38 protein-coding genes and 3 pseudogenes are annotated in these 45,921 nt (G+C 72.0%); 25 read left to right on the forward strand and 16 right to left on the reverse strand.

Features of this window, described 5'->3' with window-relative positions; genetic code table 11:
• Positions 1 to 140 precede the first annotated feature (140 nt).
• Complete coding sequence (locus tag ACZ5GT_RS35700) at positions 141 to 1,121, reverse strand: hypothetical protein (protein WP_469034817.1); 981 nt, start codon at positions 1,119 to 1,121, stop codon at positions 141 to 143.
• A 728-nt stretch (positions 1,122 to 1,849) separates the two neighbouring features.
• Between ACZ5GT_RS35700 and ACZ5GT_RS35705 the strand changes: the two genes are divergently transcribed.
• On the forward strand, positions 1,850 to 2,029 hold the full coding sequence (locus ACZ5GT_RS35705; protein WP_469034820.1) for a peptidoglycan-binding domain-containing protein: 180 nt from the start codon (positions 1,850 to 1,852) through the stop codon (positions 2,027 to 2,029).
• Between the two features lie 9 nt (positions 2,030 to 2,038).
• Here ACZ5GT_RS35705 and ACZ5GT_RS35710 read toward each other — a convergent pair whose 3' ends face one another.
• From ACZ5GT_RS35710 to ACZ5GT_RS35720, 3 genes are all read right to left on the reverse strand, one after another.
• The gene (locus tag ACZ5GT_RS35710) at positions 2,039 to 3,388 is read right to left on the reverse strand and encodes a sensor histidine kinase (protein ID WP_469034822.1); all 1,350 of its coding nucleotides are present in this window, start codon (positions 3,386 to 3,388) and stop codon (positions 2,039 to 2,041) included.
• Entirely contained in the window at positions 3,385 to 4,062 is a 678-nt protein-coding gene (locus ACZ5GT_RS35715; protein ID WP_469034824.1) for a response regulator transcription factor, read from the reverse strand. Before ACZ5GT_RS35715 ends, ACZ5GT_RS35710 begins: the two co-directional genes overlap by 4 nt.
• A 324-nt stretch (positions 4,063 to 4,386) precedes the next feature.
• Positions 4,387 to 4,926: an RNA polymerase sigma factor gene (locus tag ACZ5GT_RS35720; RefSeq protein WP_469034827.1), complete on the reverse strand. Its 540-nt coding sequence runs from the start codon at positions 4,924 to 4,926 to the stop codon at positions 4,387 to 4,389.
• A gap of 1,168 nt (positions 4,927 to 6,094) precedes the next feature.
• Here ACZ5GT_RS35720 and ACZ5GT_RS35725 point away from each other — a divergent pair.
• The 11 genes and pseudogenes from ACZ5GT_RS35725 to ACZ5GT_RS35775 all read left to right on the forward strand — a co-directional run bounded on the left by ACZ5GT_RS35725 (position 6,095) and on the right by ACZ5GT_RS35775 (position 15,946).
• A complete protein-coding gene (locus ACZ5GT_RS35725) occupies positions 6,095 to 6,910 on the forward strand; it encodes a hypothetical protein (RefSeq protein ID WP_469034829.1) in 816 nt (271 codons plus the stop codon).
• Positions 6,911 to 7,100: 190 nt separating this feature from the next.
• Positions 7,101 to 7,814: a FadR/GntR family transcriptional regulator gene (locus ACZ5GT_RS35730; protein ID WP_469034831.1), complete on the forward strand. Its 714-nt coding sequence runs from the start codon at positions 7,101 to 7,103 to the stop codon at positions 7,812 to 7,814.
• Between the two features lie 165 nt (positions 7,815 to 7,979).
• Positions 7,980 to 8,141, forward strand: a pseudogene (locus tag ACZ5GT_RS35735) (hypothetical protein); the annotation flags it as partial.
• Positions 8,077 to 8,514: a sterol desaturase family protein gene (locus ACZ5GT_RS35740; protein ID WP_469034889.1), complete on the forward strand. Its 438-nt coding sequence runs from the start codon at positions 8,077 to 8,079 to the stop codon at positions 8,512 to 8,514. The pseudogene ACZ5GT_RS35735 and the gene ACZ5GT_RS35740, both read left to right, overlap by 65 nt.
• A 146-nt stretch (positions 8,515 to 8,660) precedes the next feature.
• Positions 8,661 to 9,218, forward strand: a pseudogene (locus ACZ5GT_RS35745) (lysoplasmalogenase family protein); the annotation flags it as partial.
• A gap of 207 nt (positions 9,219 to 9,425) precedes the next feature.
• Positions 9,426 to 10,409 carry a serine/threonine-protein kinase gene (locus tag ACZ5GT_RS35750; protein ID WP_469034834.1) on the forward strand — a complete coding sequence of 328 codons (984 nt, stop codon included), beginning with the start codon at positions 9,426 to 9,428 and terminating at the stop codon, positions 10,407 to 10,409.
• A 168-nt stretch (positions 10,410 to 10,577) separates the two neighbouring features.
• Positions 10,578 to 11,435: a protein kinase family protein gene (locus ACZ5GT_RS35755; RefSeq protein ID WP_469034836.1), complete on the forward strand. Its 858-nt coding sequence runs from the start codon at positions 10,578 to 10,580 to the stop codon at positions 11,433 to 11,435.
• A gap of 250 nt (positions 11,436 to 11,685) precedes the next feature.
• Complete coding sequence (locus ACZ5GT_RS35760) at positions 11,686 to 13,407, forward strand: glycoside hydrolase family 6 protein (protein WP_469034838.1); 1,722 nt, start codon at positions 11,686 to 11,688, stop codon at positions 13,405 to 13,407.
• A 173-nt stretch (positions 13,408 to 13,580) separates the two neighbouring features.
• Positions 13,581 to 14,777 carry a cellulose binding domain-containing protein gene (locus ACZ5GT_RS35765; RefSeq protein ID WP_469034891.1) on the forward strand — a complete coding sequence of 399 codons (1,197 nt, stop codon included), beginning with the start codon at positions 13,581 to 13,583 and terminating at the stop codon, positions 14,775 to 14,777.
• Positions 14,778 to 15,146: 369 nt separating this feature from the next.
• Complete coding sequence (gene panD, locus ACZ5GT_RS35770) at positions 15,147 to 15,566, forward strand: aspartate 1-decarboxylase (protein WP_469034840.1); 420 nt, start codon at positions 15,147 to 15,149, stop codon at positions 15,564 to 15,566.
• 26 nt (positions 15,567 to 15,592) lie between these two features.
• A complete protein-coding gene (locus ACZ5GT_RS35775; protein ID WP_469034842.1) occupies positions 15,593 to 15,946 on the forward strand; it encodes a GNAT family N-acetyltransferase in 354 nt (117 codons plus the stop codon).
• Positions 15,947 to 16,408: 462 nt separating this feature from the next.
• Here ACZ5GT_RS35775 and gndA read toward each other — a convergent pair whose 3' ends face one another.
• A complete protein-coding gene (gndA, locus tag ACZ5GT_RS35780) occupies positions 16,409 to 17,848 on the reverse strand; it encodes an NADP-dependent phosphogluconate dehydrogenase (RefSeq protein ID WP_469034846.1) in 1,440 nt (479 codons plus the stop codon).
• A gap of 278 nt (positions 17,849 to 18,126) precedes the next feature.
• On the opposite strand from gndA, the gene ACZ5GT_RS35785 reads away from it, so the two are divergent.
• The gene (locus ACZ5GT_RS35785; RefSeq protein ID WP_469034848.1) at positions 18,127 to 19,299 is read left to right on the forward strand and encodes a transglycosylase family protein; all 1,173 of its coding nucleotides are present in this window, start codon (positions 18,127 to 18,129) and stop codon (positions 19,297 to 19,299) included.
• On the opposite strand, the gene ACZ5GT_RS35790 is transcribed toward ACZ5GT_RS35785, so the two are convergent.
• Complete coding sequence (locus ACZ5GT_RS35790; RefSeq protein WP_469034851.1) at positions 19,289 to 20,437, reverse strand: DMT family transporter; 1,149 nt, start codon at positions 20,435 to 20,437, stop codon at positions 19,289 to 19,291. The two genes, ACZ5GT_RS35785 and ACZ5GT_RS35790, sit on opposite strands and share 11 nt — an antisense overlap.
• A gap of 228 nt (positions 20,438 to 20,665) precedes the next feature.
• Here ACZ5GT_RS35790 and ACZ5GT_RS35795 point away from each other — a divergent pair, with 228 nt between their 5' ends.
• The 6 genes from ACZ5GT_RS35795 (at position 20,666) to ACZ5GT_RS35820 (ending at position 27,538) form a co-directional block, all read left to right on the forward strand.
• On the forward strand, positions 20,666 to 21,436 hold the full coding sequence (locus ACZ5GT_RS35795) for a (2Fe-2S)-binding protein (RefSeq protein ID WP_469034892.1): 771 nt from the start codon (positions 20,666 to 20,668) through the stop codon (positions 21,434 to 21,436).
• Positions 21,437 to 21,479: 43 nt separating this feature from the next.
• Positions 21,480 to 22,643 carry a glycogen synthase gene (glgA, locus tag ACZ5GT_RS35800; protein WP_469034853.1) on the forward strand — a complete coding sequence of 388 codons (1,164 nt, stop codon included), beginning with the start codon at positions 21,480 to 21,482 and terminating at the stop codon, positions 22,641 to 22,643.
• Positions 22,644 to 22,836: 193 nt separating this feature from the next.
• Entirely contained in the window at positions 22,837 to 24,057 is a 1,221-nt protein-coding gene (glgC, locus tag ACZ5GT_RS35805; RefSeq protein ID WP_469034855.1) for a glucose-1-phosphate adenylyltransferase, read from the forward strand.
• A 273-nt stretch (positions 24,058 to 24,330) separates the two neighbouring features.
• Positions 24,331 to 25,650: a wax ester/triacylglycerol synthase family O-acyltransferase gene (locus ACZ5GT_RS35810; RefSeq protein ID WP_469034858.1), complete on the forward strand. Its 1,320-nt coding sequence runs from the start codon at positions 24,331 to 24,333 to the stop codon at positions 25,648 to 25,650.
• A gap of 104 nt (positions 25,651 to 25,754) precedes the next feature.
• Positions 25,755 to 27,230: an SDR family NAD(P)-dependent oxidoreductase gene (locus ACZ5GT_RS35815; protein ID WP_469034860.1), complete on the forward strand. Its 1,476-nt coding sequence runs from the start codon at positions 25,755 to 25,757 to the stop codon at positions 27,228 to 27,230.
• A gap of 74 nt (positions 27,231 to 27,304) precedes the next feature.
• Positions 27,305 to 27,538, forward strand: coding sequence for a hypothetical protein (locus ACZ5GT_RS35820; RefSeq protein WP_469034861.1), 234 nt, complete (start codon positions 27,305 to 27,307; stop codon positions 27,536 to 27,538).
• Positions 27,539 to 27,607: 69 nt separating this feature from the next.
• Here ACZ5GT_RS35820 and ACZ5GT_RS35825 read toward each other — a convergent pair whose 3' ends face one another.
• Positions 27,608 to 28,018, reverse strand: a complete 411-nt coding sequence (locus ACZ5GT_RS35825) for a hypothetical protein (protein ID WP_469034863.1) — start codon at positions 28,016 to 28,018, stop codon at positions 27,608 to 27,610.
• 431 nt (positions 28,019 to 28,449) lie between these two features.
• Here ACZ5GT_RS35825 and ACZ5GT_RS35830 point away from each other — a divergent pair, with 431 nt between their 5' ends.
• Positions 28,450 to 28,623: a hypothetical protein gene (locus ACZ5GT_RS35830; RefSeq protein ID WP_249834998.1), complete on the forward strand. Its 174-nt coding sequence runs from the start codon at positions 28,450 to 28,452 to the stop codon at positions 28,621 to 28,623.
• A gap of 100 nt (positions 28,624 to 28,723) precedes the next feature.
• Here ACZ5GT_RS35830 and ACZ5GT_RS35835 read toward each other — a convergent pair whose 3' ends face one another.
• The 4 genes from ACZ5GT_RS35835 to ACZ5GT_RS35850 form a co-directional block, all read right to left on the reverse strand.
• Entirely contained in the window at positions 28,724 to 29,371 is a 648-nt protein-coding gene (locus tag ACZ5GT_RS35835) for a LysE family translocator (RefSeq protein ID WP_469034864.1), read from the reverse strand.
• 78 nt (positions 29,372 to 29,449) lie between these two features.
• Complete coding sequence (locus ACZ5GT_RS35840) at positions 29,450 to 30,820, reverse strand: amidase (RefSeq protein ID WP_469034866.1); 1,371 nt, start codon at positions 30,818 to 30,820, stop codon at positions 29,450 to 29,452.
• A gap of 101 nt (positions 30,821 to 30,921) precedes the next feature.
• Positions 30,922 to 31,827: a helix-turn-helix domain-containing protein gene (locus ACZ5GT_RS35845; protein WP_469034868.1), complete on the reverse strand. Its 906-nt coding sequence runs from the start codon at positions 31,825 to 31,827 to the stop codon at positions 30,922 to 30,924.
• Between the two features lie 152 nt (positions 31,828 to 31,979).
• Complete coding sequence (locus ACZ5GT_RS35850; RefSeq protein WP_469034870.1) at positions 31,980 to 32,243, reverse strand: DUF397 domain-containing protein; 264 nt, start codon at positions 32,241 to 32,243, stop codon at positions 31,980 to 31,982.
• A gap of 241 nt (positions 32,244 to 32,484) precedes the next feature.
• On the opposite strand from ACZ5GT_RS35850, the gene ACZ5GT_RS35855 reads away from it, so the two are divergent.
• The gene (locus tag ACZ5GT_RS35855) at positions 32,485 to 33,033 is read left to right on the forward strand and encodes an ATP-binding protein (RefSeq protein ID WP_469034872.1); all 549 of its coding nucleotides are present in this window, start codon (positions 32,485 to 32,487) and stop codon (positions 33,031 to 33,033) included.
• A gap of 106 nt (positions 33,034 to 33,139) precedes the next feature.
• Here the strand turns inward: ACZ5GT_RS35855 and ACZ5GT_RS35860 are convergent.
• Both ACZ5GT_RS35860 and ACZ5GT_RS35865 read right to left on the reverse strand, forming a co-directional pair.
• A pseudogene (locus ACZ5GT_RS35860) lies at positions 33,140 to 33,272 on the reverse strand (SAM-dependent methyltransferase); the annotation flags it as partial.
• Between the two features lie 33 nt (positions 33,273 to 33,305).
• The gene (locus tag ACZ5GT_RS35865) at positions 33,306 to 34,727 is read right to left on the reverse strand and encodes a lipase maturation factor family protein (RefSeq protein WP_469034874.1); all 1,422 of its coding nucleotides are present in this window, start codon (positions 34,725 to 34,727) and stop codon (positions 33,306 to 33,308) included.
• A gap of 165 nt (positions 34,728 to 34,892) precedes the next feature.
• On the opposite strand from ACZ5GT_RS35865, the gene ACZ5GT_RS35870 reads away from it, so the two are divergent.
• Complete coding sequence (locus ACZ5GT_RS35870) at positions 34,893 to 36,986, forward strand: SpoIIE family protein phosphatase (protein ID WP_469034876.1); 2,094 nt, start codon at positions 34,893 to 34,895, stop codon at positions 36,984 to 36,986.
• A 573-nt stretch (positions 36,987 to 37,559) separates the two neighbouring features.
• A complete protein-coding gene (locus ACZ5GT_RS35875) occupies positions 37,560 to 38,423 on the forward strand; it encodes an Fpg/Nei family DNA glycosylase (protein WP_469034879.1) in 864 nt (287 codons plus the stop codon).
• Positions 38,424 to 38,495: 72 nt separating this feature from the next.
• On the opposite strand, the gene ACZ5GT_RS35880 is transcribed toward ACZ5GT_RS35875, so the two are convergent.
• The 3 genes from ACZ5GT_RS35880 to ACZ5GT_RS35890 form a co-directional block, all read right to left on the reverse strand.
• Entirely contained in the window at positions 38,496 to 39,149 is a 654-nt protein-coding gene (locus ACZ5GT_RS35880) for a zf-HC2 domain-containing protein (RefSeq protein ID WP_469034880.1), read from the reverse strand.
• Between the two features lie 161 nt (positions 39,150 to 39,310).
• A complete protein-coding gene (locus ACZ5GT_RS35885) occupies positions 39,311 to 39,826 on the reverse strand; it encodes a hypothetical protein (protein ID WP_469034882.1) in 516 nt (171 codons plus the stop codon).
• Positions 39,827 to 39,982: 156 nt separating this feature from the next.
• Positions 39,983 to 40,528: a sigma-70 family RNA polymerase sigma factor gene (locus ACZ5GT_RS35890; RefSeq protein WP_469034897.1), complete on the reverse strand. Its 546-nt coding sequence runs from the start codon at positions 40,526 to 40,528 to the stop codon at positions 39,983 to 39,985.
• Positions 40,529 to 40,808: 280 nt separating this feature from the next.
• Here ACZ5GT_RS35890 and ACZ5GT_RS35895 point away from each other — a divergent pair, with 280 nt between their 5' ends.
• On the forward strand, positions 40,809 to 41,963 hold the full coding sequence (locus tag ACZ5GT_RS35895) for a CapA family protein (RefSeq protein ID WP_469034884.1): 1,155 nt from the start codon (positions 40,809 to 40,811) through the stop codon (positions 41,961 to 41,963).
• 384 nt (positions 41,964 to 42,347) lie between these two features.
• Positions 42,348 to 45,782: a phosphocholine-specific phospholipase C gene (locus ACZ5GT_RS35900; protein ID WP_469034887.1), complete on the forward strand. Its 3,435-nt coding sequence runs from the start codon at positions 42,348 to 42,350 to the stop codon at positions 45,780 to 45,782.
• Positions 45,783 to 45,921 lie beyond the last annotated feature (139 nt).

A 45,921-nucleotide genomic window follows, 5' to 3' on the forward strand; every position in this document is an offset into this window, starting at 1 on the left:
AAGAAACCCACCGGACGGGGGTGGGGCCCTCCCCGAAAAAAACACCCCCCCCCCCCCCCCCCCCCCCCCCCCCCCCCCCCCTGTCCCCCCCCCCCCCCCCCCCCCCCCCCCCCCCCCACTGCAGGGCTCCGGGCCGCCGGTCAGCTACATCCGGTGACGGTGACCTTGTTGTGGGCGCCGGGATCCCCCAGCACGGTGTTGGACGGCGTGCTGCGGACCACCGAGCAGGTCCCGCCCTCGACCGTGATGGTCTTGTTGCGGACGCCCGGCTTGAAGAGGTAGAGCGGAGCCTGGACGGCCCCCGGGGCGACGGACCGGGACAGTCCCTTGCCGACGAGCTGGATGAGCCGGCTGTCGGACTTGGTGCCGCCGGCCCAGGAGACCAGGCCCTGGTTGTAGCGGTCACCGGAGTTGCTCACGACCTTGAGGCCGTCCGCGACGAGCTTGCTGCCCGAGCCGTAGTCGCCCCATCCCATCTGCACGGGCGCCCCGTTGTGGTTGTGCAGCACGGTCGTGTTCCTGACGGTCAGCGTCCCGTTGTAGATCTTGAAGGTGTCGTCCCACGTGTCGAAGTACGAGTTCTCCACCACCGACCCGTCCCCGCCGCCGAAGCCGTCGGAGTTGTTGTTGCTGGCGTCGCGGTCGTCGATGACGCGCATGCCGGAGGCCAGCACCTTGGCCCGCTTGGCGAGGATGTGGTAAAAGCGCGGGTCGAGCGAGGTGAAGTCCTTCAGCGTCAGGTTGATCTTCGCGTCGGTGGAGATCGCCGCGAAGGCAGGGTCCTTCACGTGGCTGCCGTCACCCACCAGTCTGGACGTCTCGGCGTTCTCGCCCTGGATGGTCAGCGGGGCGGTGCGCGTGGAAGGGATCAGGAAGTTGCCGCGGAGGGTGACGCCCGCTGCAATCACGATCTTGTTCCAGGACGACGGCACCGTCAGACGCCCGATGGTCGCGTCGGAACGGTAGGTCGCCACTCCGCCGGCCACCACGGGCCCGCCGGCCGGGTGCTGGGTGGGCGTGCCGGCGAGGGCCACGGTACCGACGGCGACCACGCCGGCGCCGGCTACGAAGGCACCCGCCGTCTTGAGCCGGCGGTGGGAACTGCGGTTGTGTCGTGTCACGGGAAGCCTTCCGTTGGGGGTGAGACAGCGGGCGGACGAGGCGCCGACCGCCTTGGCGGACGACACTCCGCAGGACCCGGCCGGGTTTCACCTCGCGGCCCATCGCGCCATGTGCCCGGCGGCGGTGGAGCCGCCGACCGTCCCGCCGTGGCCGGACAAGCGGGGCTACACTCGCCGGGAACCTTGTTCGACCAGCCGCACGGTGACGTCGAGCGGTGGGCGGGGAGGCGACGCTTTTCGCAGGTCGCTACGAGGGGCACATCGGGCCATCGCCCAGAGGGGGAGGTAACGCGCCCATGGCGCAGCACCGAATGAGCGGAGCACTCCATGGCCGGTTTCGCCTGAGCGGCAGCCGTCTGTGGATGGCCGCCGCGGTCGGAACGCTCGGCCTGCTCGCCGTGGCCCTGGTCGGGCTCTTCGGCCGCTCCGTCGGACCTCCTGAGCCGCCCTCGCTGGTAGCACCGGCGCCGAGTCCACCGGCGGCGGCATCCTCGCCCGGGGACGGTGAACCTCCGACGGGCGACGAGACGTCGCCCGGTGGGGCGGCCGGCCGGCCCTCCCCTTCGGCCCCGGCCACGAAGCCGCCGTCACCGTCCACCCCGTCCACGGGGGTCGGCACACGAGCCCCCGGCGCTCCTCCGACGGCCACCCCGGGCGGCGGGCTCCAGGCGGAGGGCGCAGCCGGGGGACAGTCCCAGGTACTCGCCCGGGGCGATCAGGGGCCACAAGTGCTCGACCTGCAACAGCGCTTGCGTGAGGCAGGCATCGACACGGCACCGCTCAACGGTGTGTACGACCAGCCCACGGAAGCCGCCGTCCAGAACTACCAGGCACTCCGGCACATCAAGACCGACCCCGAAGGGGTGTACGGCACCGCGACCAGACAGTCCCTGGAATCGGAGACCTGAGGACGGGTCTCACCACGCTTCGTGGGGAGAGGCGGCGCCACCCGGTGCACGGCGCCGAGGCGCGGGCTCCTGCGGGCCGAGCCGCATCTCCACGCGCGCTCCGCCGTGCCGGCCGCTGCCGATCACCAGCCGGCCTCCCGAGTTCTCGGCCGCCCGCGCCGCGATGTCCAGCCCCAGCCCGCTCGACTCGCCCCCACTCAGACCACGCACCTGAGCCGTCTCGGCCGCCGTGATACCCGGCCCCGCATCCTCCACCACCAGGGACGGCACACCGTCCAGCAGACCTGCGTACACTTCGCATCCGCTGCCCGCCGGGGTGTGCTGGAAGACGTTGCCCAGGAGGGCGTCCAGCGCCGCCACGAGGTCCTCCTCGGAAAGGTCGATGCCGACCGGACCCGGGTCGATCGTCACCGCGCACGGTCTGCCCTGGGCGTGCGCCAGCGCCTCCCAGAAGGGCATCCGGGCTCCCACGACCGCCGCCAGATCGCTGTGCCGCGTCACGGTCGCCGCCGTGTCCGCCGACCCCGCGCGCGTGCGGCCGATCAGGTCGGTCACCTCGCGATCGAGCGTGGTCACCGCCGCGCGCAGCCGGTCGGCCTCCCGTCCCTCGAACAGGTCCAGGTCCAGCTTGAGCGCGGTCAGCGGAGTGCGCAGCCGGTGCGAGAGGTCGGCCGCGAACTCCCGTTCCGCCTGCATCAACCCGATGATCCGGTCGGCCATCGTGTTGAAAGCGGTGGCAACCTCCCGCACCTCGCGGGGTCCACCGACCCGTACCCGGACGCCCAGCTCGCCCCGGCCGACGGCGACCGCCGCCCGCACCAGGTCGGCGGACGACCGGACCAGGCGGCGGGAAATGCGGTCCGCTCCCATGACCGCGATCAGGGTCAGCGCGGCGACAGCCGCCGCCAGCACCGCCCACGCGACCGCGACACCGGCCGTCTGCTCGTCCTCCCGCACGAGCGACTCCACCACCGCGGTGCGCCCCTCGGGCAGCCCGACCGGCAGCAGCAGCACCTCCTGCCCGTCCGTTGTCCGGGCACGGAACGCCCGGGACCCCTTGACGGCTTCGCGAACGGCGGATTCCGGAGCAGGGCAGCGCCCCACCACATCACCGTCCGGCAGTCGGACGCATGTGGAGGCCGAGTCGTCACGCGTACTCCGCCAGGCGGCCCGTACCGCGCCGGGGTCGCGGGTCGCCGCCAGGACGGCCACCAGCACCGCGGCCCTGCGCTCGGACAGTTGCTGGGCGCGGTCCACGGCCTGCTGCCGGGCCGCACAGGCCAGCGGGAGGGCGAAGGCGAGCGTGGTGAGCAGAGCGATCCCGAGGGAGAGGCGTACCTGCCAGGTCCGAAGCGTCATGCCGACGGCGCCACCAGTCTCAGCCCGACGCCGCGGACGGTCTGCAGACAGTCGGGAGAACCGCCGCTCTCCGCGAGCTTCCGGCGCAGCCAGTAGACGTGGACGTCTATGGCGCGGTCGTAGACGTCGCTTCCGCGCCAGACCTCGGTCAGCAGCTCGCGGCGGGTGACCACGGCGCCCTGGCGCCGGGCGAGATAGGCGAGCAGGTCGAACTCCCGCCGGTTGAGTTCCAGCTGTGAGTCACCGAAGCGCACCTGTCGTTGCGTCATGTCGATGACGAGGTCGCCGACGTGCAGCGTGTCCGGAGGGGCCTGTCCCGAGCGACGGAGGACCGCGAGCACCCGGGCGGCGAGCTGCTCTCCGGAGAACGGTTTCACCAGGTAGTCGTCGGCGCCGTCACGCAGCAGCCGGACGATCTCCTCCTCGTCGCCGCGCGCCGTGGCGATGATGACCGGCACCCGGCTGACCGCGCGCATCATCTTCAGCACCTGTCCGCCGTCGAGGTCGGGCAGCCCCAGGTCCAGGACGACGAGGTCGGGATACTGGGGGACGAGCCGGCGCATCAGATCCATCGCGGTGCCGACCGCGGTCACGGAGTAACCGGCCGCCGTCAGGGATCGGGTGAGCGCGTCACGGACGAGCGTGTCGTCCTCGACGATCAGAACCGTGGGCATGCGGTCACCGTAGGCCAGACGTGCGGCGCGCGGGGTGCGCTGCCGGAATTGCTCAACGTCTGTCCCGCCAGGCGTAGACGAGCACGCGACGGACATCGAGCTCTGCGTTTCTCCGATGCCGCAGGGCCTGCGGGGCCATGGCCCGGCCCAATGCCGTCCGCCTTGCGTCACCGGGACGACTCGCAGGAACCACCCAGATCTGACAGCCCTTGACCGCGCGGTCGGCGTCGAGGCGCAGGGTCGGGATGCAGACCTCCCACAGCAGGAGGGGCAGCACGCCGTCATGCCGTATCGGCTGCTTACTCACCGGCTGGCCCGCTCGGGTCATCTGCCGCCTCTCCCCGTCGCGCCGAGCGGCACTTCGCCGCTGACTTCGCTGTTCGGCACGCCGTCCTGAACGAGCACGTCGGCAAGACGGCGCCGACCACGCGCCAGCCGGGTCTTCACCGTCGCTTCGGGGACGCCGAGCCGTTCGGCGATGTCGCGGACCGGGAGGTCGAGCAGGTGGTGCATGACGAGAACCTGGCGGTATTTCACCGGCAGGGTGCGTATCCCCTCCACCACGAGGACCGTGTGCTCGTCGGCCGGCGGTTGGGACGCCGGAGGCCCCAGCCGCGCCATGGCGGCCCTGGCACGCCTGGCCTGACGCATCCGGGTGCAGGCCAGGTTGTGGGCTACACGGCGCACCCAGGCGTAGGGGGCGTCGTACGCCCGGATCCGGTCCCAGCGTACGACCGCGCGGGAGAACGCCTCCTGGGTGCAGTCCTCGGCTGCGTGGGTGTCGCCGGTGATGAGGTACACGTGCCCGACGACCCGTCGGAATGTGGTGGCGTAGAAATGCTCGAACTGCGCTGTGTCGCTCACCGAGGCTCCTTACGTACGGCCTTTCCTGGGCGGTGGATCGCCACGAGCCGTTGTGGCGGCCCGGTCCCTTTCCGGGGGCTGAGGGGCGAAGGGACCGGACCGTTGGGCCCTCCACGGTGAGCGAGGCGTCAGGCGCTGCTCGGGCACCGTGGAGGGGATCCGCGGACGATCACCGTCCGAGGCAGATCTTGTCGAGCCGCGCGGCCGAAAGCCATGTGTTCCCAAGTCGGGAACACCCCGCAGTGCCTCAGAAAACGCTCAGTTAACGAAACCCGTCGGCAGCGCTGTCCTCGGCGGGCGGTTCCGGCGGAAGCGGGCGGGAACGAGGCGTCCCGGTCTCCGATTCCAGGGGAGAGCGGTTCCGCGGGGGTGCCTGCGGCGGGCAGCAGGCAGGTCCTGGCGACACCGCGCCCATGGTCACCAGGAAGGCGGCGGCCATCGTGCCCGCCGCCGCGGATCGGATCCATCTGTGGGTGCGGGCATCGGGCATGAGGACTCCCTCGTGTTTTCCGGCGACAGTGACCCGCAACCGGCTGCAAGGCTGCGGATGCGGGCCTGTGGGAACGACCGCGCCGATCAGGAGGCGGCTGCCGTGTCGCCGGCCGTCGGCGCGGTCGTTCAGGGATGACACCCCGCACTGAGCGGGTTGGTTTCCCTCGGCGTACCGGCGGCTGATCTCCTCGGAGAGCCTCATTCGTCCGCTGAACGGTCGTGCCCGGCGCTGCGTCAAGCCCGGCTTTCGACTGCGGCAACGCGGCGTTGGACGGCCGCGGCGCTGTTGCCGGACCTGCGGCTCGCCCTCGATGATCGGCCGGCGTGGGCACAGGCGCGTCATTGAAGCGGTGCGCGTGCCTCACGCGCGTGCCGCGACCCGCGGCTGGGGGATGCGTAGGGTCGCGGCACGCCGGTGTTTCTTGGCACGCAAGGTTTTTGTGACAACGCCTTCCGCAGCTGCGCAAGCGCGGGTATGGCCGGCTGACGTGTCCGTACATGCCGCCTGCCATCCGGGCGAACGCCGGATCCGATTGAACAATCTCGGTCCGGCCCCCGTACTCGTGGGGGACAGGCTGGTAGGGGTTTCTGGGGGCACCGGTACCCGTAGCGACTGGCACGAGGACTCTTCCACGGACGAGGTCCCGGCGGCCGGTTGCGCTAGCCAGAGGACGTCATGACAGGCAAGCGAGTAAAAGGCAAGTACCGCAAGTACCGGATCGCCGGTGCGGGCCTCGTCGGCGCCGGATTGATCGCCGGCTCCTTGGCCGCGGCGGGCGCGTTCGCGGGCGAGAGCAGCGACAAGGCCGCCGTCGGCCACGTGGATGCGGCGCAGACCATCGTGTGCCCTTCCGTCCAGGGCAAGCTGCCGGGGATCCCGGCGCAGGCCCAGGACGAGGTCACGAGGAATCTCCTACTTCTCGACAAGCAGCTCGGCGAGGCCAACGACCGGCTGGCGCGCTCCCAGGGCGAGGGTGGCCCCAACTTCGTGCGCAACGCGATCCTTGGCCCCCTCGAGAGCAAGCGCACCGCTGCCCTCAACCGCATCGAGACGGCCATCGGCCGCGTGGCCACGAAGCCGGAGGGGCTCGAGAAGCTCGCGCCGTGCAGCCTCAGTGGTGAGGGCGGGGCCGGCGAGGCCGCTGGAAGCACTGGTGAGGCGGGTGGTGCGGGAGCGACTGCCGCCGGAGCCACGCCGACCGTCAGCTGCCCGGACGTGGCCGGCAAGGTGCCGAGCGACATCCCCGCGGCCGCACGGGACGGCGTCAGCCGCGAACTCACCAACCTGGAAAAGGAGATCACCGAGGCCAACGACCGGCTGGCGCGCTCCCAGGGCGAGGGCGGCCCCAACTTCGTGCGCAATGCCATCCTCAACCCCCTGAAGAACAAGCGGAAGTCGGTCATCGGCCGGATCGAGATCGACATCCGGCGAGAGGGCGGTACACCACCGGCTGGGCTGGAGGAACTGGCGGAGTGCCGGTTGAGCAGCTGACGGGCGGCACCTTCGGTCGACCTCCGAGGGCGGAGGGGCGCCTGGTAACGCCCTGACCGACAGGTGCGGCTCCCCACGCCGGCGATCACCGGCGTGGGGAGCAACTGCCCTGACCGGAGGATGTGACGCAGGCGAAAATTACTGGTCCAACCAGTTGACCACTGTTGCGGGTGGGTGGAGGCCATGCGCCATGGCAGAAGAGCGCATTCGGCGGGAAGCGGTCTCCGACCAGCTCTTCTCGCTGCTCAGGGACCGCATCCTGAGCGGGGCCCTGGCCGCCGGTTCCGCCCTGACGGCGGAGCGGGAGCTGGCCGCGGAATTCGGGGTCAACCGGCACGCGGTGCGTGAGGCGATGAAACGCCTGCAGCAGGCCAGGCTGGTCGAGGTGAGTCATGGCGGCCGCACCATGGTGCTGGACTGGCGGCACACCGCAGGGCTGGACCTGGCCGTGCAACTGGCCGAGACGGCCGAACCGTTGGACTCCTACGACTTGAGCCGTGACGCCCTGGAGATGCGGGCCTGTATCGGCGCGGACGCCGCCCGTCTGTGCGCGGCACGCTGCTCTCGGGAGCAGGCCGAGGCCATCGAAGCGGCGGCGGCCACGTACGCGGAGGCGGGTCCGGATCTCGCCGCACTCGGGACGGTGGACGTCGCGTGGTGGCGGCTGATCGTCCAGGGCTCCGGCAACCTCGCCTACCTGCTGGCCTTCAACAGCCTCGTGGGTGGCACGCTCGCCGCCGGTGAAGTGCCGCCCGACCGCCGCGCCGAGGAACTGCTCGACGTGGCGGCCCATCTACGGCTCGCCGAGCTGATCGCGTCGCGGGACGACGAGGGCGCCGAGCACCTGGCACGGCGGTTGCTCTCCCGTAGCGTGCCGGCCGTCACGGAGAGGAGGGCGGGCTGAAATGACCCCCGCCGTCGTGTACGCGATACCGTTCTTCGTCCTGCTGGTCGTCGTGGAGGCGCTGTCGTACCGCGTCCTCCCCGATGACGAGGAGCGCGGCTACGAACTGCGCGACACGGCCACCAGCATGTCCATGGGCGGGGGCAGCCAAGTGATCGGACTGCCGTGGAAGGCGCTCGCGGTCCTGGCGTACGCCGCCGTCTGGAGCCTGGCTCCCTGGCAGTTGCCGGCCTCCTCGGCGTGGATGGGGTTCCTGCTGTTCTTGTCGACGACCTGGCCTACTACGCCTTTCACCGCGCTCACCACCGTGTCCGCGTCCTGTGGGCGAGCCACGTGGTCCACCACTCCAGCCTGCGTTCTCCTGCACACCGAACGGGTCGACAAGCTGTGGCGCCCCGTCGAGTGGCTCTTCAACACCCCGTCGCACCACCGCGTCCATCACGGCTGCAACAAAGCCCACCTGGACCGCAGCTACGGGGGCATCCTCATCGTCTGGGACCGCCTCTTCCGCACCTTCGAGCCCGAAGGCGAGAGGGTGGTGTACGGGCTGACCAAGAACATCGACACCTGCAACCCGCTGCGCGTCGCCTTCCACGAGTACGCGGCCGCCTGGCGTGACGTACGCCGCGCCCGGCGCTGGCGCGACAAGGCGGGGTATCTGTTCGACCCTCCCGGGTGGACGCCCGGAGCGGGGGTGTGAGATGCCGCCGCTGCTTGTGGCCTACGCGGGACTCGTCCTGTTGAACCTGCTGGGCGTCGGTCTTCACCAGGAACCACTGGAGTGGCTCACCAAGCCGCTGCTCGCTCCCGTGCCCGCCCTGTACCTGGCGGCGCACGCACCGGGATCATCCCTTCGTGCTGGCCGCACTGGCCCTCGCGACCGCCGGTGACGTGGCCCAGCTGCTGCCGGGCACCGGCGCCTTCGCGGCTGGTACCGCCTGCTTCCTGGGAACCCAGGTCTGTTATGCGACCGCCTCCTTCCGGCAAGGCGCTGCCGCATATCCGCGAGCGCGACCGCTGTTGGCCTTGGGCTGTTTCGCCCTGTGGACCGCGGCCAACGCGGTTCCCCTTCCCCAGCTGGGCCCCTTGGCCTGGGTGGTCGCGCCCTACAGCGGAGCCTTGTTGACCATGGCGGCGAGCGCCTGGGGCATGGGACCGCGGGCCGCCTGGGGAGGAGCGGTGTTCGTGCGCTCGGACCTGCTGGTCGGGCTCGGGGAAGCGGGGGTGGAGTTCACCGGCCGCCCGGTCCTGGTCATGGTCACCTATGCGGCGGCGCAGTTTCTCCTGGTCGACGCCTTCGCCGGCGCGTGGCCGGCACGGGAGGTGGAGAACACCGCGGGACGGAACGCCCACCGATCCACCTTTCCCGCGGCCGGCTCCGAAGGAGGGGCCGGTGGACGCTGAAGCCGTCCGGCGCTGCCGGACTGTCGTCCCGGTTCCTTTCCTCCGGGCCGGAGACGGGAACACGGCACCGGTTCGTTGAAACCCCGCACGCGGCTGCGGAGTGTGCTCAGCAGGATGGGCCGGGCCCGCTATGGCGGGTGTGATCGCCCTCGCCGGCGCCTGCTCCTGTGCGCCGTACGACCCGCGAGCGAGAGTGGTGTGAGAAGCATGGAGAACGCCGGCCGCTACCGCATGCTGACGCAGATCGGTGCAGAGCCCGACCTGGTGCACTGGCTGGCGCGTGACACGCAGACCCGACGGCCTTTGTACGCGGTGCAGGTGGAGGTGGCAGACGGCACGGACGACACGGTGATCGACGCCCTGGCGAAGCGGTGCTTCGCACGCAGCGCCGCTCTGATGTCACCCAGGGCCTGCGCGGTCGCCCGAACGGTGGCGGTGGTGAGGAAGGGGCAGTCGCTCTGTCTCGTGGAGGAGCGGCCCCCTGGCTGCCATCTCGCGGACTTCCTCAACCGGTACAGGCCCTCTGGGCCCGAGATCGCGAGTATCGCACTAGCCTTGCTGGGTGTCCTGTCCGACGTCCATGCGAAGGGGTTCGCGTGGGGATACACAGCCGCCCAGCAGGTCTGGGTGCAGGCGGACCTGTCGGTCGTACTCTCGGGATCTGGTGTCGCGGATTTCATCGCTCTGGGATGGGTTGCCCAGCATCCGTCGCGGCTCCGCTTCGCGCCCGAGCTGAGCCCGCTGACGGATGCCGCACCGTCCGCGGACATGTGGGCCCTCGGCAACCTCATGGTCGGCATGCTGGCCGGTGTCCCCAACCCGTTGGCAGGTCGGCCAACGGACGGTGACGTGCCGTCTGCGGACCTCGATCGTCTCCTCACGGGACACGCACGCGCCTTCTCCCCGCTCGTCCATGGACTTCTGCGCCGTGAAACGAAGATCCGGCTGACGGAGCCGATCGTCCGTCGTGCGCTTTCCCGCATGGCCGGCCGGCGGCCGGCCGAATCATATGTGTCCGGCGGCGGGACCGAGACAGCGTGTGTGCCGGGTACAGATGTACCTCTGCCACCTCCTCCGGACTATCCGCCCGGCTCATCATTGGCCGCCCGAGCCCGGCAGGACTCGCGGCGGGGAAGACACCGCCTGCCGAGATCGCTCCATCCTGTGACTGCCCGGCTCCCGAAATGGTGAACAGATGCGGCCGGCGTCGACGGGACGGGACGAACGCGGTGCGGTCGGTGAGCCCGCGGCGCCAGCTCCCACCCCGGAGCGTCCACGGTCAGATCGTCGAGCGCTGAAACCGCGGCGAGGGCCGAGGAGTGTCCCGTATCAGGTGGATCACGGCTCTACCGGAGGCGGATGGCAATCATGGATGCCCCATCGATCGGTTTTCAGTGTCTGGCGAATCGCATCGTGCTCACACAGAGCCTGGGCGAGAAGGCAGGTGTCGCGCAGTGGTCGGCTCATGAGAGTGGTTCCGGGCGTCCGCTGTACGTTCTGCAGGTGCGTGTCCCCGAGCGCGCCGGAGATATCGATCGTGTCGCGGTCGATTATCTCAAGCAGAGCATCCATCTCCAGTCCGCCTACCCGGATTCCTTTCCTCGTAGTGTTGCCGCTCTGCGGGACGGCGCATTTCTGTGGCTGGTGGAGGAGAGGCCCCCGGGAACACACCTGGGGGAACTCGTCGTCCGGGGCGGACTGTCACATCCGGAGATCGCCGAGATCGGACTCGGCGTTCTGGAGGCGCTGTCTCGGGCGCACGCCAAAGGGGTGGTGCGCGGATATATCTCTGCCCGACAGGTGTGGGTGGACGAGTCCGGTTCGGTCACTCTCTCCGGGACCGGTTTCGGCGCCTTGCTGACTTCTGGGTGGATGTTGGGACGCTCTGTTTCACCGAGTTTCGCTCCAGAGGTACGACCTCTCGTCCCGCTACGGCCGAGCGCCGACATGTGGGCGCTCGGCAGAATCCTCAACTTCGCTCTCATCGGCCTGCGGGGTGATGTGCGACCGTTCGCCCCACTCCTGAGCGGCCTGCAGAGAGAGGACGCGCACAGCAGGATCACGGGCCCCATGGTCCGACGGCTCCTGCTGCGCCTCCTGCGCGGGAGGCCGCCGGCAGTGAACTGCGTATCACCAGCCGACCCTCTCCTGCATGTACCTGCATGGTGTGGGGGGCGCCCGCCGGGCACAACGGTGCTGCATGGCATTTCTCGCTGACAACGCTTGAAAGTGATACCGATAACGCTCCCTTAACGGGGCACCGGTATCGGCTCCATTCTGGTCGGCGGCCGACGCGAAGCGCTGAATATCCTCAACTGTTCATTTCTCATCCTCACTCTTGCTGGGCCGGTTCAGGTGCCCTACCTTGCTTCGCGTGGGAGCGCTTCCATGGCGGACTCGAAATGCGGTCTTCAGGGCCGAAGACCCGCCCTCGCGACATGAATCGACAGATGGGACACCCGCACTTATGAGCCGTAGAAGATCAGCGGTACTCGCTGCCCTGGCGCTGGTCGCCGGGGCCTCGGGAACCGCGCTCACGGCCGCCCCGGCCAGCGCCGGCGCGACCTCCGTCCCCTGCACCGTCGACTACAAGGTGCAGAATCAGTGGGGCAACGGCTTCACCGCCGCCGTCACCGTGACCAACAACGGCGCCGCCAAATCTGGTTGGTCGGTGAAGTGGTCCTACGCCGGTGACCAGAAGATCACGGGAGGCTGGAACGCCAAGCTGGGCCAGAGCGGCGCCGCCGTCACCGCCGTCAACGAGTCGTACAACGGCACGCTCGCCAACGGCGGCTCGGTCAGCTTCGGCTTCAACGCCTCGTACAGCGGCACCAATGCGATACCCGGCACCTTCACCTTGGACGGCGTCACCTGCAACGTCGACGACGGTGGCAGCGGTGGTGGCGGTGGTGGTGGAGGCGGCGGTGGCACCGGCAACCGCGTCGACAACCCCTACACCGGAGCCAAGGTCTACGTGAACCCGGAGTGGTCCGCCAAGGCCGCCGCCGAGCCGGGAGGCAGCCGTGTCGCCGACCAGCCCACCGGGGTCTGGCTGGACCGCATCGCCGCGATCGACGGCGTGAACGGCGGCATGGGCCTGCGCGACCACCTCGACGAGGCGCTCAGGCAAAAGGGCGACGGCGACGAGGTCGTCCAGCTCGTCGTCTACGACCTGCCCGGCCGCGACTGCGCCGCCCTCGCCTCCAACGGCGAGCTGGGCCCGACGGAGATCGACAAATACAAGGCGCAGTTCATCGACCCGATCGCGCACATCCTGTCCGACCCGAAGTACGCATCCCTGCGCATCGTGACCACCATCGAGATCGACTCGCTGCCCAACCTGGTCACCAACACGGGAAGCCGGCCCACCGCCACCCCGCAGTGCGAGACCATGAAGTCCAACGGCAACTACGTGAAGGGCGTCGGCTACGCCCTGGCCAAGCTCGGCGCCATCCCCAACGTCTACAACTACCTCGACGCGGCCCACCACGCCTGGCTCGGCTGGGACGACAACTTCGCACCCACGGCCCAGCTCTTCTACCAGGCGGCCAACGCCGAGGGCGCCACCGTCGACGACGTGGCGGGCTTCATCACCAACACGGCCAACTACAGTGCCCTGAAGGAGGACAACTTCTCCATCAACGACTCGGTCAACGGCACCTCCGTGCGCCAGTCGAAGTGGGTGGACTGGAACCGGTACGTGGACGAGTTGTCGTACGCACAGGCCTTCCGCAACCAGCTCGTCTCGGTCGGCTTCAAGCCCGGCATCGGCATGCTGATCGACACCTCCCGCAACGGCTGGGGCGGCGCCGCCCGGCCCACCGGCCCGGGCCCGAGGACGAGCGTGGACGCCTACGTCGACGGCGGCCGCTACGACCGGCGCATCCATGCCGGCAACTGGTGCAACCAGTCCGGCGCCGGCCTCGGTGAGCGCCCGCAGGCCAACCCGGAGCCCGGGATCGACGCCTACGTGTGGATGAAGCCCCCGGGTGAGTCCGACGGCTCCAGCAGCGCCATCCCGAACGACGAGGGCAAGGGCTTCGACCGCATGTGCGACCCGACCTACACGGGCAACGCCCGCAACGGCAACAGCATGTCGGGCGCCCTGCCCAACGCGCCGCTGTCCGGGCACTGGTTCTCCGCCCAGTTCCGGCAGCTGATGCAGAACGCCTACCCGCCGCTGTCGTAGGACGGGACGGCTCCCGGCCGCAATGCTTCATGTGATCCGTCAGGGCCCGATCGCTTCCCAGAGGGCCGGGCTCTGACGGCTCCTGGCGTGCGGCCGCCCACATTCAACCCTCCGGCGGCCAGCCGGCCGCCTACTCGACATCGGCGCAGCGACGTACGGCAGGAGGCCGACCGATCTTGACCACCACATCACCGGCATCGCGGGTCCGGACGATCCCGCGTGCCGCGACAGCCATCGGGATCACGATTCTGCTGGCTCTTGGTGCCACACTGACGAGACCATCGCCCTCCGAGGCCGCTTCCGGCGTCTGCGCGGTCGACTACACCGTCAGTCCGTCGCCCGGTGCCTACACCGCGCAGATCAAAGTCACCAACCTCGGCTCGCCGGTCAGTTCCTGGAAGCTGGCCTGGACGTACAGCTCCGACGAGCACGTCACCGCTGCCTGGAACGCCACGGTCGCCCAGTCCGGGAACGCGGTCACCGCGGCCAACGCGGCCTGGAACGGCGATCTCCCCACCGGTGCGTCCGTGAACTTCGGCGTGCAGGGCACCGGAACCGCGAACCTTCCGCCCAGCCACTTCGTGTTCAACGGGGCTTCCTGCGACGGCCCGGACGGCCCGGGTGATCCGGACCCGAGCGGTTCGCCGACGCCCACCGATCTGCCCAGCGGCCCGCCCCCGGCCGACTGCGGCGCCGCAGTCGTCTGCTCCGGCTTCGAGGACCAGTCCGGCCCCGTGCCCACCGGCACCTGGCAGGTGCTCAGCCCCGACTGCCACGGCGACGGCACCGCCTCGATCGACACATCGGTCGCGCACGGCGGTACGCGTTCGCTGCGCATCGACGGCCGCGCCGGCTACTGCAACCACGTCTTCGCCGCCACCACCGCCGACGTTTCGGACATCGGCCCCGTGCTCTACGCACGGCTCTGGGTCCGTCACACCACCGCGCTGCCCTCCTCGCACGTCGCCGCCATCACCCTGGCGGACGCCCACGACGGCGGCAAGGACCTGCGCATCGGCGGCCAGAACGGCGCCCTGCAGTGGAACCGGCAGTCCGACGACGCCACCCTCCCCGTCCAGAGCCCGGCCGGAGTGGCCCAGTCACGGCCGCTGCCCACCGGGAAATGGGTGTGCCTGCGCTTCCGCATCGACACCACCAAGCAGTCGGCCGACACCTACGTGGACGGCGTGGAAGTGCCCGGCCTGCATCTGGACGGGGCCCCGACCCAGGACATCGACAGCCAGTGGCTGAGCCGCACCACACCACCACGTCCGACCACCCTCCGCCTGGGCTGGGAGAGCTACGGCGGCGGTGACGACACACTGTGGTACGACGACGTCGCCGTCGGACCCGAGCCCATCGGCTGCTGAACGTACCGGAGGTCCGGTGTGATGCATGACCTCGAGTCTGCCGAGGCGAGTGCCGAACGTCTCATCGTGCCGACCGCGGCCTTGATATGCCGGTTCAACGAAGTCCGTTGTACGGATCAGGCCGCCCCTGACAATGTGCAAGACCAAGTCCGGGCGTGGACACCACCACGGTCACGGCGGACGACGTCCCAAAGTGATCAGGTGCCTTCTCATGCGACTGGCGCGCCGTCAGAGAAGTCAGCGGCCGGTCAGTGCGAGTCCTCAGGTACCCGGCGACAGCTGACCACACATGCGAAACGTTGTAGCCTTCGAACATCGCCCTTGACCTGCAAAAAGCAGGCAGGGAGCAGACAAACCGGGAGTTCTCTCATGTTTCGTACAGTATTCAAGTCCAAGATCCACCGCGCCACCGTCACCCAGGCCGACCTGCACTACGTGGGATCCGTGACGATCGACGCCGACCTGCTCGACGCCGCCGACCTGCTGCCCGGCGAGCTCGTGCACATCGTCGACATCACCAACGGCGCCCGGCTCGAGACGTATGTCATCGAGGGCGAGCGCGGTTCCGGGGTCGTCGGGATCAACGGGGCCGCGGCCCATCTCGTCCACCCCGGGGATCTGGTGATCATCATCAGCTACGCTCAGGTGACAGATGCCGAGGCGCGGGCGCTGGAGCCGCGGGTCGTGCACGTGGACCGCGACAACCGGATCGTGGCCCTGGGCGCCGACCCGTCTGAGCCGGTGCCGGGCTCGGACCAGGAACGCAGCCCGCAGGCCGTACCGGCCTGATCCGCCGAGTCACCCGGAGCGTGCCCATGAGCGACATCGAGATCCGCGACGACCGGGCGGCCGGCCGCCTGGAAGCCGTCGTCGGCGGCGCGGACGGCGAAGTCGCCGGCCGCATCGAGTACTTCGTCCTCGAGTCGCCGGGGCGCGCCCTGGTCCCCGTGCACACCATCGTCGAGCCGGCCCACGAGGGGAAGGGCATCGCGGGCTCGCTGGCGAGCGAGCTGTACGTGATCGCCGCGCGCGAGGGCGTCGCCGTGGCGCCGCTGTGCCCGTACGTCGTCAAGTGGGCCGAACGCCACCCCGACCAGGCCCCGGCCGCCGCGCCGGAACTGCTGCGGGCGGCCAAGAAGTGGCTGGCGACGCATCCGGGACGCTTCTGATCCGCCGCGCGGGCCGGCCGTGGCCGGGGTGCACGCCGGCGTTCGGGCCCACCTGGGCCCTTTCCGTCCCGCGCGTGGGTGAGTGGCGGCGCGGCCGTCGGGTAGGCGGGGGAGTAGTCCAGAGCCGACGTCGACCGACTGGCCGGAGGACACGATGACCGAGCCGTACCCCGATCCCGTTCCGCCGGGACCCGCGCCGGACCCGGAGCCCACGACCCCGGACCCTTACCCGTCACCGGTCCCGGCCCCGGAGCCGCCGCCCGGGCCGGCGCCCACGCCCCCGGCGCCGGGTCCGCCGCCGGGCCCCCGCCCGGTCCCGGAGCCGTCGCCGTCCCCGATCCCGCCCGGCCCCGAGCCGGTTCCGAATCCTGAGCCCGGGCCGCCGTTGAGCTGAGCCGAGCCGAGGGGGACTGGTCCGACCACGATGGTCGGACCGGTCCCGCCTCGGCCGTCACGCCTCGGCTACGCCTCGACCTCCGACCGGTCCCCGCCCCACAGCGTGTGGAACGAGCCCTCCCGGTCCGTGCGCCGGTAGGTGTGCGCGCCGAAGAAGTCCCGCTGGCCCTGGGTGAGCGCGGCGGGCAGGCGGTCGGCGCGCAGGGCGTCGTAGTAGGCGAGGGCCGCGGCGAAACCGGGGGTCGGCACGCCCTGGCGGGTCGCGGCGATCAGGACCTCGCGCCAGTCGTCCTGCGCGTCGGCGATCTCCCGCGCGAACGTCTCGTCGGACAGCAGGCTCGGCAGGTCGGCGCGGGCGTCGTACGCGGCGCGGATGCGGTCCAGGAAGGCCGCGCGGATGATGCAGCCGCCCCGCCAGATCGCGGAGACCGCGCCCAGGTCGATGTCCCAGCCGTACTCCTCGCTGCCCGCCGCGATCTCGTGGAAGCCCTGCGTGTACGACACGATCTTCGACGCGTACAGCGCCTGCTCCACCCGGTCGGCGAACGCGGCGGCCTCCGACTCGCCCATCGGCGACGCCTTCGGGCCGGCCAGCCCCCGCGAGGCCTCGCGCAGCTCCGCGTGGCCGGACAGGGAGCGGGCGAAGACCGCCTCGGCGATCCCGGACACCGGCACACCGAGGTCGAGGGCGATCTGGACGGTCCAGCGTCCGGTGCCCTTCTGCTCGGCCTGGTCGACCACCACGTCCACGAACGGCTTGCCGGTCGCCGCGTCCACGTGGGACAGCACCTCGGCCGTGATCTCGATCAGGTAGGAGTCCAGGCGGCCGCGGTTCCAGGTGCGGAAGATCTCCGCGATCTGGGCGGGGGAGTACCCGGCGACGTCCCGCAGCAGCTGGTACGCCTCGCCGATCAGCTGCATGTCGGCGTACTCGATGCCGTTGTGCACCATCTTCACGAAGTGTCCGGCGCCATCCGGGCCGACGTGCGTGACGCAGGGCGCCCCGTCGGCCGCCTTCGCGGAGATCTTCTCCAGCATCGGGCCCAGCGAGTCGTAAGACTCCTTCGGCCCGCCCGGCATGATGCTCGGCCCGTGCAGCGCGCCCTCCTCACCGCCGGAGACGCCCATGCCCACGAAGTGGATGCCCTGCTCGCGCAGTTCACGCTCCCGGCGCCGGGTGTCGGCGAAGTGCGCGTTGCCGCCGTCGATGATCATGTCGCCGGGCTCCAGCAGCGGCGCGAACTCCCGGATCACCGCATCGGTCGGCTCCCCGGCCTTCACCATGACGACCAGGCGCCGCGGCCGCTCCAGCGCCGCCACGAACTCCTTCGCGGTCTCGGCCCCGACGAAGTCCCCCTCGCTCCCGAACTCCTCCAGCAGGGCGTGCGTGCGAGCCGCAGTCCGGTTGTGCACCGCGACCGTGTATCCGTTGCGGGCGAAGTTGCGGGCGAGGTTGCGGCCCATGACCGCGAGACCCGTGACGCCGATCTGCGCTGAACTGCTCATTCGGTTGGCTCCTCGAGGATCCTGTATTCGGTGTTGCCGGTCTTGCCCGCCAAGTATTGCCGCACGCACATCCTGGCCTGCGGGGAGGCCGACCGCACGTACCGGCCGTTCGTGGCTTCCCCCAGATACGCAACGCGGGCCCCACTCGCCTCAGCCGGTTCGCAACCGGGGTCGATTTCCGGGCGCTCGGGCGGCAGACCGGCCGAATTCCCGTCTTGTCATGGCCTGTTCGCGGCGCTTACTTTTGGCCCTCCTGACGCAGTCGTAGGGGGCTTTTCATGGCCGTACGCGGCCGGCACCGCCGGTATCAGCCGAACAGGATCAACCGCGCCTCACTCACCGTCACCGCGGGCGGCGCCGGTATGGCGCTCCCGCTGATCGGCACCGGCACCGCGCACGCCGCCGACGTGGCCACCTGGGACAAGGTCGCCGCGTGCGAGTCCACGAACAACTGGCACGTCAACACCGGCAACGGGTTCTACGGCGGACTGCAGTTCACCCAGTCCACCTGGGAGGCGTACGGCGGCGCGAAGTACGCTCCGCGCGCCGACCTGGCCACCAAGGACCAGCAGATCGCCGTCGCGGAGAAGGTACTGGACGGACAGGGCCCCGGCGCCTGGCCGGCCTGCTCGCCGCGGGCCGGATTGACCAGGGGCGGTGACACGCCCGACGTCCACGTCCTCGGCGGCGCCAGCGGACCGTCGCAGGCGCAGCAGGCCTCCGGCACCGGCAAGAAGACCTCCGACGTGCGGCCGCAGACCACGCCCCAGTCCCGGGCGGGCACGGCGGAGATGTACACCGTGGTCCGCGGCGACACCCTCTCCACGATCGCCGAGACCGAGCACGTCGAGGGCGGCTGGCAGCGGCTGTACGCCGGCAACCGCCGGACCATCGGCTCGGACCCCGACCTGATCCTGCCCGGCCAGCGGCTGAACCTGGACGCCAAGGCCGCGCCGGCCACGCACACCAGCCGCGGCGGGACCAAGTCCCCGGCGAAGAAGCCGAAGAAGGCGTCACCGGCCACCGAGCACAAGAACACCGCCGGCCACTCCCTGGTCGCCCCGGTGAGCGGCCACATCGGCACCGGGTACCGGGTGGCCGGTTCCTCCTGGTCGAAGGGCTACCACACCGGCATCGACTTCCCCGTGGGCACCGGCACGTCGGTGAACGCGGTCGCGGCAGGCCACGTGGTCACCGCCGGTTGGGGAGGCGCGTACGGCTACCAGGTCGTCATCCGGCACGCCGACGGCCGCTACACCCAGTACGCGCACCTGTCGGCGATCTCCGTGAGGGCCGGGCAGAGCGTGAGCGGCGGCCAGCGCATCGGACGTTCCGGGGCCACCGGCAACGTCACGGGCCCGCATCTGCACTTCGAGGTGCGGACGGGGCCCGGCTTCGGTTCGGACATCGACCCGCTCGCCTATCTCAGGGCCGGTGGCGTCAGGATCTGACGCGCACCCGGCGCCGGTCCAGGGCCGGCAGGACCGGCAGCATCGGGATGTAGATGCCCCCGTAGAAGGGGCCGTCGTAGCGGTGGCCCACACCCACCGCGGCTTCGTCGGCCCCCTCGGCCGCTACGACTCCCTCGGCCTGTTTCTCCCCGAGCGCGATCTCCTCGCGCAGCGGGGTTTTCACCGACCGCCCGGGAAGCACGGCGAGCAGTTCCCCGGCGAGCAGTCCCTCCGCGGGCAGCGGCGGTTCGGGCAGCCGGGGCTCCGCCGGCCGCGGTTCGGGCAGCGGCGCCTCCGTTTCGGCGGAGGTGCGCGTCAGGCGCTCCGTCGTCAGCAGGATCAGGCCGCCGGCCGCCACCACGCCGCAGCTCAGAGCGAGCGCGGTGCCCGTGGTGCCGTACCGGAACGTCTCGCCGAACATCGTGATGCCGACCGCCGCGGCCACCACCGGGTTCACCACCGTCAGGGTGGCCAGCGGGGCCGCCAGACCCGCGCCCCGGTAGGAGGCCTGCGACAGCAGCACGCCCGCGGTGGCGAAGACGCCGATCAGGACCAGGGTCGGCAGCTCGGCCAGGGACCTCTCGTCGGACCAGTCGACCGCCACGGTCTTGGTGAACACCGACGACATGCCGAAGGCGACGCCGGACGCGGTGGCGAGCAGCATGCTGCGCACCGCCGGGTGCCGGTGGGCGGCCCGGCCCGCGATCATCAGCGCCACGACCGCGCCGCCGGACACCGCCGCCACGGCCACCCGCTGCGCGGTGCTCAGCGACTGCGCCTCCGAGGCGCCGACCAGCGACAGCAGCCCGGCCAGGCCCGCGGTCGCCATGATCGCGCCGCGCCAGGCGGCCGAGCCGGCCCTGCGGCCGACGAACAGCGCCGCCATGGGCAGCGCGAACACTATGGTCAGCGCGCCCAGCGGCTGCACCAGACTCAGCGGCCCGTAGGCGAGGGCCACCACGTGCAGCAGACCGCCCAGGCCGTTCAGCGCGACCGCCGCCCACCAGCCCGGCCGGCGCAGCGGCGCGTACTGCCGGTCGGGAGAGGACACCGCGACGTGCTCCTGCACGATCGCCCCGCCCGCGTACGCGACGGCGGAGACGAAGGACAGCAGCACGGACAACGCGAGGGCGCTCATGAGCTGCTCCTCTGCGTGGGGCGGGGGCGGTGACCCCTGCGCGACGAACGGTCGGCCATCATGAACAACACGATGCCGTCTCCGGCGCTTCCCGTCGTCGTCCCTGAGCACGCATTGGGTCCTACTGCCGATGGAGTACGAATCGGACCCCGTCCTCCCTCAGGTGGGTGACACCAGGTGGCAGCCCCCTGGTGGCGTCCCCTAAGGGCCTTGGTACTACTGCGTGTCGTGGACCTCGACCCCGGACTCGCCGCCCTCCGCCCGCTCGGCGGCTACTTCGTCCTGCGCGCGGGCGGACCACCGCCCGGGGCGCCGGTGCCGCTCGCCGACGTCTACGCGAACCGGCCGGCACGGCCGGCGGATACCCACGGAGGTCACCGAGATCACGGAGGTCACCGAGACGCCCTGGGCTTCCGGGTCGAGAAGGTCGGGGGCGCGCTGCGTGCCCCCGAGCCCCGGGTCGCCGCCTCGGTCGCCCAGCAGGGGCTCGCCGCCCGGCTGTGGTCGGTGACGCTGGGCTGCGCCGCCCTGTACGGGCGCATCCCCGACCCCGACCCGTGGCTGCTGCACTGGGACCCCGCCGCGGGCGTACCCGACGACCTGTGGCTGCGGGAGGTGCGCCCGCTGCCCGCCGACCCGGCGACCGTCGCCGACGCCGTGCTGCACGCCCACCTCGAACCGCTGGCTGACGCGCTGCGCGCCCGCCACCGGATCGCGTCCGGCCTGCTGCGCGGCAACGCGGCCTCGGCCCTGGCGGGAGCCGCCCGGCAGCTGGACCGGTGGGCACGCGCCCACGGCCGCGCCGACGCGGCGGCCCGCGTCCGCTCCCTCACCGCCGGCCTGCTCGCCCACCCCCTGCTGGCCGGGACCGGCACCCTGACCGGGACCGTCTTCCGGCGGCGGAGCTGCTGCCTGTACTACCGGGTACCCGGAGCCGGCGTGTGCGGTGACTGTTGTTTCCCACGAGCCCCGCGCTCTTCCGCACGCGGCACCTCATGAGTGACCATGAACGGGACCGGCCGCTGAGACCAGGGGGTTGCGGGTGCGAGTGGGACTGCTGACCCGGGAGTACCCCCCGGACGTGTACGGCGGCGCGGGTGTCCACGTCGAGTTCCTCGCCCGGGAGCTGGCCTCCCTGGTGGACCTGGAGGTGCACTGCTGGGGCGAGGGCCGCGGCGTGGGCGTCGTACGCCACCGCTCCTGGGCCGCCCTCGACACCGCCAACGACGCCCTGCGCACCTTCTCGGTGGACTTGGCGATGGCGGCCGCCGTCGAGGGCCGCGAGCTGGTGCACTCCCACACCTGGTACGCCAACCTCGCCGGCCACCTCGGCAAGATGCTCTACGGCATCCCGCACGTGATGACCGCCCACTCCCTGGAGCCCCTGCGCCCCTGGAAGGCCGAGCAGCTCGGCGGCGGGTACGCGCTGTCCGGCTGGGCCGAGCGCACCGCGATCGAGGCGGCCGACGCGGTGATCGCGGTCTCCGGCGCGATGCGCGACGACATCCTCGCCTGCTATCCGGCCCTCGACCCGGCCCGGGTCCGCGTCGTGCACAACGGCATCGACACCACGCTCTACCGGCCTGACCACGGCACCGACGTCCTGGACCGGATCGGCCTCGACCGCGGTCGCCCGTACGTCCTCTTCGTCGGCCGCATCACCCGGCAGAAGGGCGTCCCGCACCTGCTGCGGGCGGTACGCGACATCGACCCGGCCGCGCAGGTGGTGCTGTGCGCGGGCGCCCCGGACACGCCCGAGATCGACCGGGAGTTCCGCGACCTGTTCGCGGAGCTGAGCCGGGTGCGCGAGCACGTGCACTGGATCCCGCAGATGCTGCCGCGCCCCGAGGTGATCCAGCTGCTCACGCACGCCGCCGCGTTCGTCTGCCCCTCGGTGTACGAGCCGCTCGGCATCGTCAACCTGGAGGCGATGGCCTGCGGCACGCCCGTCGTCGCCTCCCGGGTCGGCGGCATCCCCGAGGTCGTGGAGGACGGCGCGACGGGGGTACTCGTCTCCCTGGGCGACGACTTCGAGGCGGACCTCGCGCGGGCGCTGGACTCGGTACTGGGCGACCCGGAGGCCGCGCGGCGGATGGGCGAGGCCGGGCGGCAGCGCGCGGTGGGCGAGTTCGGCTGGGACGCCGTCGCCCGGCGCACGGTCGGGCTGTACGAGGAGATCCTGAAGCAGGACCGGAGGAGTTCCTGAAGCAGGACGAGGAGTTCCTGGAGCAGGACCGGAGGAGGTCCCGCTCCAGGACCCGAAGACATCCTGAAGCAGGACCCGTAGCCGGAATGAGCAGGACCCGAAGCCGGAACAGAACGGCGGGAAGATCCTCGAACAGGCTTACTGCGCCCTGCTCAGGGGCAGGCATGGGTCAACCGGTGTGAGGGGAGCGGCCATGCGTCGTGGTGGTCCTTCGGTGCTCGGAATCGTCCTGGCGGGCGGAGAAGGCAAGCGTCTGATGCCGCTGACCGCCGACCGCGCCAAACCCGCGGTCACCTTCGGCGGCACGTACCGTCTCGTCGACTTCGTCCTCTCCAACCTCGTCAACGGCGACATCCTGCGCATCTGCGTGCTCACGCAGTACAAGTCGCACTCGCTGGACCGCCACATCACCACGACCTGGCGGATGTCCAGCCTGCTCGGCAACTACGTCACGCCGGTCCCGGCCCAGCAGCGCCTCGGCCCGCGCTGGTACCTGGGCAGCGCCGACGCGATCCTGCAGTCCCTGAACCTGGTCTACGACGAGCAGCCCGACTACGTGGTGGTCTTCGGCGCCGACCACGTCTACCGCATGGACCCGCGGCAGATGCTGGCCCAGCACATCGACAGCGGCGCGGGCGTGACGGTCGCCGGCATCCGGGTGCCGCGCACCGAGTCGTCGTCGTTCGGCGTGATCAGTCCGGGTTCGGACGGGCAGACGGTGGAGCGCTTCCTGGAGAAGCCCGCCGACCCGCCGGGTCTCCCGGACGACCCGGAGTGCGTGTTCGCGTCGATGGGCAACTACATCTTCACCACCAAGGCCCTCATCGAAGCCCTGCAGCGGGACGCCGAGGACGAGAACTCCGTCCACGACATGGGCGGCTCCATCCTGCCCCAGCTCACCGACCGCGGCGAGGCGCACCTGTACGACTTCAGCGCCAACCACGTGCCCGGCGAGACCACCCGCGACCAGGGCTACTGGCGGGACGTAGGCACCCTCGACGCCTACTACGACGCCCATATGGACCTCATCGCCGAGCGGCCCGCCTTCAACCTGTACAACCGCCAGTGGCCCATCTACACCCACTCCAACCAGCTCTCCCCGGCCCGCTTCAACGCCGGCGGCATCGCGAGCGAGTCGATCATCAGCGCCGGCTGCCTGATCCGCGGGCAGGTCACCCGGTCGGTCCTGTCGCCGGGCGTCGTGGTCGACCCGGGCGCGGTGGTGCAGGGCTCGGTACTGCACGACAACGTGCACATCGGGCGGGGCGCGATCGTGCGCGGGGCCGTCCTCGACAAGAATGTCGAGGTCCCGCCCGGCGCGACGATCGGCGTCAACCCGGAGCGGGACGCCGAGCTCTACACCGTCTCCAAGGGCGGCGTGATCGCGCTGGGCAAGGGGCAGCGGGTCCCGTAGGCCCGGTGGAACCCCGCTCCGCGCGGTCGCCGGTGCCACGGTCGGCCCGCACCCGTCGGAGTGGGGTTCGTCACCCCGTGCCGCCCCTCCGGCGCCGGAGCCACGCCCGCCGACCACGTAGGTCACCACAGGTACTTCACGAGTCCCGCCCCTTCCGGAGGGGCCGGACTTAATCTGGTGTTAACTGTGCGTAGCCTGATCGTACTTGACCGTAATCACGGTGAGGGGTTGACTGCTGGTCCGGTCCACCCTTCGTCGACGCGAGGCAAGCCATTGACTTCTGACCTGCTCGCTCCTCTCGATCTTGCGTTCTGGAACATGGAGTCCGCCGAGCACCCCATGCACCTCGGCGCGCTGGGCGTCTTCACGGCCCACTCGCCCACGGCCGGCGCCCACGCGGCCGACCTGCTCGCCGCCCGGGCCGCCGCGGTGCCCGGACTGCGCATGCGCATCCGGGACGTCTGGCAGCCGTTCTCCTTCGGCGGCGCCGCCCGTGAGCCCGATCCCGGCTTCGACCCGCTGAACCACGTCCGGCTGCACGCCCCCACCGCCGACTTCCAGGCGGTGGCGGGCCGGCTCATGGAGCGTCCGCTGGTGCGCGGCCGGCCGCCGTGGGAGGCGCACGTGCTGCCGGGGCAGGACGGCGTCTCCTTCGCGGTCCTGTTCAAGTTCCACCACGCCCTCGCCGACGGCCTGCGGGCACTGACGCTCGCCGCCGCCGTCCTGGACCCGATGGACCTCCCGGCGCCCCGGCCCCGCCCGGAGGAGCCCGGCCGCCGTCTGCTGCCCGACGTGCGCGGACTGCCCGGCATGGTGCGCGACGCCCTGTCCGACGCGGGCCGCGCCCTCGACATCGGCGCCTCGGTCGCCCTGTCGTCGCTGGCCACGCAGTCGTCGTCGGCGTTCACCGCACGGCCGACCGGCACCCGCCGCACGGCCGGCGTGCGCATCGACCTCGACGACGTGCACCAGGTGCGCAAGTCCGTCGGCGGCACCGTCAACGACGTCCTGATCGCCGTCGTCGCGGGCGCTCTGCGGCGCTGGCTGGACGAGCGCGGCGACGGCAGCGAGGGCGTCGCGCCGCGTGCCCTGATCCCCGTCTCCAGGCGCCGCCCGCGCACCGCGCACCCACAGGGCAACCGGCTCTCCGGGTACCTGATACGGCTCCCCGTCGGCGACCCCGACCCGCTCGCCCGGCTCGGCGCGGTCCGCGCGGCCATGGACCGCAACAAGGACGCCGGTCCCCACCGGGGCGCGGGCGCCGTCGCGCTGCTCGCCGACCACGTCCCCGCACTCGGCCACCGGCTCGGCGGACCGCTGATGGGCCAGGCCGCCCGGCTCTGGTTCGACATCCTCGTCACCAGCGTGCCGCTGCCCAGCCTCGGCCTGAAACTCGGCGGCAACCCGGTCACCGAGGTCTACCCCTACGCCCCGCTCGCCCGCGGCCAGTCGCTGGCGGTCGCCATCTCGACGTACCGCGGACACGTCCACTACGGGCTCGTCGCGGACGCCGAGGCGGTCTGGGACCTGGACCGCCTGGCCGCGGCCGTGTCCGACGAGGTGGCAAGCCTGATCGACGCCTGCTGCCCCTGATCGTCACCGGTTTGGAGGAATGGCCCGGCGCTGAAGTAAAATCCTCCGTTCGGAGGCGGGCGCGGTCGGAGCGCTGCGCGGGTGAAGCAGGGAACGGCAGCGCGATGACGGTGACAGAGGACGGCTCGGCGACCATGGAAGAGGCCGTGTACGGGCCCGGTATCGACCCGGAGCGGCTGGCGGTCTGCCTCAGCGTGCTGGAGGAGCTCGACGAGCTGGACGTCGACCACCCCGACGCGATCGCCGTGCGCCGGGCCACCGCCGGTATCTACCGCACGGTCAAGCAGCGTCGCCGCCAGGAGCGCCGGGCCGCCAAGACCGCCCACGACAAGGCGGTCACGGAGGCCACGGCCACCGGCTCGGCCCAGCGCATCGACGACGAGACCGAGGGCATCCTGCCGTCGTCGAGCACCGAGGAGGGCCGGATCGCGGGGGTGCTCCAGCGCCCCCGCTCCTGCTACACCTGCAAGGCGCGCTACGTCGAGGTCGACTACTTCTACCACCAGCTCTGCCAGAAGTGCGCCGCCGAGAACCGGGCCCGCCGCGACGCCCGCGCCGACCTCACCGGCAAGCGCGCGCTGCTCACCGGCGGCCGGGCCAAGATCGGCATGTACATCGCGCTGCGGCTGCTGCGCGACGGCGCGCACACCACCATCACCACGCGCTTCCCGAACGACGCCGTCCGCCGCTTCAAGGCGCAGCCCGACAGCGACGAGTGGATCCACCGCCTGAAGATCGTCGGCATCGACCTGCGCGACCCTGCCCAGGTCGTCGCGCTGGCCGACTCCGTCGCCGCCGAGGGCCCGCTGGACATCCTGATCAACAACGCGGCCCAGACGGTACGGCGTTCCCCGCAGGCCTACAGCGAGCTGCTCGCCGCCGAGTCCGCCCCGCTGCCGGCGGGCGAGCTGCCCGCCGCCGAGGTGATCGGCACCTTCGGCTCCGGCGCCGTGGCCGCGCTGCCGGTCGCGGGCGGCGGCGCGCTGACCGCGCAGGACGTCACCGACCTGGCCCTGGTGTCCGGCTCGGCGTCCCTGGAGCGGATCGCCGCGGGCACGGCCATCGACGCGGGCGGACTCGTCCCCGACCTGCACGACACCAACAGCTGGATACAGACGGTGGAGGAGGTGACGCCGGTCGAGCTGCTGGAGGTGCAGCTGTGCAACTCGACGGCGCCGTTCATCCTGATCAGCCGTCTGCGCCCGGCGATGGCGGCCGCCGCGTCCCGGCGGACGTACATCGTGAACGTCTCCGCCATGGAGGGCGTCTTCAACCGCGGCTACAAGGGCGCCGGCCACCCGCACACCAACATGGCCAAGGCCGCCCTCAACATGCTCACCCGCACCAGCGCCCAGGAGATGTTCGAGAAGGACGGCATCCTGATGACGGCCGTCGACACCGGCTGGATCACCGACGAGCGCCCGCACCCGGACAAGGTCCGCCTGGCGGAGGCGGGCTTCCACGCCCCGCTGGACCTGGTCGACGGCGCGGCGCGGGTCTACGATCCGATTGTGCGCGGCGAGCAGGGCGAGGACCTGTACGGCGTCTTCCTGAAGGACTACGCGCCCGGGAAGTGGTGATCCGCCAACCCGACGTGTGGCTCCGGCGCCCGGCGGGAACCCGGCCTGCGCAACCTCCCCGCCAGGAGTGAGTCATGGCCAGTCCCAATGAAATCGATCCGCGGGCGTACGCCGACCCGCGCAACCGCTACCCGACGGACGAGGAGTTCTACGCCAGCGACCGGCCCGAGCACCCCGTGCTGCCGGAGGACCGGCCGCGCGGCGGCGGGCCGGCCCGCCCGATCAGGCACCGCGGCCCGTGGGCCACGGCCGCGCTGGTCGCGGTCATCGTTCTCGTGATCCTCGTGGGGATCGCGCTGTTCCCCTGAGCCGGGCGGCGCCACCGCCGAGGGCGAGGCGGTGGCCGGGCGTCCCGGTCGCACCGCTCTGACCGGGCGTCAATCGGCCGCGCTCAAGCGGGAGTCGCGTGCGGCGACGAGTTCCAGGACCGTGCGCCAGTCCTCCAGGACGCCCGCGTCGAACACCGCACCACGGGCATCCTCGTGCGCCTGGCGCAGGAGCAGCAGATCGTCGTCGGACCAGGCCTCAGGGTGGTGCCGGCCGCGCACGAGACGGGCCACCCGCTCGCCGAGCAGGGAGCGCACCGCGTCGGCCGCGCAGCCCGCGCGGGCGGACGAGTCGCCGGGCCACGGCAGCGTGACCGCGCCGAGCAGGCCGGCCAGCTGGAGCTCCTTGTCGGCGGGCCGGCTGCGGCGCAGCAGCGCGGCGGTCCGCAGCGCGTGCTGGCGTACGTCGCCGTGGCAGGCGTACAGCAGATCCATCAGCTCTTCGACACTCCGCGGCTCCATGCGTCGGTCCTCCCGCCGGGCAAGCCGTTGCCGCCCGTCAGCAGACCATGGCCGGCTTGCGATCCGGCCAACGGGGCCTGAACTGCCGGGCGACCGGACGGACGGCGCGCCGGCGGCGGAGAGGTACGCGCAACCAGTGATGAAACGCCGGATGAACCTGGACGAATCAAGACAGTAACGTCAAGTTTTTGGCCCCATCGAGCAGACGCCTGCTCATTTGGTTAATCTGGTCCTGACGGGCCTAACCATCGGGTCCCATCCACACCCACGTCCGTCCCCGGGCAAGCGGGTCGACAACGGCCCGCTCTCCCACGAAAGACCGGCGCCACCGCGTCCGAACGGCTTTCCCAACGAACCCGAATGGGCGTCCAGCGCCGGACCGCAGACGGCCGGCCCGCCCCGAGGGTGACCCGACACATAAGGAGTGCGCGGTGACACCGGAGAAGACGAATCGCGATCAACGTCCCAAGGAACGCTCGGAGCGTGCGGGCCGCCGGCCCGGAGAGCTCGGCAGCCTCGACGTGTGGGCCCGGTCCGCCCCGATCCGCCTGGCGGGCTACGAGGACGACCTCGCCGAGCCCCACATCCTGCCCAGCGTCGACTGACTCCGGCGGGACCCTCGCGATCGCCGACCGCACGGGCGTGCCCGACTCACGCCCCTGCGGATCGGAAAGCCGCCGCGGACGCCCGGGCACGACTCAGGAGTCAGTCCTTGCGGCCCGTCACGGCGACGGTCACGCCCAGGCCGATCATGGTGAGGCCGCCCAGTCCCCCGACCAGGGACAGCCGGTCCGGGGAACGGGCGAACCAGTCGCGGGCGGTGGCCGCGGCCAGGCCCCAGACGCTGTCCGAGGCGAGCGCGATGGCGTTGAACACCAGCCCGAGCAGCAGCATCTGCAGGGCGACGTGACCCCTCGCAGGGTCGACGAACTGCGGGAGCACGGCCGCGAAGAACACGATGGTCTTCGGGTTGGTCACGCCGACCGCGAACCCCTCCCAGAACGTGCGCAGTCCGCCGTGAGCCACCGGCCCGTCCCCGTCACGGGCGAACGCGGCCCGTAGCGAGCCGCGGTGCCGCCACGCCTTGGCGCCGAGATACACCAGGTAGGCCGCGCCGGCCAGCTTCAGCGCCGTGAAGACCAGCACCGAGCGTTCCACCACGGACCCGATGCCGACGGCCACGGCCACCACGAGCAGACAGGCGCCGAGCGTGTTGCCGACGACCGTGGTCAGCGCGGCGCGGCGACCCTGCGCCAGCGCCCGGCCGATCACGAACAGCACGCTCGGCCCGGGAACCACGATCAACAGCAGCGCCAGCGCCGCGAAGGCGAACAGACGGTCGGTGGACATCATGCGGCCATGCAAGCACGGCGTACTCGCGGCCGGCCACCCCTTTCCGACCGCCTCCCCCGGCCCGCGGGACCGGCCGTCTCACCCGGCCGCGGCGGGCTCGTCCTCCCGGGCCAGGGGCGCCGTGCGCTGCCACGGGTGCAGCCTCTCCAACTGCTCCGCCAGCGCCAGCAGATCCGCCTCCGTGCCCGGCAGGCCCACCAGCTGCACGGCGCAGGGGGCGCCCGAGGGGAGCGTGCCGAAGGGGACCGCCATCGCCGGCCAGCCGGTGAGGTTCCACGGAGGGGTCAGCGGCGAGTAGTTGGTGTTGGCCAGCAGGTTGGGCAGCCAGCCCCGTTCGTGCCAGGCGACCGACCTGGGGGAGCGCCGGGCGAGCGCGGGCGTGAGCAGCACGTCGTGCTCGGCGAAGAACGGCTCCAGACGGCGGCGCAGCCGGTCCCGGCTGTCGCCGGTGCGGACGCCTTTCAGGAAGCGGCGGCCGACGGCCGCGTGCACCCGGGTGCGCCTGGCCAGCAGACGCCGGTCGAGGCCCTGCGCGTCCACCGCGGTGCCGGCCGTCCAGTGGGCCAGCGACGTCGTGCTCAGCGACAGCGGGTAGGGCGGGTCGGCGCGCCGCACCTGGTGGCCGGCCTTCATCAGCACGCCGGCCGCCTCACGGGCCGCGGTCGCGTACGGCTTGGTGATCACGATGCCGGCCAGCGGGGAGCGCAGCGAGACGGCGATCCTGCGCACGCCCGGCGTGGCCGCCGGCGTCTCCTCGGCGCCGGCGAGGACCGCGAACATCAGGCGGACGTCCTCGACCGTGGTTGCCAGCGGGCCGTTCTCGGACATGCCGAACCAGTCGCCGTCGCTGACGCCCGCGGGCACGACGCCGTGTCCGGGCTTGATGGTGACCAGGCCGCAGTTGGCGGCCGGTATGCGCAGGGACCCCATGCCGTCGTTGCCGAGGGCGATGGGCACCATCCCGGCGGCGACCGCCGCGGCGCTGCCGCCGGAGGAGCCGCCTGCCGTGCGGGACAGGTCCCAGGGGTTGCGGGCGGTCCCGTGGACGCCCTCCGTGGTGCCGAAGACGCACAGTTCCGGCACGTTCGTCAGCCCCACGACGACCGCGCCGGCCGCCCGCAGCCGGGCCACCGTGACGTGGTCCTCGGCGGCGGGTGTGTCCGGGGTCGCGGCGGAGCCGACGCGGTTGGACTCGCCGCGCACGGCGAGGTTGTCCTTGACCGCCACCGGCACGCCCGCCAGCGGCAGCTCGCCGAGATCACCGCGCGCGGCGACCTCGTCCGCCTCGGCGAGCGCCGCCTCGGCCCGCACCACGCGGAACGCCCCGACGCGGCCGTCGAGCCGCTCGATCCGGGCCAGGTGCTCGGCCACCACATCCCTGGGGGTGGCCCGCTTCTCGCGTACGGCGGCGGCGATCTCGGCGGCGGTCCGCCCGGCCCAGCTGGTCACGGGAACTCCTCGGGGTGCGGTGCGTGCATTACTCGTGAGTACGCACAGCACTCTGCACCGCCGCGGCCTCCGCGTCGAGAGTCATGCCGCAGGTCGCGGGGTCACATCTCCCTCATGATGCGTTCCAGGAAGGCCACCGACTCGGCGGCCGGGGACGCCACCGTGCTCAGCCGGTCCATGACCGCGAGGTAGTGGTCGACCTCCTCCGGCTTGTCCAGGTAGAGGGCGCTGGAGAGCTGCTCGAGGTAGACGATGTCGGGCAGGTCGGGGACCGGGAAGCGCAGTACGGTGACCGGCCCGCCGGCCGCCGCGTGGCCGCCGACCTGGAAGGGCAGCACCTGCAGGGTGACGTTCGGCAGCGCGGCGGCCTCGATCAGGCGTTCCAGCTGGGCGCGCATCACCCCGGTCCCGCCGAGCGGCCGGCGCAGTGCCGCCTCGTCCACCACCACCCACAGCCGTGGCGCGCCGGGGCGGGTGAGCACTTCCTGCCGGCTCACGCGGAGCGCGACGCGGCGCTCGACGGCGTCCGGGTCGGCGGCGCGGGGGCCGAGCCGGACGACGGCCTCGGCGTACTCGCGGGTCTGCAACAGGCCCGGCACGAACTGGACTTCGTAGGTCCGGATGAGGGAGGCGGCCTCCTCCAGGCCCAGGTGCTGCTCGAACCAGCTCGGACAGGCGTCGCCGTACGCGCGCCACCAGCCGGGTTGGTTGGCGCGGCGCGCCGAATCGAGGAACTCCTGCCGCTCCTCCGGGCCGTGGACGCCGTACAGGGTCAACAGGTCGTCAACGTCACGCGACTTGAAGCCGACCCGGCCCAGCTCCATGCGGCACAGCTTGGCGTCCGAGGCGCGTATCGCCGAAGCGGCCGCGTCCCGGCTGATGCCGAGGGATTCGCGCAGCCGGCGCAGGCGGGTGCCCAGCACGACGCGCTGAACGGTCGGGCCGCCCCGCCGAAGGCTCAGGACTTCCTGGCCGGAGGGAACGGTTACCGGCTGAGCTGCAGTCATGTCTATCCCCTCGGCCGCCGCACCGGCCGGCGTCTGCATGGTCCGGGACTCGACCAAGCAGGGTAGCACCCTGAGGCCGTACGGCTGCGGGGAGTGAACGGCCGGGCTGGAGCAGCCGGTCGGCGGCCGGTCAGCGGCCGGGGAGCAGCCGGTCAGCGGCCGGGGAGCAGCCGGTCGGCGGCCGGGAGCAGGCCGTCGAACTCGCCGTCCTTGACACCGCGGACGAAGGCGGAGATCTCGGCGCCGGTGTAGACGAGCGCGGGACCCTCGGGGTGGCGGGAGTTGCGCATGGCGACGCCGCCGTCGGGGAGTGCGGCCAGCTCGACGCAGTTGCCCTCGGGGTTGCTGTGCCGGCTCTTGCGCCAGACCACTCCTCTCAGCAGGGTCGCCGGCATGCCGTTGCTCATGTGGTGCATCAAGCCTCTTCGGGACGAAGTCGCAGGCGGTGGACCCAGATCGCATGCAATTGCATCGTCAATTGCATGCAAGTGCGGTCGTGCGGGACGATAGCGCCACGGCGATGACGCTCGCAAGATCATCTGCAATTGCAGAGGTAATTGCCGATGCACTTGCATTCGAACTGCCGGACGGAGCACGATACTTCGCACGGAAGTAGACGCCTTCCGTAGATCTCCTCGCACGGTTCCAGGGGTTGCGATGTCCGCTGAGCAAGTCGTACGACCGGCAGACTCGCTGCGGATCGAGGCGACCTGGCAATGGCTGTGCCACGCCGTCGACGACATGGGACGCCCGGCGCCCGGGGAGCCGCTTCCGCTCTCCGTCGCGCCCGGCAAGGCCGTTGTCCCCACGCGGTGTTCGGTGCTCCTGGTGCCGCCCGTGCCCCGGTCCGCGCACGTCGCGCGGGACTTCACGCGGTCCGCGCTCGAACGCGGCGCGTCGGCGGACCGCCTCGACGACGTCACGGTCACGGTGTCGGAACTGGTCAGCAACGCCCTCCGCTACGGCCGGCCGTCCGGCCGCGACACCGCCCCGCAACCGCTGCTGTGGATCGCCCTGTGGGACCGCCTGTCCCTCGCCGTGTGCGGCGTCACCGACGACAGCGACCGGGTCCCCGTGCTGACCGAACCGGACGAGTTCGCCGAGTCGGGGCGCGGCCTTCAGGTCATCTCGGCCCTGAGTGACAGGTGGGGGTGGAGCCCACGGAACGGCGGCGGCAAGGTGGTGTGGGCGCTGTTCCGGCTGTGACCGAACGGCGCCTTGGCGCCGCCGCGGTCGGGCGCCGCCGCGTTCGGACGAAGCGGGCGGGGGAGGGGCGGCGGAGGGACGGCCCGCCCAGCGGGCTCCCCTCCGCGGCGCAGGCGCCCTCCGGCGTGCTGGTGAGCGGAGCTTGCGCGTGCACCGGGACCAGGGGGGGCGTTGTCGACGTAGACGATCCGGCTCTCGGGGGCGACGCGCTGCGCGACCTCGTGGGTGTTGTCGACCGTGATGGTCGCAACCCGCCACCTTCACAGCGGAGTTCAGGATCTCGGTGCCGCTCCCGCCAGCCGCGTCGGCGGCAGGTACTCCCGCACGTACGTCCGCCGCCAGCACGCGCCCGTCTCCCGCAACTCGCGCCAGCTCGTGTACTCGTAGCGGAAGAGGCGGGCGCGGACGAACCGGGGCGGCCGGTCCGGGGGGAACGGGGAGCGGCGCAGCAGCCGCAGGGTGACGCGGTCGTTCTCCAGCAGCCGTTCCACCAGGGTGCCGAACCACGGGCCGGCGTACCCCGGGGAGAGCGCGGCGAACCACATCAGCCAGTCCAGCCGCAGGTGGTACGGGGCGAACTGGCGCGGCCAGCGCCGGGGATCGCCCGGCTTGCCCCGGAACTCGTACTCCCGCCAGTCCGAGTCCTCGCGCGGCACGTCGTCGGCGGTGCCCTCGATCACCACCTCGTGGCGGACCCGGCTCACGCTGCCGAACGCCCCGTAGGTGTTGACCAGGTGGAGCGGATCGAAGGACCGGTTCATGACCTGGCGGCGGGAGAGCATGTTGCGGACCGGGCGGTGACTCAGGCCGAGCAGCAGCGCGGCGACCGCGAGGACCACGACCTCGTACCACAGCGGGGCGCCGGGCACGGACGGCGCGTGCGCCGGGAACCGCACCGCGGGCAGGGCTATCACGATGGTGATCCAGTTCAGCCAGGAGAAGTTGCCCGACAGCACCAGCCACAGCTGGGTGACGATCATCAGCGCGGCCGCGGCCGCGGCGACCGGCTGCGGGGTGAACAGCAGGAAGGGCACGACGAGTTGGGTGACGTGGTTGGCGGCCACCTCGACGCGGTGCAGGGGCCTGGGCAGGTGGTGGAAGAACCAGCTCAGCGGGCCGGGCATCGGCTGGGTCTCGTGGTGGTGGTCCAGGCAGGTCAGCCTCCGCCAGCACTCGTCGCCGCGCATCTTGATCAGACCCGCGCCGAACTCGACGCGGAACAGGATCCACCGCAGCAGGAACAGCACCACGACCGGCGGGGCCACCTCGTCGTTGCCCAGCAGTACGGCGACGAAGCCGACCTCCAGCAGCAGCGACTCCCAGCCGAACGCGTACCAGGTCTGGCCGACGTTCACGATCGACAGGTACAGCGCCCAGGGCACCAGCCACAGCAGCATCCCCGCCCACAGCGGCAACAGCGAGTCCAGCCCGGCGGCCAGCGCCGCGGAGACCGCGCACCCCGCCCAGGCGCAGGCGGCGAAGAACCCGTCGGAGTAGTGCAGGTGGAAGACGCTCGGCGCCCGTTTGAAGGGCACCCGCGCGACGAAGCGGGGCACCGGCAGCATGCCGCGCTCGCCGAGCAGCGCCCGGAACTGCAGCGCCGCCGTCAGGAACGCCACCAGGTACACGCCGGCCAGAGCCCGCTGGAAGACCAGCCGACTCAGCCAGTAGTCGGGTGCGGTGAACCAGTCCACGGCCGTGCGCTCCTCACTCCATCGTCCCGCCCGGACCCGCTGTCACTCTCCGTGTGACCGGGACGTGGCCGCGTAACCCGGCGAGCGGGGCGGGCGTGGAGGGCGACGGTGGCGCAATCCTCCACAAGGGTCGAATAAGCGGGTAAATCCTGGCAAAGTGGCCTCATGGCTGATCGGGGAGCGAGCGCCCTTTCCCTGCCGGACGACTGGCCCGCTCATCCGGATCCGATCCTGGCGCTCAACCGCATGGGCGGCTTCGACTGGGACCTGGACACCGGTCTGTTCCACATGGACGCCCAGGCCCACGAGGTCTTCGACCTGCGCCCCGACGAATTCGACGACCACCCCGAGAGCCTCTCCGTCCGGGTCCCGCCGGTCGAGGCCTACCGGCTCGACGCCCTGGTCGCCCAGTCCATGAAGGACGGCAGCGAGAACTACGGCGCCTACTTCCGCATCCGCCGCCGCGACGGCAGCCTGCGCTGGACGCACACCCAGGGCTACATCCGGCGCGACGGGACGGGCCGCCCGCGCCGGATCGTCGGCATCGTCCGCGACGCCACCGAGGAGCTCGCCGACAGCGAGGCGCGCCGCGAGCAGGCCGCCCGCGACGGGGCCCGGCGCGAGCAGACCAACGTCGTCCAGCTCACCACGGCCGCCCTCGCCCACGCCCGCACGGTCCAGGACGTCATCGACGTCGTCAAGGACACCCACGGCCTCACCCATCTCGGCGCCGTAGGTCTGGTGATGGGACTGGTGGAGGCGGACCGCATCCGGCTGATCGCCGAGGGCCCCGCGGAGAGCGCCGTCCCCGAGGCCCGCGTCACCCGTCTCGACGAGCACTGCCCGACGAGTGAGGTGGTGCGCACCCTCACCCCCCGGTTCATCGAGTCGCCGGAGGAGTTCGCCGAGCGCTACCCGATCCTCTGGCACCGGGTCACCGGCCTGGACGTCACCGCCGCCGCCTACCTCCCGCTGATCGTCCGGGCCCGCCCGATCGGCGTCATGGGCGTGCTCTACAGCGGCCGGAGCGGCTTCTCGACCGAGGACCGCAAGGTCCTGCTCGCCCTCGGCAGCAGCATCGCGCAGAGCCTGCAGCGGGCCATGTTCTACGAGCAGGAGAAGGATCTCGCGACCGGACTGCAGCAGGCGATGCTGCCGCGCACCATTCCCAGCGTGCGCGGCGCCGACGTGGCCGTGCGCTACCGGTCGGCCGCGCTGGGCCGGGACATCGGCGGCGACTGGTACGACCTGATTCCGCTGCCCGGCGGCACCCCTTCCGGGGGAGGCCGGGTCGGCGCCGTCATCGGCGACGTCCAGGGCCACGACACGCATGCGGCCGCCGTGATGGGTCAGCTGCGGATCGTGCTGCGCGCGTACGCCGCCGAGGGGCACACCCCGGCCACCGTGATGGCCCGCGCCTCCGTCTTCCTCCACGAACTGGACACCGACCGCTTCGCGACCTGCCTGTACGCGGAGGCCGACCTGTCGACCGGAGTCGTGCAGGTGGTGCGGGCCGGCCACATCGACCCGCTGATCCGCTACGCCGACGGCGGCTGCCGCCGGGTCTACGTCGACGGGGGCCTGCCGCTCGGCCTGTCCGCCGAGTTCCACAGCCTCACGTACCCCGTCGGCACGCTGGAACTGGATCCCGGCACCACCCTCGTGCTGTGCACCGACGGCCTGGTCGAACAGCCGGGCACGGATCTCGACGACGGCATGCGGATGCTCGTCTCCCTCGTCGGCGGCGGCCCCGACGACGTACGGGACCTCGCGGACCGCCTGATCGACGCGGCCGAGGAACGCAGCGGTGACGACGACGTGGCCCTGCTCCTGCTGCGCCGCCGCGGCCTGGAGACCCCGCAGTCGGGCGGCCGTTTCCAGCAGTACGTGACGCCCGGCGACCCCGGGGCCCTCACCGGGGCGCGGCGCATGATCCGGGCGGCGGTGCGGGACTGGGGCGGCCGGGACCGCGCCGACGAGATCGAACTGGTCGGCGACGAACTGATCACCAACGTCCTCATGCACACCGAGGGCTCCGCGGTCGTCACCCTGCGGGTCTTCACCGGCAGCGGGCGCCGCCTGCGCGTCGAGGTCGAGGACTCCTCCAGCGCCCTGCCGCGCCGCCGGGACGCGGGCGAGTCTGGCGTCTCCGGGCGGGGCCTGCTCCTGGTCGACCTGCTCGCCGACGCGTGGGGAGTGGAGGCGCGGGGCGGCGGCAAGTGCGTGTGGTGCGAGTTCGCGGTCCGCAACCACACCTGAACCCACCCGCCGCCCCGGCGAATCCACCACGGCCCCCGGCCGGGCCCGGACCCGCCCGGCGTCCCGGCCGTGCCCGCCCGGCCGGCTTGGGCCCGCCCGGTGCTGCGGCCGGACCCGGCGGGGTGCGCGGGCGGACCTCCTCGGCGTCCCGGCCGGTTCGGCGCGGTGCCGCGGCCAGGCTCGATCGGCGTCCCGGCGGCGCGGCCCGCCCGGCGTCCCGGCCGGTTTCGCGCGGTGCCGTGGCCCGGATTCCCTCGGCGCCCCAGCCGGACCCGTCTGGTGGCCCGACCGGATCCGCCGGCGTCGCGGCTGACCCGCCCGGTGCGCGGGCGGACCTGCTCGGTGTCCCGGTCGGATGCGCCCGAGGTCGTAGTCGGAGCCGCCAGTGCTGCGGCTGGAGCCGTTGTCGGCGCGGCTGGAGGGGGCTGGATGCGGGTCGCGGCCGGATGTCCGCGGTGCTGCGGTCGGGGCCGCCTGGTGGCGTGGCTGGATTCACCGGCGGCGCGGTGGGAGGCGCCCGGTGGCCGGGGGGAGTCGCCTGGCGGGCTGGGGGCTGGGTGGCACGCTGGATGTATGCCGGAACTTCCCGAGGTCGAAGCGCTCAAGGACTTCCTGGCCCAGCAGCTGTCCGGTCGCCTGATCGTCCGGGTGCTGCCGGTCGCCGTCAGCGTCCTGAAGACGTACGACCCTCCGCTCGCCGCCGTCGAGGGCCGTGAGGTGACGGCCGTGCGCCGGTACGGCAAGTTCCTCGCCCTGGAGACCGACGGCGGACCGCACTTCGTCACCCACCTGGCCCGGGCGGGCTGGCTGCAGTGGAGGGACCGACTCCCCGACGGGGCGCCGCGCCCGGGCAAGGGGCCGCTCGCGATGCGGGTGGCGCTGGAGACCGGGGAGGGCTTCGATCTCACCGAGGCGGGCACCCAGAAGCGCCTGGCGGTCTATGTCGTCCGCGACCCGCGGGAGGTTCCGGGCATCGCGCGCCTGGGCCCGGACCCGCTGGCGGCAGACTTCGACGAGACGGCGTTCGCGGCCCTGCTGGCATCCGAACGGCGCAGGCTCAAGGGCGCCCTGCGCGACCAGAGCCTCATCGCCGGCGTCGGCAACGCCTACAGCGACGAGATCCTGCACGCCGCGGGGATGTCGCCGTACAAGGTGGCGGCTTCGCTCACCCCCGAGGAGACCGCGCGGCTGTACCGGGCGCTGCGCACCACCCTCAGCGAGGCGGTCGAGCGCTCCCGCGGTGTGGCGGCCGGCCGCCTGAAGGCGGAGAAGAAGGGCGGCCTGCGCGTCCACGGCCGCACCGGCGAGCCCTGCCCGGTCTGTGGCGACACCGTCCGCGAGGTCTCCTTCAGCGACTCCTCCCTCCAGTACTGCCCCACCTGCCAGACGGGCGGCAGACCACTGGCGGACCGGAGGATGTCGAGGCTGCTGAAGTAGCCGCGACGGACTGAGCGCGGGGGCAGTCACCGGCCGCGCTCATCCGACGCGGCCGGTGTGCCCGGGGCCGGCCTACTGCGGTTCGAGCGTCACCAGGTGCTCGCCCTCGGCCGTGCGTACCTCGTAGCGGGCGATGTCGTCGCTGCGCAGCGGCGAGCTGCCCTGCACGGTGTTCGGGCGGGCGTCGTGGGCGGGGACCGTCCAGGTCGTCACCGTCTGCTCGGAGCCGTCGCGGGCGATGACGACGAGGCGGCAGGAGTGCGGGCCCGCGCCGTCCTTCACCTGGAGTTCCATCTCGGTGCCGTACGCCTCGTCCGCGATCGTCACCTGCGCCCAGACCCCCGACCGCTGGTCGGTCGCCGCGATCCGCACCTGGCCGCCGTCGTCGCCGCCCGCGACCATCGCGATGGCGGGACCGGCCACCGCGGCGACCACCGAGGCGGCGACGGCGTACAGCAGGCGCCGGCGGGTGGCCCGGCGACGGGCCGCCACCGCGCCGAGCAGCCGGTTCAGCAGCTGGGGACCGGGCTGGGCCATGGGGTGCACGAAACGCGGGGTCGCCCGCCGGTACAGCATCAACTGCCGTGTGGCGGGCCCGAACTCGGTCACGTGAGCCGCGCAGCGCGCGCACTCCATGAGGTGGTCCTCGAAGCGGAAGGCATCCGCCTCGTCCAGCACGCCGAGCGCGTACGCGGCGACGTCGCGATGCCTCTCCAGGGACCTCATGCCGAATCCTCGTGCCTTTGGGTGCGGGTGGGGTTACTCCTTGCTCCCATCGGTACGGACCAGACCGCCGAATCACTCAAGCCACACGCGGAATCGCTGAACCCCGGTATTCGGAGCGGTCCGGCCCGCGGATTGGTCCCGGGCGGAAAAATTCTAGAAAACTAGAAAAGGTGGATGGCGAGGTGGCCGAGGGGCAGCCCGAGCTGCCACGCCTTCGTCCACACCTTCGGGCCCTCGTCCTCGCCCGCCCCCGCGGCGCCGCCCGGGACCGCGTTCAGGTCGGGCGCGAGCAGCTCGGTCTCCTCCAGCCAGCGCCAGGCCGCCTCCGCCAGCTCCAGGTCGGCTGCCGGGCCGCCGGGCTCGGCCGCCTCGGCGGCGAGCCGGGCCATGCCCTCGCGCACCCAGTCCTGCCACGGCTGGTCGTACGCCGTCAGCGACATCCAGGTCTCCAGCTGGGAGACCACCCGGATGCCGCAGAGCTCGCGGTCGGTGTCCGAGAGGAAGATGGTCAGCGCGAGCGCGTCGCGTCCGGCGCGGAACTCGAAGGACGTCGGCGGCATCAGATCGCCGGTCCGCAACAACTCGTCGGCGATGTACTCGGCGTACAGCCAGGCCATGGGGACGGCGAGTTCGCCGTCGCCGGTGCCGTCCGTGCCCTCGTGCCCTCTGTGCAGCATCCCTTCCTGCCTTCCTCCGGTGCGTGCGCGTCGCCCGGCCGCGGGCTCCCCTCGGAACCCGTTGCCCCCCAGTCCGGAACACGGATGAAGACAGCCGATTACTCAACCGGGGTCCTCAGCAAGGCGCTTTACCGAGGTTTGACCCAGGCTTCGGTTTCAGTGCAGGTCGGCCGCGTATCCCGGAAGCACCCTGCGCAGGGCGCGCAGCGCGTAGTACGCGCGGGACTTCACGGTACCGGGCGGGATGCCGAGGGTTTCGGCGGCTTCCGCCACACTCGCCCCCTGGAAGTACACGAGCACCAGGACTTCACGGTGCTCCGGCGTGAGTGTCTTCACAGCTTCCCGCACATCGAGGGCCGCCGCCGCCCGTTCGGCGTGATCCGCGCACACCCGGGCGTTCTCCAGGATGGCGTCGCCGACCTCCGGGGGCCGCGCCTGCCGGGCCCGCCGCGCGTCGATGGCCAGTCGGCGTGCCACCGTGAGCAGCCAGGGCCGTACGGAGTCGAAGGCGTCGGCGCGCAGCGCCTCGGGGTGCTGCCAGGCGCGGACGAGGGTCTCCTGCACCAGGTCCTCGGCGCGCTGCCGGTCGCCGTCGCAGAGCCTCGTCAGCAGGGCGAAGAGGGGCCGGCCGTGCTCGCGCTGCAGTGCGGCGATCTCGTGCTCGGCGGTCGTCCCGTTCGTCATTGTGGTTACGGCCGTCATGCGCGTATGGCACCGCAGGGCGCGGTCGCGGGACAGGGTCCGTACCGGGATCTGCGACGGACGGTCGATCGCGTCGACGAACGGTTCGATGAACGGTCCCCTCCGCTCCGGCCGTTCGGTTTCGGTCACCCCGTCCGCACCGCCGTCCGCCCCCCGCTCGCGCCCCACTCGCGCCCCCGTCCGCGCGCCGGACGGGCTAATCGGGGGGCGCGGGCCGTTTGGAAAGGCCGCCAGCTTCGTACCTATTCGTGGGTAAATATGACCACAGTGGGGTGAGCTGATGATTGCACGCAGACGACAGGTTGCCCTGGCCCTCACGGCCTTGCTCGCGGCAGGCGCCGCCTGTCAGTCCCAGCACCACACGCCGGCCGTGAAGGCCGGACGCCCGGCCCCGTCCGCCGTCACCAAGGGATTCACGCTCGTCGCCTCCGGCGACGTCCTCCCGCACAGCTCGATCATCGAGCGCGCCCGCTTCGACGGCGGCGGCAGCGCCTACGACTTCCGTCCGATGCTGGCCGGCATCAAACCCGTGGTCTCCGGCGCCGACCTGGCGCTCTGTCACATGGAGACCGTGTACGGCGCGAACGGCGACTACACCGGGTACCCCACCTTCAAGTCCCCGCCGGAGGTCGCCCAGGCGCTCGCCGCCACCGGCTACGACGGCTGCTCCACCGCCTCCAACCACACTCTCGACGACGGAGCCGACGGCATCCGCCGCACCCTCGACGCCCTCGACCTGGCGGGCGTCCGGCACGCCGGCTCGGCCCGCACCGAGGAGGAGGCGCACACCGCCACGGTCCTGCACGCGGGCACGGCGAAGGTGGCCCACCTCTCGTACACCTACGACACCAACGGCATCCCGCTGCCACAGGGCGAGCCGTGGGCGGTCAACCTGATCGACGGCGACCGGATCGTCGCGGACGCCCGGGCCGCCCGCCGGGCGGGCGCCGACGTGGTCGTGGTGTCGGTGCACTGGGGCACGGAGTGGCAGGACGAGCCCGACCAGCAGCAGCTCACCCTGGCCCAGCAGCTCACCGCCGCCCGCACCGGCGGCCGCCCCGACATCGACCTGATCCTCGGCACCCACGCCCACATCCCGCAGGCGTACGAGAAGGTCAACGGCACCTGGGTGGTCTACGGCATGGGCGACCAGATCGCCGGTGAGATGGTCAACTACCAGGGCGTCCACGACCCGCGCGGCAACCAGTCGTCCGTCGCCCGCTTCACCTTCGCCCCGCCGGCCCGGCCGGGCGGGCGCTGGGAGGTGACCAAGGCCGAGTTCGTGCCGCAGTGGTTCGACGTCGACGCCGGGCGGGTGGTCGACCTCAACCGGGCGATCGCCCAGGGCGCCGGGCTGCAGGGTGTGCGGGACCGGATCAGGGACGTGGTGCTCAGCCGGGGCGCCGCGAAGGACGGGCTCGTGATGGGGCGTTAGCCGCGGTTCCCGGCGGGCCACTCGGCCTCCGGAACTCACCGGCACCCCAAGGGGGGCGAGCGCTCGGCCCCGCGCCCGCAGCCGCGCGGGGCGCCGGGCGGGCGGCGGGGCTCCGCCAGGGCCGGGTGGACGCCGTCCCGCGCACCGCCGCTCCACCACGGCCGGGTGGACGCCGTCCCGCGCACCGCCGCTCCACCACGGCCGGGTGGACGCCGTCCCGCGCACCGCCGCTCCACCACGGCCGGGGGACCGCCGTCCCGCGCACCGCCCGCCGGACCCGACGGTGTGACCTGTACGAACGCCGGATGCCTCCGCGTGAACAGTGGGCGAAGCCCTGCCGCGGAGGGTTCTTCGCCGCCGTGCCGGGGCCATAGCCTCCGCACCATGTCCGACACCTCCCGCCGCAGGATCCTCGGTGCTCTCGCCGGTGGCACCGCGCTGTCCCTCCTGCCTCCCTCGCTCCTCAAGGCCATGGCCGCGCCGATGCCGCGCGGCGGCATGAACGCGATCGAGCACGTCATCGTGCTGATGCAAGAGAACCGTTCCTTCGACAACTACTTCGGCACCCTCAAGGGCGTGCGCGGCTTCGGCGACCGCACCCCCCTGCGCCTGCGCGACGGCGCCGACGTCTTCAGGCAGCCGCGGGCCGGCGGCGACGTCCTGCCCTTCTCGGCCCGCCGGGCGGCGGTCGACGCCGGCCGCCCGGAGAGCGACATCCAGTACCTGGGCTCGCTCCCGCACGGCTTCCCGGACGGCATCCAGGCACGGGCGAACGGCTGGTGGGACGACTGGATCGCCGCCAAGGGCCAGAGCACCATGGCCTTCTACGACCGGCGGGACATCCCCCTGCAATACGAACTCGCCGACCGGTTCACCATCTGCGACTCCTACTTCTGCTCCGTGTACGGCTCGACCAACCCCAACCGCAACTACCTGTGGACCGGCACCACGGGCTTCGAGCCGGACGGCGTGACCAGGGCCGTCACCAACGCCGCCTACTCCTACACGCACGCCGGATACGACTGGACCACCTACCCCGAGCGCCTGGAGGCGGCCGGGGTCTCCTGGCAGATCTACCAGGAGTGGGACAACTTCACCGACAACGCGGTCGAATACTTCCGGCCGTGGAAGCGGATCGGCCGGAAGATCCTTTCCAAGGTCGGCGGGCAGTACTCCACCACCGAGCAGTTCTACGACAGCCTCTGGGGCAAGACCTCCGCGCAGCGAAAGGAGGCCCTCGCCCAGTTCCAGCAGGGCGTCGACTCGCTGACCGAGGCCGAGCGCCGCCTCTTCCTGCGCGGCGCCTACCGCTCCGAGCCGGACACCCTGATCCCCCGGCTGACCGCGGACATCAAGAACGGCACCCTGCCGAGGGTGAGTTGGGTGGTACCCACGGCGGCGCTCTCCGAGCACCCCGGCTCCTCCACCCCGGTCGGCAGCGCCAACCTCGTCTACGACCTGCTCGACGCCCTCGCGAGCGACCCCGAGACCTGGTCGAAGACGGTGCTGTTCATCAACTTCGACGAGAACGACGGCTACTTCGACCACGTCCCCGCCCCGGTCGCACCCAAGCCCGACTCCGGCAACGACGACGACTGGCTCGACGGCCGTCCGGTCGGCCCCGGCCCGCGGGTGCCGATGACGATCGTCTCGCCGTGGACGGTGGGCGGCTTCGTCTCCTCCGAGGCGTTCGACCACACCTCCGTGATCCGCTTCATGGAGCGCTGGACCGGGGTCCGGGAGCCCAACATCAGCGCCTGGCGCCGCAGTGTCTTCGCCGACCTCACCTCCGTCTTCGACTTCCACCGCACCCACCCGCAGCCCGACGTGGAGCAGCCCGGCCCGGTGCCGGCGCCGGTCGGCCGGTGGAACCCCGTTCCGCCGAAGAAGCAGGCGCTCCCGGAGCAGGAGGCGGGCACCCGCCCCACCCGTCCCCTGCCGTACCGCCTGTCGCTGCGTGCCGACGTCGCCGACGGCCGGGTCCGGCTGCGGCTCGGCAACACCGGCACCGCGGCCGCCACGGTCACCGCGTACCCCGGCGACGGCGGCGAGCCGCGGACCTGGACGGTCGCCGCGGGCGGAAGCACCCTGGACACGATCGCCCACGGGTCCGACGGCTACGACCTCCAGGTGCGCGGCCCCGGCTGGTCGACGTGGGAACTGCGCGGCACCGGCACCGGCGCCGAGGCGTACCTGACCGAGCAGGCCGGAGCGGGCCAGGTCATGGTCCACTGTGCCAACCCCTCCTCGACGACCCGGACGCTCCTGGTCGGCGAGTCGGTCTACCCGCGCGACGCCGGTGACCACGTACGGACCGTCACCCTCGCGCCCGGACAGCAGCAGATCGTGCCGGTCCGTCTCGCCCGCCACGGCTGGTACGACGTCGTCGTGGTCGACAAGCGCGACCCGGGCTTCCTGCGCCGGATGACCGGCCGCCTGGCCGACGGCAAGCGGGGCGTCACCGACCCGGCCACCGGCGTGCTCCCGGCGCTGGCCGCTTCGATCACCCTGCCCGAGCCGCTGCCGCCGCTGGACACCCCGCTCGCCCAGGGCAGCCCGGCCGAGGTCGTCGTCACCCTGACGAACCGGAGCACGGCCGAGCTGGCCGGCCTCACCGCCACCCTGCTCGCCCCCTCCGGCTGGACGGTCGAGCGGTCCGGATCCGCGCCGCGGTCACTGGCCGCCGGGAAGTCCGCCGACGTCCGCTTCACGGTCACACCGGCCGCCGACGCCACCGTCGGAAGCCTGATCGTGGCCGCGCACGCCGACGGCGACGGTCTGCTGAAGATCGCCGACGCGCGGGTGCGCACCCAGGTCGCCGCCGCGATGAGCCTGGCCCTGACCGGTCCGTCGGCTTCGCCGAAGACCGACGGCACGGTGCTCTCCCCGGGTCGGTCGCGCACCCTGACCGCGACCGTCACCAATGCCGGCAGCGCCCCGCTCACCGGCCTGGCGGGCACGCTCGCCCTGCCGGACGGCTGGACCGCCACCCCGTCGGCCCCCGGGCCGGCCACGGTGCCGGCCCGCTCGTCGGTCACGCTCACCTGGGATGTCGTCGCGCCCGTGGCGGCCGCCCGTACGTCCGCCGCGGTCAAGGCCACCGTCACCGCGAGCCTGGGCGGGCGGTCCAAGGAGCAGACGGCGTCCCTGACCGCCCAGGTGGGCCCCGTCATGACCGGTTACCTGCTCGCCGAGGACTTCGAGTCCGTCGCCCCGTCCCTGGCGCCGGCCGTCGACCTCAGCCGTCCCGGCCTGCTGGGCTGGACCCGGACCGCGCCCGAGGGCTGGACGGTCACCAATGCGCCGACGATGCCGCAGGGCACCAGGGAACTGCAGGGCTGGTCCTTCCTCTCCAAGCAGTTCTGGTTCCCGGCGGGGCAGGACCGGCCGGGCTTCAGCCGGAGCCTCGGCATCGTCGCGGTCGCCGACGCCGACGACTGGGACGACACCGGCAGCCCGGCGAGCCGCGGACGGTTCGATTCGACGCTGACCACTCCCGCGGTCGTCATCCCGCCGGGCACCTCGACCCTCCACCTGGGCTTCGACTCCCACTACCGTCAGGAGAGCCCGCAGGAGGCCGAGGTCACGGTCGAGTTCGACTCCGGCGAGGCGACCCGCGTGCTGCACTACTCCAGCGCGGCCTCGGGGAACACCAACAGCGGCCAGGACCAGCAGAACCGGCTGGTCGATCTCTCCTTCGCGGTCCCGTCCGGAGCGACGTCGGTCAAGGTGAACTTCCGGCTCTGCAACGCGGGGAACAACTGGTTCTGGGCGATCGACAACGTCCGCCTCGGCGCCGGCCCGGTCGACGACGCGTGAAGCCGGCGCCCGCGCGGGGAGCCTACCGGCCCCGCGCGGGCCCGGGGGGGGGGGGTGGGGGCGGCCGGTCCTCCCGCATGCCCAGCTGGTGGTTCCGGTGCAAATCCCGACACCCACCCCCCCGTCCTCCCCCACCGCC

This window comes from Streptomyces sp. NPDC031340 (assembly GCF_055569945.1).

What these genes read in the sequence shown, in the direction of transcription:
- ACZ5GT_RS35710 (WP_469034822.1), bottom strand. Translation starts at nt 3,388, where the DNA reads ATGACGCTTCGGACCTGGCAGGTACGCCTCTCCCTCGGGATCGCTCTG.
- ACZ5GT_RS35715 (WP_469034824.1), bottom strand. Translation starts at nt 4,062, where the DNA reads ATGCCCACGGTTCTGATCGTCGAGGACGACACGCTCGTCCGTGACGCG.
- ACZ5GT_RS35725 (WP_469034829.1), top strand. Translation starts at nt 6,095, where the DNA reads ATGACAGGCAAGCGAGTAAAAGGCAAGTACCGCAAGTACCGGATCGCC.
- ACZ5GT_RS35730 (WP_469034831.1), top strand. Translation starts at nt 7,101, where the DNA reads ATGGCAGAAGAGCGCATTCGGCGGGAAGCGGTCTCCGACCAGCTCTTC.
- ACZ5GT_RS35750 (WP_469034834.1), top strand. Translation starts at nt 9,426, where the DNA reads ATGGAGAACGCCGGCCGCTACCGCATGCTGACGCAGATCGGTGCAGAG.
- ACZ5GT_RS35755 (WP_469034836.1), top strand. Translation starts at nt 10,578, where the DNA reads ATGGCAATCATGGATGCCCCATCGATCGGTTTTCAGTGTCTGGCGAAT.
- ACZ5GT_RS35760 (WP_469034838.1), top strand. Translation starts at nt 11,686, where the DNA reads ATGAGCCGTAGAAGATCAGCGGTACTCGCTGCCCTGGCGCTGGTCGCC.
- panD (WP_469034840.1), top strand. Translation starts at nt 15,147, where the DNA reads ATGTTTCGTACAGTATTCAAGTCCAAGATCCACCGCGCCACCGTCACC.
- ACZ5GT_RS35775 (WP_469034842.1), top strand. Translation starts at nt 15,593, where the DNA reads ATGAGCGACATCGAGATCCGCGACGACCGGGCGGCCGGCCGCCTGGAA.
- gndA (WP_469034846.1), bottom strand. Translation starts at nt 17,848, where the DNA reads ATGAGCAGTTCAGCGCAGATCGGCGTCACGGGTCTCGCGGTCATGGGC.
- ACZ5GT_RS35785 (WP_469034848.1), top strand. Translation starts at nt 18,127, where the DNA reads ATGGCCGTACGCGGCCGGCACCGCCGGTATCAGCCGAACAGGATCAAC.
- ACZ5GT_RS35790 (WP_469034851.1), bottom strand. Translation starts at nt 20,437, where the DNA reads ATGAGCGCCCTCGCGTTGTCCGTGCTGCTGTCCTTCGTCTCCGCCGTC.
- glgC (WP_469034855.1), top strand. Translation starts at nt 22,837, where the DNA reads ATGCGTCGTGGTGGTCCTTCGGTGCTCGGAATCGTCCTGGCGGGCGGA.
- ACZ5GT_RS35815 (WP_469034860.1), top strand. Translation starts at nt 25,755, where the DNA reads ATGACGGTGACAGAGGACGGCTCGGCGACCATGGAAGAGGCCGTGTAC.
- ACZ5GT_RS35820 (WP_469034861.1), top strand. Translation starts at nt 27,305, where the DNA reads ATGGCCAGTCCCAATGAAATCGATCCGCGGGCGTACGCCGACCCGCGC.
- ACZ5GT_RS35825 (WP_469034863.1), bottom strand. Translation starts at nt 28,018, where the DNA reads ATGGAGCCGCGGAGTGTCGAAGAGCTGATGGATCTGCTGTACGCCTGC.
- ACZ5GT_RS35835 (WP_469034864.1), bottom strand. Translation starts at nt 29,371, where the DNA reads ATGATGTCCACCGACCGTCTGTTCGCCTTCGCGGCGCTGGCGCTGCTG.
- ACZ5GT_RS35845 (WP_469034868.1), bottom strand. Translation starts at nt 31,827, where the DNA reads ATGACTGCAGCTCAGCCGGTAACCGTTCCCTCCGGCCAGGAAGTCCTG.
- ACZ5GT_RS35850 (WP_469034870.1), bottom strand. Translation starts at nt 32,243, where the DNA reads ATGCACCACATGAGCAACGGCATGCCGGCGACCCTGCTGAGAGGAGTG.
- ACZ5GT_RS35855 (WP_469034872.1), top strand. Translation starts at nt 32,485, where the DNA reads ATGTCCGCTGAGCAAGTCGTACGACCGGCAGACTCGCTGCGGATCGAG.
- ACZ5GT_RS35870 (WP_469034876.1), top strand. Translation starts at nt 34,893, where the DNA reads ATGGCTGATCGGGGAGCGAGCGCCCTTTCCCTGCCGGACGACTGGCCC.
- ACZ5GT_RS35875 (WP_469034879.1), top strand. Translation starts at nt 37,560, where the DNA reads ATGCCGGAACTTCCCGAGGTCGAAGCGCTCAAGGACTTCCTGGCCCAG.
- ACZ5GT_RS35880 (WP_469034880.1), bottom strand. Translation starts at nt 39,149, where the DNA reads ATGAGGTCCCTGGAGAGGCATCGCGACGTCGCCGCGTACGCGCTCGGC.
- ACZ5GT_RS35885 (WP_469034882.1), bottom strand. Translation starts at nt 39,826, where the DNA reads ATGCTGCACAGAGGGCACGAGGGCACGGACGGCACCGGCGACGGCGAA.
- ACZ5GT_RS35890 (WP_469034897.1), bottom strand. Translation starts at nt 40,528, where the DNA reads ATGACGGCCGTAACCACAATGACGAACGGGACGACCGCCGAGCACGAG.
- ACZ5GT_RS35895 (WP_469034884.1), top strand. Translation starts at nt 40,809, where the DNA reads ATGATTGCACGCAGACGACAGGTTGCCCTGGCCCTCACGGCCTTGCTC.
- ACZ5GT_RS35900 (WP_469034887.1), top strand. Translation starts at nt 42,348, where the DNA reads ATGTCCGACACCTCCCGCCGCAGGATCCTCGGTGCTCTCGCCGGTGGC.